At 66.2% G+C, this 46,101-nt stretch carries 29 protein-coding genes; 20 read left to right on the plus strand and 9 right to left on the minus strand.

Annotated elements, in window-relative coordinates:
- The coding region (locus tag ACP93_RS18130; protein WP_048492059.1) for a hypothetical protein at positions 1-888 on the minus strand (888 nt) is incomplete at its 3' end.
- A gap of 378 nt (positions 889-1,266) precedes the next feature.
- Here ACP93_RS18130 and ACP93_RS18135 point away from each other — a divergent pair.
- The 4 genes from ACP93_RS18135 (at position 1,267) to ACP93_RS18150 (ending at position 10,155) form a co-directional block, all read left to right on the plus strand.
- The gene (locus ACP93_RS18135; RefSeq protein WP_106407140.1) at positions 1,267-4,332 is read left to right on the plus strand and encodes a discoidin domain-containing protein; all 3,066 of its coding nucleotides are present in this window, start codon (positions 1,267-1,269) and stop codon (positions 4,330-4,332) included.
- Positions 4,329-5,399, plus strand: coding sequence for a LacI family DNA-binding transcriptional regulator (locus ACP93_RS18140; RefSeq protein ID WP_048492060.1), 1,071 nt, complete (start codon positions 4,329-4,331; stop codon positions 5,397-5,399). Before ACP93_RS18135 ends, ACP93_RS18140 begins: the two co-directional genes overlap by 4 nt.
- Before the next feature lie 90 nt (positions 5,400-5,489).
- Positions 5,490-8,519: a TonB-dependent receptor domain-containing protein gene (locus ACP93_RS18145; RefSeq protein ID WP_048492061.1), complete on the plus strand. Its 3,030-nt coding sequence runs from the start codon at positions 5,490-5,492 to the stop codon at positions 8,517-8,519.
- 118 nt (positions 8,520-8,637) lie between these two features.
- Positions 8,638-10,155, plus strand: a complete 1,518-nt coding sequence (locus ACP93_RS18150; protein WP_048492062.1) for a tryptophan halogenase family protein — start codon at positions 8,638-8,640, stop codon at positions 10,153-10,155.
- 193 nt (positions 10,156-10,348) lie between these two features.
- On the opposite strand, the gene pyrF is transcribed toward ACP93_RS18150, so the two are convergent.
- Both pyrF and ACP93_RS18160 read right to left on the minus strand, forming a co-directional pair.
- Complete coding sequence (gene pyrF / locus ACP93_RS18155; protein ID WP_048492063.1) at positions 10,349-11,083, minus strand: orotidine-5'-phosphate decarboxylase; 735 nt, start codon at positions 11,081-11,083, stop codon at positions 10,349-10,351.
- A complete protein-coding gene (locus ACP93_RS18160; RefSeq protein WP_048492064.1) occupies positions 11,080-11,994 on the minus strand; it encodes a 5'-nucleotidase, lipoprotein e(P4) family in 915 nt (304 codons plus the stop codon). The genes pyrF and ACP93_RS18160 overlap by 4 nt, the downstream gene beginning before the upstream one ends.
- A 248-nt stretch (positions 11,995-12,242) precedes the next feature.
- Here ACP93_RS18160 and ACP93_RS18165 point away from each other — a divergent pair, with 248 nt between their 5' ends.
- Positions 12,243-12,890, plus strand: coding sequence for a YceH family protein (locus ACP93_RS18165; RefSeq protein ID WP_048492065.1), 648 nt, complete (start codon positions 12,243-12,245; stop codon positions 12,888-12,890).
- Positions 12,891-13,116: 226 nt separating this feature from the next.
- Here ACP93_RS18165 and ACP93_RS18170 read toward each other — a convergent pair whose 3' ends face one another.
- Both ACP93_RS18170 and ACP93_RS18175 read right to left on the minus strand, forming a co-directional pair.
- Positions 13,117-13,659 carry a DinB family protein gene (locus tag ACP93_RS18170; RefSeq protein WP_048492066.1) on the minus strand — a complete coding sequence of 181 codons (543 nt, stop codon included), beginning with the start codon at positions 13,657-13,659 and terminating at the stop codon, positions 13,117-13,119.
- Positions 13,660-13,661: 2 nt separating this feature from the next.
- Positions 13,662-14,198 (minus strand): GNAT family N-acetyltransferase, encoded by a 537-nt coding sequence (locus tag ACP93_RS18175; protein WP_048492067.1) that lies wholly within the window; start codon positions 14,196-14,198, stop codon positions 13,662-13,664.
- A gap of 217 nt (positions 14,199-14,415) precedes the next feature.
- Here ACP93_RS18175 and ACP93_RS18180 point away from each other — a divergent pair, with 217 nt between their 5' ends.
- The 10 genes from ACP93_RS18180 to ACP93_RS18215 all read left to right on the plus strand — a co-directional run bounded on the left by ACP93_RS18180 (position 14,416) and on the right by ACP93_RS18215 (position 30,785).
- Positions 14,416-16,197 carry an autotransporter assembly complex protein TamA gene (locus ACP93_RS18180; RefSeq protein WP_048492068.1) on the plus strand — a complete coding sequence of 594 codons (1,782 nt, stop codon included), beginning with the start codon at positions 14,416-14,418 and terminating at the stop codon, positions 16,195-16,197.
- Positions 16,194-20,033: a translocation/assembly module TamB domain-containing protein gene (locus ACP93_RS18185; RefSeq protein WP_048492069.1), complete on the plus strand. Its 3,840-nt coding sequence runs from the start codon at positions 16,194-16,196 to the stop codon at positions 20,031-20,033. The genes ACP93_RS18180 and ACP93_RS18185 overlap by 4 nt, the downstream gene beginning before the upstream one ends.
- Before the next feature lie 107 nt (positions 20,034-20,140).
- Positions 20,141-24,412, plus strand: a complete 4,272-nt coding sequence (locus ACP93_RS22365) for an RHS repeat domain-containing protein (RefSeq protein ID WP_228136085.1) — start codon at positions 20,141-20,143, stop codon at positions 24,410-24,412.
- A gap of 64 nt (positions 24,413-24,476) precedes the next feature.
- Positions 24,477-24,794 (plus strand): hypothetical protein, encoded by a 318-nt coding sequence (locus ACP93_RS18195; protein WP_048492070.1) that lies wholly within the window; start codon positions 24,477-24,479, stop codon positions 24,792-24,794.
- A 137-nt stretch (positions 24,795-24,931) separates the two neighbouring features.
- A complete protein-coding gene (locus ACP93_RS18200) occupies positions 24,932-25,171 on the plus strand; it encodes a hypothetical protein (RefSeq protein WP_048492071.1) in 240 nt (79 codons plus the stop codon).
- A 144-nt stretch (positions 25,172-25,315) separates the two neighbouring features.
- The gene (locus tag ACP93_RS21335) at positions 25,316-26,218 is read left to right on the plus strand and encodes an RHS repeat domain-containing protein (RefSeq protein WP_228136086.1); all 903 of its coding nucleotides are present in this window, start codon (positions 25,316-25,318) and stop codon (positions 26,216-26,218) included.
- Complete coding sequence (locus ACP93_RS21930) at positions 26,215-26,496, plus strand: hypothetical protein (protein ID WP_131721675.1); 282 nt, start codon at positions 26,215-26,217, stop codon at positions 26,494-26,496. Before ACP93_RS21335 ends, ACP93_RS21930 begins: the two co-directional genes overlap by 4 nt.
- Before the next feature lie 247 nt (positions 26,497-26,743).
- A complete protein-coding gene (locus ACP93_RS18205; protein ID WP_048492072.1) occupies positions 26,744-28,891 on the plus strand; it encodes a S46 family peptidase in 2,148 nt (715 codons plus the stop codon).
- Between the two features lie 387 nt (positions 28,892-29,278).
- Positions 29,279-29,893 carry a DNA-3-methyladenine glycosylase gene (locus ACP93_RS18210; RefSeq protein WP_048492073.1) on the plus strand — a complete coding sequence of 205 codons (615 nt, stop codon included), beginning with the start codon at positions 29,279-29,281 and terminating at the stop codon, positions 29,891-29,893.
- A 658-nt stretch (positions 29,894-30,551) separates the two neighbouring features.
- A complete protein-coding gene (locus ACP93_RS18215; protein WP_048492074.1) occupies positions 30,552-30,785 on the plus strand; it encodes a DUF378 domain-containing protein in 234 nt (77 codons plus the stop codon).
- Between the two features lie 158 nt (positions 30,786-30,943).
- Here ACP93_RS18215 and ACP93_RS18220 read toward each other — a convergent pair whose 3' ends face one another.
- Together ACP93_RS18220 and ACP93_RS18225 are read right to left on the minus strand one after the other, a co-directional pair.
- Entirely contained in the window at positions 30,944-31,507 is a 564-nt protein-coding gene (locus ACP93_RS18220) for a gluconokinase (RefSeq protein ID WP_204243718.1), read from the minus strand.
- 215 nt (positions 31,508-31,722) lie between these two features.
- Positions 31,723-34,149 carry an AAA family ATPase gene (locus ACP93_RS18225; protein WP_048492076.1) on the minus strand — a complete coding sequence of 809 codons (2,427 nt, stop codon included), beginning with the start codon at positions 34,147-34,149 and terminating at the stop codon, positions 31,723-31,725.
- Between the two features lie 445 nt (positions 34,150-34,594).
- Here ACP93_RS18225 and ACP93_RS22035 point away from each other — a divergent pair, with 445 nt between their 5' ends.
- The 5 genes from ACP93_RS22035 (at position 34,595) to ACP93_RS18245 (ending at position 44,084) form a co-directional block, all read left to right on the plus strand.
- A complete protein-coding gene (locus ACP93_RS22035; protein ID WP_157862439.1) occupies positions 34,595-34,768 on the plus strand; it encodes a hypothetical protein in 174 nt (57 codons plus the stop codon).
- A gap of 185 nt (positions 34,769-34,953) precedes the next feature.
- Positions 34,954-38,385, plus strand: a complete 3,432-nt coding sequence (locus tag ACP93_RS18230) for a hybrid sensor histidine kinase/response regulator (protein WP_048492077.1) — start codon at positions 34,954-34,956, stop codon at positions 38,383-38,385.
- A gap of 123 nt (positions 38,386-38,508) precedes the next feature.
- The gene (locus tag ACP93_RS18235; protein ID WP_048492078.1) at positions 38,509-40,365 is read left to right on the plus strand and encodes a tetratricopeptide repeat-containing sulfotransferase family protein; all 1,857 of its coding nucleotides are present in this window, start codon (positions 38,509-38,511) and stop codon (positions 40,363-40,365) included.
- A 321-nt stretch (positions 40,366-40,686) separates the two neighbouring features.
- Positions 40,687-43,398 carry a TonB-dependent receptor gene (locus ACP93_RS18240; protein WP_053069798.1) on the plus strand — a complete coding sequence of 904 codons (2,712 nt, stop codon included), beginning with the start codon at positions 40,687-40,689 and terminating at the stop codon, positions 43,396-43,398.
- Positions 43,399-43,496: 98 nt separating this feature from the next.
- Entirely contained in the window at positions 43,497-44,084 is a 588-nt protein-coding gene (locus tag ACP93_RS18245) for a 2OG-Fe(II) oxygenase family protein (RefSeq protein WP_048492080.1), read from the plus strand.
- 107 nt (positions 44,085-44,191) lie between these two features.
- Here ACP93_RS18245 and mntP read toward each other — a convergent pair whose 3' ends face one another.
- Both mntP and ACP93_RS18255 read right to left on the minus strand, forming a co-directional pair.
- Positions 44,192-44,773 (minus strand): manganese efflux pump MntP, encoded by a 582-nt coding sequence (mntP, locus tag ACP93_RS18250; RefSeq protein WP_048492081.1) that lies wholly within the window; start codon positions 44,771-44,773, stop codon positions 44,192-44,194.
- 610 nt (positions 44,774-45,383) lie between these two features.
- On the minus strand, positions 45,384-46,034 hold the full coding sequence (locus ACP93_RS18255; RefSeq protein ID WP_048492082.1) for a response regulator transcription factor: 651 nt from the start codon (positions 46,032-46,034) through the stop codon (positions 45,384-45,386).
- Positions 46,035-46,101: the final 67 nt, after the last annotated feature.

Raw genomic sequence — 46,101 nt, forward strand, 5'->3', positions numbered from 1 at the left:
GGCGGGGCCGGCGCTGGCCGCCAGCACTGCATCCACCTCGCTGAGGGTGTCGCGCAGATACCAGTGCCCGTCGCGGCGCACCAGCACCGCGGTGGTGGCGATCTGTTCGCCGTCCAGCGGGTACTGGATGCGCACCACGGCCTGGTCGCCCTGCTGGTTCACCAGGCCGGTGCGCAGCGCACCGGCGCTGGCGTCCAGGTCCAGGCCGTAGTCGGCCAGCACCGCCTTGAGATCGGCCAGGAACGGACCCAGCCGGCGCAGGCTCTCGTCCATGCCCAGGGTGCGCAGGTCGGCATCGCTGCGCACGCCGGTGCGGCGCGCGCCCGCGCACAGCCGCGCGATCGCGGCCTGGGCGCGCTTGCGCTCGGACAACGGCGCGCGCGCGGCCCAGGCGCTCAGCGCCTGCACCAGTTGCACATAGTGGCCGCGCTGTTCGGGGGTGTAGTGGCCCTGGTTGCGCAGGAACTGCACGCCGAACAGGCCCAGCGAGTGCGCCGCCTGCTTCAGGCTGGCGGCCTGGCCGCCGAACTGCGCATCGAAGGCGCGTTGCAGCTGGCGCTCGGCATCCGGCGCGGCGAGGGTGTCGAGCACCTCGGGCAGGCGTTCGGCCAGCGGCAGTTCGGTCAGCGGCCAGCGGCTGCGGTCCTCGCTCCAGGCCTGCTGCAGGCGCTGGTACTGGGCCGGCGGCACCGCAGCGTGGGCATAGCCGAGCAGGTCGTTGCGCTGCAGCGCGTGCGCCAGCGTGCGCACCGCTGCAGCCGGTTCGGCGCTGGCGCCGGGCAGTTCGGCGGGCGTGCGCTTGCATCCGCCCGCGGCCAGGGCGAGCATCGCCAACAGCAGGACGCACAGCGCGCGCGAGGAGATGACCCGGGTCGGGCAGGGCGACATACGGTGCGGGCTCGTTCCCCAAAACGTCCCGCATCTTGCTGGGCGCGGGCGATTCCGGCAAGCCGGGCGGGGCGTCGGCGCGGGGAGGCGACCGGCCGGCATTGAGGGGCGGGTTTGTCGCGGCAGGACATTTCATGACCCGGCGTGGGACCCTCGGGACAGGCATGTCGGCCTATGGCGAGATGTGCCAGTGGATTGCGGATGTTGCAACGCATCATGTAACCGCTTGCAGTTGCTGCTAACGTCCGCCCACCTCGATTGAGGCGGTGCTGGCCGGGGGACCCAGTGCGATATTCGTCAGAGATCATCCGAGTGCTCGGTCACGGTGGCGCGCGCCGCTGCGCCTGGGTGTTGTCTGCAGTCCTGTGCGGACTTGCGATGGCGGCCCCGGTGCAGGCGCAGGACGGCCGCCTGCCGCCGCGTGCGCAATGGCAGGCGTCCAGTTCCTCCAAGCAGGTCAAGGCGCAGGCGATCGGCTATCTGATCGACGGCGACGCCAGCACCCGTACCGCCGGCGCCTTCAGCCCCGGGCATTGGTTCCAGATCGATCTGGGCCGTGCCGCGCAGGTCGGCGGCGTGCGCCTGCAGTGGGACACCTCCAATCCGGAAGGCTTTCTGCTGCAGACCTCGCGCGATGGCCAGCGCTGGGACACGGTCTACACGATGGCCGATTCGCTGGGCGGTACCGAGACCGTGTTCTTCGCGCCGCACCTGGCCCGCTACCTGCGCCTGGCCGCGCCCGCGCGCAGCGCCGACTGGGGCGTATCGATCTACGAAATGGAGCCGTTGGGCGCGGCTGCTGCGCAGCTGCGCGGCGTGTCCGCGGCCGACGCTGCCGCACTGTGGCAGGGCGGCGCCACGGTGACCATGCCGGGCATGGGCACGCAGACGCGGCAACTGGAGATCGCCTTCCCGCGTGCGTTCGACAGCGCCATCCTGATCGTGGAGTTCGCCGGTGCGCACGGCGCGGCGCAGCTGCAGGCGCAGGACGCCGCGGGCCGCTGGCGCACGCTGGCCGACGACCCGCAGGCCGGCGACAGCGACAGCGCCTACCTGGCCGGCACCGCGCCGCTGTCGCTGCGCGCGCTGCGCCTGCGCGTCGACGCCGCGCCCGGCGGCGTCGCACCGACCCTGGCGCGCCTGCGCCTGCTGGGGCCGAAGGCGGTGATGACGCCGATGAAGCGCTACCAGGTCGCCGCGCAGCGCGGCGCCACGCGCGCGCTGTTCCCGGCTTCGCTGCACATGCAGCAGACCTACTGGACCGCGGTCGGCATCCACGCCGGCCGGCAGAAATCGATCTTCGACGAGTACGGCAACCTGGAGGCGTGGAAGGGCGCGCCGCTGGTGCAGCCATTGTGGCGCGACGCCTCCGGCACCAGCGCCGGCGCCGACGGCCATGCCCTGACCCACGCGCTGCGCGACGGCTGGAAGCCGATGCCGTCGGTGCGCTGGTCGCCGCAGCCGGGGCTGGAACTGCGCAGCGAGACCTTCGCGATCGAACGCGACGGCCAGCCGGTGACGCTGCTGCGCCATCGCCTGCGCAACACCGGCACCGCCCCGGTCAGCGGCACCCTGTCGCTGCTGGTGCGGCCGATGCAGATGAATCCGCCGTGGCAGAACGGCGGCCTGTCGCCGATCCACGCCATCGCCGTCGACGGCGGCACCGTGCAGGTCAACGGCCGCGCGCTGCTGACCTCGCTGAGCGCGCCCAGCGGCGGCGGCGCCGAGGCGTTCGGCGCGAACGGCGCCACCGAGATCACCCGCCACGTCGCCGCCGGCACGCTGCCGGCGCAGCGCCAGGCCAGCGATGCCGACGGCCTGGCCGCGGCGATGCTGAACTACACGGTGCGCCTGGCGCCGGGTGCGCAACAGGACGTGGTGCTGGCGTTCCCGCTGGGCACCGCCAGCGCCGACGCCCAGGGCCGCCTGCCACCGGCGCCGCCGCTGGACCGCGACGCCCTGCTCGCCGCCGGCCGCGGCGACGCGGGCCGCAGCTTCGACGTGCTGGCCGAGCAGGTCTCCACGGACTGGCAGCAGCGCCTGGGCAATGTCGGCCTGCGCCTGCCCGACGCCAGCCTGGTGGACATGCTGCGCGCGCAGGCCGCGTACATGCTGATCAACCAGACCGGCCCGGCGATGCAGCCGGGGCCACGCAACTACAACCGCTCCTTCATTCGCGACGGCATGGCCACCTCGGCGATCCTGCTGCGCATGGGCCAGGCGCAGGTCGCGCGCGACTATCTGCAGTGGTACAGCGACCACGCGGTGCATCCGAACGGGCTGGTCTCGCCGATCCTCAACGACGACGGCAGCGTCAACGACGGCTTCGGCTCGGACCTGGAGTACGACAGCCAGGGCGAGTACATCACCCTGGTCGCCGACGTGGCGCGGCTGGACGGCGGCCCGGAGAGCGTGCGCGCCTACCTGCCAAAGGTGAAGCTGGCGATGCAGTTCCTGCAGGAACTGCGCGAGCGCACCCTGGTGCCCGGCTACATGGCCGAGCAGCCGGCACCGGAACGCTTCCGCGGCATCCTCGCCCCGTCGATCAGCCACGAAGGCTATTCCAGCCCCACCCACAGCTACTGGGACGACTACTGGGCGTTGAAGGGCTGGCACGACGGCGCCTGGCTGGCCGAATCGCTGGGCGATGCCGCCACCGCCGCCTGGGCGCGCGAACAGTACGCCGCGCTGCGCACCTCGCTGGCCGCGTCCATCCGCGCCACCATGGCCTGGAAGGGCGCGGACTACATTCCCGCCGCGGCCGACCTGGGCGACGGCGACCCGACCAGCGTTTCGATCGCGCTGGATCCCACTGGCCAGCAGGACCTGCTGCCGGAGGCGGCGCTGCGCACCACCTTCGCGCGCTACCTGGAGGACGTGCGCCAGCGCAAGCAGCCCAACGCGCTGTGGGCCTACACCCCGTACGAGATGCGCAACGTACTGACCTACGTGCATCTGGACCAGCCGCAGGTGGCCGACGAGCTGCTGCAGGACCTGCTGCGCGACCGCCGCCCGTTCGAATGGCAGGTGCTGGCCGAGGTGGTGCAGTCGCGGCTGCGCTTCCCGCGCTACCTCGGCGACATGCCGCATACCTGGATCGGCGCCGAGTATGCCCGCACCCTGTTCGGCATGCTCATGCACGAGGGCGACGACGCGCTGGTGCTGCTGCCCGGCGTGCCGCCGGCCTGGCTGGCCGACGACGGCCTGGCCGTGCAGCGCCTGCCCACCGCCTACGGCACGCTCGGCCTGCGCGCGCGCCAGCGCGACGGGCGGCTGCGGGTGGAGCTCGACAGTGGCCTGCGCGCCGGCAGCGCCGTGCGCGTGGTATGGCCCTCGCGCACCCGGCCGACCCAGGTGCGCGTGGACGGCCGCCGGATCGAGCAGTACGACGCCGGCGGCGTCACTCTGTCCAAGCCGTTCCGGACCCTGGAGGCACGCTGGTGAGCCCGCCCCCCGTCCCGGCGCCGGATCCGCGCGCCAACATCACCATCAAGGACGTGGCGCGCCTGGCCAACGTGTCGGTGGCCACCGTCTCGCGCACCATGAACGGCCACCAGCACGTGGCCGAAACCGTGCGCGCGCGGGTGCTGGAAGCCGCGCGCACCCTGCACTACGTGCCGCACCACGCCGCGCGCAGCCTGAGCAGCCGCCGCACCCACACCATCGGCGTGGTGCTGCCGGACCTGCACGGCGAGTTCTTTTCCGAGCTGATCCGCGGCATCGATACGGTGGCGCGCGAGCGCGGCCTGCACCTGCTGGTGTCCAGCTACCACGGCGAACCGGAACAGCAGCGGCTGGCGGTGCGGCGCATGCCCGGGCGCGTCGACGGCTTGCTGATCATGTCGCCGTCCCTGGCCAGCGATGCCGAGGACCCGGCCGACATGCTGCCCGGCACGCTGCCGGCGGTGCTGATGAACTGCGCCGAGCGCATTGGCGAGGCGCAGGTGCTCAACGTCGACAACTACGGCGGCGCGCGCGCCATGACCCGCCACCTGCTGGACGTGGGCCACCGCCGCATCGCCTTCATCGCCGGGCCGGACGACAACTTCGATGCGCGCGAACGCCTGCGCGGCTACCGCGACGAACTGCGCGAGCGCTGCCCGCAGGTGGCACCGCTGGTGCTGCCCGGCGCCTTCGACGAGGCCTCCGGCTACCGCGCCGGCGAAGCCCTGCTGCAGGGCCAGCGGCCGGACGTGGTGTTCGCCGCCAACGACATGATGGCGCTGGGCTGCCTGTTCGCCTTCACCCACGCCGGGCTGCGCGTACCCGAGGACATCGCCCTGGCCGGCTTCGACGACGTGCCGATGGCACGCTACGTGCATCCGGCCCTGACGACCATGCGCGTGGACATCGCCGGCTTCGGCGCCCGCGCCATGCAGCTGCTGCTCGCCGCGCTGGAGCCGCATGCCGCACCGGCGCCGTCCGCGGCATCGGCAGCGTCGGCCAGCGCGATCGCCCCGCAACTGATCGTTCGTGCTTCCAGTGCCCAGCGAGGGACCGCCATGGACTGACACCGACGCATGCAGCACCGATGTCGTTTTTTGCACCACCTAGAAGAACACAACAATGATCCCGTTTACCGCCCTGGGAGGGCTTTTGTCATGAAGAAACCGCGTTCCGCCTCCAACCTGCCCGCACGCAGCCTGCTGTGCTGCGCGCTGGCCACCTGCCTGTTCGCCACGATGCCGGCGATGGCCCAGTCCAGCAACGCGACCCTGCGCGGTCAGGTCGCCGCCGCCCAGGCCGGCACCGAAGTCACCGTCACCAACATCGCCACCGGCTCGGTGCGCCGCGCGCCGGTCGCCGCCAACGGCAGCTACACTGTGGTCGGCCTGCCGCCGGGTACCTACAAGGTCGAGGCCAACGGCGTGACCAAGACGGTGACCCTGCAGGTGGCGTCTTCCTCCACGGTCGATCTCGACGCCGGGACCCCGGCGGCCGGCGGTAACGCGACCACCCTGGACACCATTACCGTCAGCGCGCCGCTGCTGAAGGACGTCAAGACCTCGGAAGTGGGCAACGTGGTCTCGCTGCACCAGATCGAGCAGCTGCCGCAGGCCACGCGCAACTTCCTGGAGTTCGCCGACACCGTGCCAGGCATGGTGTTCCAGATCGATTCGCAGGGTCACACCACGCTACGCGGTGGTGCCTCCAACAGCAGCGCCGGCAATCTCTACATCGACGGCGTCAGCCAGAAGAGCTACGTGGCCAAGGGCGGTATCGCCGGCCAGAACGACAGCCAGGGCAACCCGTTTCCGCAGCTGGCGATCGGCGAGTACAAGGTCATCACCTCCAACTACAAGGCCGAGTTCGGCCAAGTGAGCGGCGCGGCGGTCACCGCGGCTACCAAGTCAGGTACCAACGAGTTCCACGGCGAGGTGTTCTACCGCTATACCGATCAGGATCTGCGCGACAAGAGCCCGGCCGAAGAAGCGACCGGCAACAAAGTGGACTCGCAGACCAAGGAGTATGGCTTCGCGATCGGCGGTCCGATCCTGCAGGACCGCATGCACTTCTTCTTCGCCTATGAAGGCAAGGACAACGTCGTGCCACGCACGATCTATCCCGACGCCAAGGCGGCGCCATATGTCGGCTTCCTGCCAGCGAACTTGTCTAGCCAGTACGGCGCGGCGAATCTCCCCTTCACCGAAGACCTGTATTTCGGCAAGATCGACTTCGAGCCGACTGACCGCGACCGTTTCGAACTGAGCGCGCAGGTTCGCGACGAGACCCAGACCGACAACGTTGGTGGGCAGAACGCCACCGATCACGGTCTCGACAAGATCAACAAAGACAAGCGCGTCGCGCTGCGTTGGGCGCATAGTGCCGATGCTTGGTACAACGAGTTGATCGTCAGCCGCGAGGATGGCCGCAACGATCCGTTGCCGATGAGCACGGGCAACGGCGTCATCTACAACTACCTGGATTACACCGATCCGAACATCGGCGAGTACAACTTCCTGTCCACTGGACCGGCCGGTGGCGCGAGTGTGCAGAAGCGTCAACAGGAAGGCTGGTCGCTGCAGAACGACCTGACCTTCACCAGCTTCCAGTGGCATGGTGACCACACCATCAAGATGGGCGTGAACTACAAGGACATCAAGCTGACGGCGCAGGATGCCGCGTCCTTGAACCCGCAGTTCAGCTATTCGGTCGGCGCCAGCGGTGTGGCCTCCACGCCCTATCGCGTGGACTTCTATTCGCCGTACGCCACTCCGGGCCAGAGCGCGATCGTTTCCACCAAGGCCAAGCAGTACGGCATCTACCTGCAGGACGATTGGGCGGTCAACGACAAGCTGATGCTGAATATCGGCATGCGTTGGGATTACGAGGACAACCCGGCCTACACCGATTTCGTCACCTCGCCGGCCTTCGTCCAGGCGCTGTATTCCAACGACCCTGCGAATCCGGGCCAGCCCTGGGCCAACCGCCTGCTGCCGAGTGGCGTCAATGCCGCCGACTACATCAGCAACGGCCACAACCGCAAGAACTTCAAGGATGCGTGGCAGCCACGTCTGGGCTTCTCCTACGACTTCTTCGGTGACCAGTCCGCCGTGCTGCATGGCGGTGCCGGGCGGTCCTACGACCGCAATCTGTTCGAGCAGATGGCCTACGAGACCAGCAAGGCAGCGCTGTCGCCGGTCGCGGTGTTCTTCCAGAATCCCGTCACCGGCCAGTGCTACCGCAGTGATCGCGTGTGCGTGCCTTGGGATCCGAAGTACCTCAACGGCATGGACAATCTCAATGCCATCGCCGGCGTCAGCGGCAGCGGCGAGCTGTTCATGTTCAACAACCATCTGAAGACCCCGTACAGCGACCAGTACAGCATCGGCATCAGCAACCAGGTGGGCGATTGGCTGACCGACGTGACCGTGCAGCGCAACCTGAGCTACGACGGTTTCGCCATGTCGTTGATCAACCGTTACCCGAACGGCGCGTACTTCCAGAACGGCAGCGCGCCGTGGGGCGAGCCGGTGCCGGGCTACAAGAACACCATCATCGGCATGAATGGGTTGGAGCAGCGCACCACCCAGGTGCTGCTGTCGGCGGAGAAGCCCTACACCAAGGAATCTGGTTGGGGCCTGACCCTGTCCTACACGCACACCAATGCGCGTCAGAACCGCAACATCGACGAGCCCTTCGGCTTCGACAAGGCCACCATCCACGACTATCCGTTCGTGAAGTCCGACGCCGTGGCGGGCCACCGCTTCGTCGCTTCTGGCTCGATCGACGGCCCGTGGGGCATGACCTTCGGTGCCAAGCTGGTGTTGGCCACGCCGGAACCGATCAACACCATCGCTTGCTACGGCAAGACCGATCCCGATGGTGCGACCTGCCAGCAGGTCGCTGCGGTCCCGCCGGGCAACGGCAAGTTCCTGGTCGGCGGCAAGATCTGGGGTTATCGCACGGTCGACTTCCAGGCGTCGAAGGACTTCACCGTTTACAACGACTTCAAGCTGTCGGCGCGCGTGAACCTGCTCAATGCCTTCAACTTCAAGAACTACAATACGTACGTCTACAACGACTTCGGCAGCAATGGCCGCTACGATCCGAACATCGCCATCAACAAGACCGGCGACATCATGTACGTCCCGCGCACCGTGACCTTCGAGATCGGCGCCAAGTTCTGATCCACTGCATGACCCACGCGCGTGCCCGACCGGCGCGCGTGGGGTTTCAACGGACGGGGCCGCGTGGCCCCGTCCGCGTTTGCGGTCGCCCCTTTCTTTGGTACAGGACCATGCACGCATGATCGCCGCCCCTCTTCGCAATCTGGTCATCGTCGGCGGCGGCACTGCCGGCTGGATGGCCGCTGCCGCGCTGGCACGTGTGCTGGGCCCCGACTACCGCATCACCTTGATCGAGTCCGAGCAGATCGGCATCGTCGGCGTCGGCGAGGCCACCGTGCCGCACATCAAGGCTTTCAACAACCTGCTCGGCATCAACGAGGCCGAGTTCGTGCGCCACACCCAGGGCAGCTTCAAGCTCGGCATCGAGTTCGCCGACTGGCAGCGCCCAGGCACCTCCTACGTGCATGGCTTCGGCAGCGAGATCGGGCATCCGCTCGGGCTGCTGCCGTTCCAGCAGTACTGGTTCAAGCAGGCGCTGGCCGGCAAGGCCAGGCCGCTGGGCGCCTACACGCTCAACACCGTCGCCGCCAAGCGCGACCGCTTCATGACCTCGGCCACCGACGTGCCGCCGAATTCGCCGTTGGCCAACATCGCCTACGCCTACCATTTCGATGCGGCGCTGTATGCGGGCTTCCTGCGCGGCTACGCCGAGCAGCGCGGGGTGAGCCGACGCGAAGGCATTGTCGAGGAGGTGCTGCTGCATCCGGAATCGGGCGACGTGCTTTCGGTGCGGCTGGCCTCGGGCGAGGCGATCGCCGGCGACCTGTTCATCGATTGCTCCGGCTTCCGCGGCCTGCTGATCGAGCAGGCGCTGCACACCGGCTACCACGATTTCAGCCACTGGCTGCCCTGCGACCGCGCGCTGGCGGTGCCCTGCGCCAAGGTCGGCCTGCCCACGCCGTACACCCGCGCCACCGCTCGCGCGGCCGGCTGGCAGTGGCGCATCCCGCTGCAGCACCGCACCGGCAACGGCTACGTGTACTGCAGCGCGCACATCAGCGACGACGAGGCCGCGGCCACGCTGCTGGCCAACCTCGACGGCCCGGCCCTGGCCGATCCGCGTCCGCTGCGCTTCGTCACCGGCCGCCGCAAGCAGGTGTGGAACCGCAACGTGGTCGCGCTGGGCCTGGCCAGCGGCTTCATGGAGCCGCTGGAATCGACCAGCATCCACCTGGTCCAGTCCGGCATCTCCAAGCTGCTGGAACTGTTCCCGCGCGAGGGCATCAGCCCGGTGCTGGTGCGGCGCTACAACGAGCGCATCGCCTTCGAGTTCGACCGCATCCGCGATTTCCTGCTGCTGCACTACCACGCCACCGAGCGCGACGACAGCGCGTTCTGGCGGCACTGCCGCAGCATGCCGATCACCCCGGAGCTGCAGGAGACGCTCGACCTGTTCCGCGACAGCGGCCGCTTCTACCGCAACGGTGATGAGATGTTCGCCGAGATCAGCTGGGTGCAGGTGATGGTCGGGCAGGGCATCCTGCCGCGCGCCTACCACCCGCTGGTGGACCAGGTGCCGCAGGCCGATCTGGAGCGCTTCATGGCCAGCGTCGAGCAGACCATCGGCCACTGCGCCGATGCGATGCCGCCGCACCAGGCCTTCATCGACCGCTACTGCGCGGCGCGGCCCGCCTGAGCGCGCCACGCGGCCACCAAACGCGAGCACAAAAAAAGAGGCCACGCGCACCAGGCGCGGGCCTCTTCAAATCCGACCGAAGCCGGAGAACGGTATGGCACATCTCCGGCAGAGCCGGACGCTGGGCATGCTACCGGCATGCCGAAGCTAAAGCAATGCTTTAGGATCTATTGCTTAAGTTATTGATTTGACATCAGCGAGTGGCGCCGCCAGCCAGCGTCGCCGCGATCTCCCGCTGGATCGCCTCGGCGGCCGCACGCGGATCGGCAGCCTGCCGGATCGGCCGGCCGACCACGATCGCATCGGCGCCGTCGGCGAAGGCCTGGGCCACGCCCACCGTGCGCTGCTGGTCGTCGCCGACCGGGCCGCCCGGGCGAATGCCGGGGCAGACGATGGAGAAGCCGGCGCCGGTGGCGCGGCGGATCGGCGCCGCTTCCTGGCCGGAGGCGATCACGCCGTCGATGCCGGCGGCCTGCGCGGCCAGCGCGCGCTCCACCACCACGTCCTCAGGCGCGCGGTCGATGCCCATCGACGCCAGGTCGGCGCGGCCCATCGAGGTCAGCACGGTCACCGCCAGCAGGCGCATGTCGCTGCCGTTGGCCTCGGCCGCGGCCTGCATCATCGCCGGGTGCCAGCCGTGGATGGTGCAGTAGTCCACCGGCCACTGCGACAGTCGGCGGATCACCCCGCCCACCGTGGCCGGGATGTCGAAGAACTTCAGGTCCACGAACACGCGCTTGCCGCGCCCTGCCAGCGTGTCCAGCACGTCGAAATATTCGCCCGAGGCGAGCAGTTCCATGCCGATCTTGTAGAACGCCACCGCATCGCCGAGCCGCTCGATCCACTTCAGCGCCTCGCTGCGCCCGGGCACGTCGAGGGCGAAGATCAGGCGCTCGTGCGGCGCCAGCGCCAGCGGCGCGCGGCTCACTGCGCCAGCTCCAGCGCCTGCACCTTGGCCTGGTGGCGCGCGGCCCGCGACTGGGTGAAGTCGTTGTTGAACAGCGCCGGCTCCCAGGACCCGTAGCTGGGGTTGGGCAGCATCCACCAGCGCTCGCCGAACCAGTCGTGGTACTGCTGCAGCAACTGCGCGCGGCCTTCCGGGGTGTTGGCCACGACCTGGGCGAAGTCGCCGAGCTGGTCGCCGAACTGCATCAGCACGCGGTACTGCTGGCCGACCAGCTTGCGCCGGCAGTTCTTCTCCGAGCCGTTCTGTTCGCAATCCTTGACCACTGTGCCCAGGCCCAGCAGCACGCTGTTGTCGGCCACCGGCAGGCCGGCGCTGCGCAGGTTGGCCAGGGTCGCGTCGGTCAGGTGCACGGCGCGATTGGTCACGTACAGCACGGTGATGCCCTTGGCGGTGGCGGTCTTGGCGAAATCGACCACGCCGGGAATCGGCTTGGCCTTCTTCTCGGCGACCCACTGGTCCCAGGTGACCTCGTCGTACTCCTTGCCGTTGCGGATCAGCCGCGCCTGGTACGGCGAGTTGTCCAGCACGGTTTCGTCCACGTCCATCACCACCGCCGGCTTCAATCCGGTGGCGGCGTTGCCGCGCTCCTCCGGCACCAGCGCGTCCCAGTTCGGTTCCTTCAGCGCCGCATCCAGGCGGTCGGCGGCGGCGCGATAGGTCTGCTCGGCCAGGGCCTGGTACTCGGCCGAGCGCTGCATCCACAGCACCGCGTTGAGGTTGTCGTCGGCCGCACCCGGCGTGGCAGCTGCGGGCGTGGTGGCGGCTGCCGTGGCGGCCGGCTTGGCGGCAGGGTCGGCGACCTGCGCCTGCGGCTTGCAGGCGGACAGGGCGAGCACGGCGCAGGCCAGTGCGGTGCGGGCGATCGGCGTCATCGGGCGTGGCAACCTAGGCAAATGAATTGCCGATTTTAGCCCGTTGCGATGACAGTGGCGCACGACGCGCCGGCGGCAGGCGCTCTCGCTCACCATGCACACACTCCCGTCGCTTTCCTTCGGGAATTCGTGACATCCGTATGGCGCCGCAAACAGCATTGTGCGATTGCGATGTCCATTCATCACCGATACCGAACCGCAATGCTCCAGCAGTATGCTTTGCCTCACGCACGCCAGAAGCCCGCACGATGACCGACACTGCCGTCCCTGTCCTCTCCGCCATCGAAGCCCGCGCACTTGGCTGCCTGATCGAGAAGGAGGCGACCACGCCGGATGCGTATCCGCTCACGGTCAATGCGACGGTGGTGGCGGCCAACCAGAAGACCTCGCGCGAGCCGGTGATGACCCTGAGCCCGGGCGATGTGCAGCATGCGCTGCGGCAACTGGAGGGGCGCGGGCTGGTGCGGCAACAGTTCTCCTCGCGCGCCGAGCGCTATGAGCATCGGTTGGCGTCGGCGCTGGATCTGACCCAGCAGCAGGTGGCCTTGCTCGGCCTGCTGCTGTTGCGCGGCCCGCAGACGGTCAATGAGTTGCTGACGCGTGCCGAGCGCATGGCGCGCTTCGCCGATGCGGATGACGTCCGCCATCAGTTGGAACGGCTGGCGCAGCGTCAGTTGGCGGTGCAGTTGCCACGTGCCAGCGGGCAGCGCGAGGACCGTTACATGCACTTGCTTGCCGGTCCGGTGGACGCGGAGGCGCTGGCCGCCACATTCAAGGCGCGGCCGAGCGCCTCGGGCCACGACGAGTTGGAAGGCCGGGTGCAGGCGCTGGAGGCTGAGGTGGCGGAGCTGCGCGAGATCGTGGCGCAGTTGCAGGCGCAGCACGAGTCCGAGTGAAGCTGTGCAGGCGTGTCTCGAAAGGGAGCCTTTAGTTAACTACGAAGACGCACTTGTAGGAGCGGCTTCAGCCGCGACCGGGCGTTCCCGGTAAAGCTCATCGCGGCTGAAGCCGCTCCTACGATCGCGGAGACAGACCCCGCAAAGCCACAACAAAGGCGCGTCACCAGAGGTGTCCTAAAGTACCAGTGCGCTCATCAAACGCAGCGGCCCCGCGATCGCAGGATCACTCCGCCTCCACCTGCGGAATCACCGCCAGCATATCGGTCACGCCGACATCCACACCCGCCTGGCTGAGCAAGGTGGTCGCCTGGCCGCGATGGTGGGTCTGGTGGTTGAAGAAATGCAGCAGCAGGTCGCCGAAGCGCCGCCCATGTGATTCACCGCGGGTGTTGCGATAGCGCAGCGCCACGTCCAGGTCGTCGGCATGCAGTTGCGACATCCACTCGGCGATCGTCGCATCCAGCGCCTCGCGCTGCATCCGCAGGTCCGCCAGGCAGTCGGCCTGCGGCGCATCCAGGGCGGCGGGAACTGGCGTGGCGGCGATGGCCTGCAGCGCCGGGTGCCGCGCCGGATGCTGGGCGAAGCGCTGCAGCCAGATCGTGTCGGCTACCACCAGGTGGTTGAGCGTGCCCAACAGCGACCCGAAGAAGGCGCCGCGCGGCTCGGTGATCGCGGCGTCCGGCAGGGTCGCGGCCGCGGTGTAGAGACGCTGGTTCATCCATTGGCTATAGCCGGCGAACAGCTGCAGTGTGTGCAAGGTGTCCATGCTCAGGCGCTCTCCTGTGGCGCGTGCAGATCGCAACTGTGCAGTTCGACCTCGGCTGCCTCCGGGCTCAGGCGCACGCGCCCCTGGGCGACGAAGCCCAGCGTGGCGAGCAGGCGCAGCGAGCGCGCATTGCCCGGGGCCACGATGGCGTAGACGCTCGGCAGCGCGAGCACGGTGCGCGCGTACTCCAGCACCGCGCGCGCGGCCTCGCTGGCGTAGCCATGGCCCGCATAGGGCTGCAGCAGGGCGTAACCCAGGTCGGGGGCAGGCAAGGTGGGACGCAGCACCAGCCCGGCCACGCCGAGCCAGGTGCCGTCGTCGTGGCGCTCCACCGCATACAGGCCGAAGCCGTGTTCGGCGTAGCTGCGCACCGAGCCGTCGGTGAGGTAGCGGCTGGCCTGCGCTTCGTCACGCACGCCGCGGTCGCCGATGTGGGCCAGGAAGCCGGGGTCGTTGAGCAGGGCCAGCATCGGCACCGCGTCGCGCTCGGGGTCCAGTCGGCGCAGTATCAGGCGCGCGGTCTCGATCACGGGGGACATGCGGTGCTCCTGTGGGCCGTGGCGACAGCGTGGCGCTGTCGCCACGGCTTGGCAAGCGGCACCGGCACACCGCGTTTCCTGCCGTAGACGCCTCGACGCAGTGGGTCCAGAACGCAAGAAATACCCCAGCACGGACGCCGCCACACCCGACATCCCGGTCACGCGTAACAAACGTCTAGTTAACAGCTTCACATGGGGTGCCGGTATTCTGACGCCCATGCGACCCATCCCCCGTCTCGCCATCGTCCTGTCCCTGCTCTCCCTGGCCGGCCTCGCCGAGGCCCGCGGCGTTATCGAAAAGGTACAGATCCAGGGTCTGAACAAGGACGACGACGCGGCGATGATCGAGAACATCCAGGTCTCGCTGTCGCTGTACGACGCCATCGGCAAGGACCAGGGCGAGTCGCGCCTGGAGTACCTGCTGAGCCAGGCCGAACGGCAGACCCGGCAGGCGCTGGAGCCGTTCGGCTACTTCACCCCCACCATCACCGTCGAGGCGCCGCGCCAGGACGACAAAGTGACCGTGGTAGTGCACGTGGACAAGGGCGAGCCGATCCGGGTGCGCAATTTCCATGTGGGCATCACCGGCCCGGCCGAGGACGACCGCTACCTGGGCGACGACCTGAAGAACTTCCGCCCGCGCAAGGGCGATATCTTCGTCAGCAGCGTCTACGAGACCAGCAAGGTCACCATCACCCGGCGCCTGGCCGAGCGCGGCTACTTCGATGCCGACTTCACCCAGCGCAAGGTCGAGGTCACCCGCGCCGACCACGCCGCCGACATCGACCTGAGCTGGGACAGCGGCCGCCGCTACAACATGGGCCCGATCCGCTTCCACCAGGACTACTTCAACCAGAAGCTGTTCGATCCGCTGGTGTACTGGAAGGAAGGCAGCTACTACCACGAGGGCAAGCTCGACCGTCTGCGCGAGTCGCTGGTCAAGCTCGACTACTTCAGCGTGATCGACATACAGCCCAAGCCGGAGGAGGCCGACGCCAACGGCGACGTGCCGGTGGACGTCAACCTCACCCGCGCCAAGCGCAGCATCTACACCGCCGGCCTCAGCTACGGTAGCGAGAGCGGCGCCGGCGTGCGCCTGGGCGTGGACCGCCGCTACGTCAATGCGCGCGGGCACAAGCTCAGCACGCAGCTGGACTACGCGCAGAAGCGCAAGAGTTTCATCACCAGCTACCGGATCCCGGCGTTCCGCTGGCTCGACGGCTGGTACACCACCTCGCTGCGCGTCTACGACGAGCAGACCGATTACATCGACCTGCGCAACGTCAAGCTCACCGGCAGCCGCAGCGGGCAGATCAACGAGCACTGGACCGCGATCGCCTCGATCAATGCGCTGCGCGAACGCTGGCGCTACGCCACCGACGAGGTGTTCGACGGCGCGCTGTACCAGACCTCGACGCTGTTCTATCCGCAGATCGAAGCGGACTACGTCGGCGTCGACGACAAGGTGTTCCCGCGCAAGGGCTTCAGCGGCAACATCAGCCTGCGCGGCGGCGCCGAGGGCGTGGGCTCGGATGCCAGCTTCGTGCAGGCACACATGCGGGTGAACTGGTTCCACGGCATCGGCGACAACGATCGCCTGATCCTGCGCGGCGAAGCCGGCAGCACCTGGACCGACGCCCTGGTGGCGATGCCGCCGAGCCTGCGCTTCTTCGCCGGCGGCGACAACAGCATCCGCGGCTATGCCTTCCGCGAAGTCGGCCCGCGCACGCCGCGGCCGGATCGTTTCGCGCTCGGCGCCAAGCATGTGCTCACCGGCAGCGCCGAGTACGAGCATTACTTCAAGGGCGGTCCGTGGGGCGGTGCGGTGTTCGTCGATAGCGGCAGCGCCTTCGACGACACCCCGGACTGGCACACCGGCGTCGGCTTCGGCCTGCGCTGGCGCTCGCCGGTGGGCCCGGTGCGGGTCGACATCGCCCATGGCTTGAACGATCCCGACTCGCAGTTCCAGCTCTATCTCAACATCGGAGCCAACCTGTGAGCGCGCCGCTGGAGCCGACGTCGCCCGCCGCGCCGCCGCCGCGGCGCCCCCGCTTTTACCGGCGCAAGCGCTTCTGGTGGGGCTCGGCGCTGACCATTGCTGGCCTGGTGCTGCTGACGGTGATTGCGCTGTACTGGCTGCTGCAGACCGTGGCCGGGCGCGACGTGCTGCTGGCGCAGGTGGTGGCGCGGCTGCCGGCCGGCTCCACCCTGACCTGGGAGCGAGCCGAAGGGCCGCTGGCCGGGCCACTGATCCTGCACAACCTGGATTTCCGCTACAACGAAATCCACTTCACCGCCGAACGCGCCTACCTGGATCCGGACATCCGCCCGCTGCTCGGGCGCAAGCTGCAACTGGACGCGCTGGAGCTGACCAACGCCACGCTCAACCTGGCCAAGAGCGACGAACCGTTCGAGTTGCCGCGCTGGCCGCAGTCGCTGCCGCAGATCGAAGTGCCGCTGGCCCTGCAGGCCGATCGCATCGCCATCGACGGCCTGCGTATCACCCAGGCGCAGCAGCCGATGATCGACATCCGCACGCTGCGCGGTGGCGTGGAAGTGGCAAACGGCGAGTTCCGTGCCACTCAGGTGGTGGTGAACAGCGACCGCGGCGATTTCCGCGTCAACGGCGACTACCTGCCGGGCCAAGACTACACCGCCGACCTCACCGCCAGCGCGGTGCTGCCGGCCGCGCGCGGCCGCACCCCGGCGCGCCTGGGCCTGGTCGCGCGCGGCGACCTGGACAAGATGGAAGTGGCCATCGCCGGCAATGCACCGGCGCCGCTGCGCGTGACCCTGGTGTTCACCGGCCGCACCGATCCGGTGTGGGAGTTCGCCGCCAGCAGCAAGGCGCTGGATCCGTCGCTGCTGGTGCCGCCGGCCGACGACGCGCCGGCAGCGGTGCCACTGGCGTTCGACCTGCGTGCGAACGGCAAGGGCGGCAATGCCGATCTGCAGGGCGAGCTGTCGCGCGACGGGCAAAAGCTCGTGCTCGATCCCTCGCACCTGAGCCTGGACAACCAGGTACTCACTGTCGCGCCGCTGCAACTGCGCGCCTTCGACGGGCAACTGCGCCTGCGTGGCACGGCCGATCTGCGCGACCCGAATAACACGCAGCTGCGCTTCGCGGTCAACGCCAGCGGCATGAGCTTCGCTACCGCGCCGGATCCGTCCACCCCGGACGCGCCGGCGGTGCCGATCAAGCTGGTCGAGGCCAATCTGGGCGTGGCCGGCACGCTGAAGCAATGGGCCACCTACGGCGAGGCCACCGTCGCCCGCGGCAAGGACAGCGCCAAGTTGCAGCTGGACGTGCGCGGCGACGATCGCCAGGCGCAGCTGAAGCAGGTGCGCGCGACCATGCCCAGCGGCACCCTCGACCTGGGCGGCAACGTGGCCTGGGTGCCCGAGTTGAACTGGGACGTGCAAGGCACGCTGGCCGGCTTCGACCCCGGCTACTTCGCACCGGGCTGGGACGGCAAGCTGTCCGGCACCTTCGCCTCGCAGGGCAAGCAGTTGCCGGCGCGGCCGGACGGAAGCGCCGCCGGTTACCAGGCCACGCTCGATATCCCGGGCTTGAACGGACGCCTGCGCAGTCGCCCGCTCGACGCCAATGCCAAGCTCGCCCTGCAGGGCAGCCAGGGCGAGGGCAAGCTGCAACTGAGCCTGGGCGATAGCCGCCTGCAGGCGCAGGGCAAGGTCGGCGACCAGCTCGACGTGGACGCGCAACTGCAGCCGCTGCAACTGGCCGACCTGCTGCCCGGCGGCGCCGGCAGCCTGCGCGGCAGCGTGCAGATCAAGGGCCGCCGCGACGCCCCCGACCTCACCGCCGACCTCACCGGCAGCGGCCTGAAGTGGGACAGCTACAGCGCCGACAGCGTCAGCCTGCGCGGGCGCCTGCCCTGGCGCGGCAACGGCGGCGAACTCGCCCTGCGCGGCAGCGCGATCAACGCCGGCGTGCTGCTGCAGACGCTGAGCGTGGACGCGCGCGGCGCGGTCGAGAACCTGCAGCTCGATGCCAAGACCGAGAACGACATGGGCGCGCTGGCCCTGGCCGGGCAGGTGCGCCGCAACGGCACACGCTGGCAGGGCGCCTTGAACACGCTGCGCATCGCACCGGCCAAGGGCGAACCATGGCAGCTGCGGCAGGCGGCCAATTTCAGCGTGGCCGGCAGTGCTTTCAGCCTGTCCGAGAGCTGCCTGGCTCCGAGCAGTGGCGGCGCCTTGTGCGTGTCTGCCGACTGGCCGAAGCAGGGCCTGACCCTGCGCGGCGACGCCTTGCCGCTGGCCCTGGTGCAGCCATGGCTGCCGCCCAGCAACGGCCGCAAGATGTACCTGCGCGGCGACCTGTCCATCGACGGCAGCTTCAAGCCAGCCGGCAACGCCTGGCAGGGTTCGCTGCGCCTGGCCTCGCGCGAAGGCGGCTTGCGCCTGGGTGACAACGCGCGCGGCGAACTGCTGCGCTACGACCAGTTCAGTTTCGTCACCGACTTCAGCGCCCAGCACATCCACTCCAAGCTCGGCGTCGGCTTCCAGGGCGACGGCTTCGTCGACGCCACCGTCGACACCGGCTGGGATGCGTACGCGCCGCTGACCGGCGAGATCTACATGAACATGGCGCGGCTGTACTGGCTGGAGCTGTTCTCGCCCGATCTGGTGCGGCCCAAGGGCCTGGTCGAAGGCCACGTCAGCTTGCGCGGCACCCGCTCGCAGCCGGCGATGGGCGGCGATGCCACACTGAGCAACTTCACCGGCGAACTGCCGGCGCTGGGCCTGACCCTGAGCGAAGGCAAGGGCCGCTTCGACGCGCAGCCGGACGGCTCGGCGCGCATCGTCGCCTCGGTCAAGTCCGGCGAAGGCACGCTCAACGTCGACGGCGGCCTATCTTGGTACGGCGACCGCACGCCGCTGCAGTTGAACATCCGCGGCACCAACGTGCTGGTGTCCAACACCGCCGAACTGCGCGCCGTGGCCAATCCCGACCTGCAGTTCGGCATCGCCAACAAGACCATGATGCTGAGCGGCCAGGTCACCGTGCCCTCGGCCGACATCGACCTGGAACGGCTGGACCGCGGCACCTCGCTGTCCGAGGACGTGGTGGTGCTGGACCCGGCCGACCCCGAGGCCACGCCGACCTCGCCGCTGGAGATGGACCTGCGGGTGACCCTGGGCGACCAGGTCAAGATGGCCGGTTTCGGCCTCAAGGGCGCGCTGACCGGCGCCATGCAGGTGCGCTCGCGGCCGGGCCGCGAAACCACCGCCACCGGTGGGCTGGACGTCAGCGGCAAGTACAAGGCGTACGGCCAGGACCTGACCATCACCCGCGGCCAGCTCACCTGGAGCAACAACATCGTCTCCGACCCGCGCATCAACATCCGCGCGCAGCGTCAGGTCGGCGACGTCACCGCCGGCATCGACGTCACCGGCCGCGCCACCGCCCCGCATGCGGACGTGTGGTCGGACCCGTCGATGTCGCAATCCGAAGCGATGTCCTACCTGGTGCTGGGCCGCAGCCTCAGCAACACCAGCAGCGCCGAAGCCGACCAGGTCACCGCCGCGGCCAGCGCCCTGTCGGCCGGCAGCGGCCTGCTCGCCTCGCAACTCGGCGCCAGGCTCGGCTTCGACGACGCCGGCGTCAGCCAGTCGCGCACCCTCGGCGGTTCGGTGGTGGGCTTCGGCAAATACCTCTCGCCGAAACTCTACGTCAGCTACGGCGTGTCGCTGATCGGCAGCGGCTCGGTCCTGACGCTGAAATATCTGCTGGGCCACGGCTTTGATGCCGAGGTGGAATCGAGCACGGTGGAGAACCGTGGGTCGGTGAATTGGCGGAAGGAGAAGTAGTGCTTGGACTGGGGAGGTCGAGGCGTGAAATTTTCTTGACAAATTTCTCGAATACCATGCAAGTTATGTAACTGTCGGCGTCGCGCCGGTGGCTAAAGGGGCGATTAATGTTCATTCATCGGCAGGGAGGGCGTAATATCGCCCTTCTTTTTTGTCTGTTTTTACTTGGCACCAAAGAAGCGCTCTCGGCAGTAACGCCAGAAGATGAATTTGTTACTCGAATTCGCAGTTCCCAAGATTTAAAGCCAATTGGGAATAGCCCGTTTGGTGAGAATGTTGATCTATATACCGGTCAGATTTCATTCCGGCAGACTGATATTGATCAGCCAGGAATTGGTTTGCCTATCCAATTGATACGCGAGCTTAGTGCCAACGACCTCGTTGATGACCGGGCTTTTGGTGATTGGTGGCTAGAGGTGCCTAGCATTCGCACAATTACTGTGCCAGAGAATGACTTCTTTAGTAACAAGCGCTGCAGTAACTTTAGCAGGGCGCCTGATGTCTCTTTTGTTGTGCGAGAACACCATTCAAGCGTATATCTGACCGCTGATCAATGGTGGGGAGGATACCAGCTGGAGATACCTGGAAGTGGGCGCCAAGATTTGTTAAAGCGTGACCCCAATAATACGAATGTGCCCCAAATGATTGGAGCCGATGGCAGCAAGCTTGAGTTCCCCATTGTTACTAAAAAAAATTGGGTAGTAGCCTGCCTGCCAAATATTGCAAATGACTCAGGTGGCAATAGCTTCAGTGATAAAACTGGAGAAGGATTTTTAGTGGTCTCTCCCGAGGGGACGAAGTATTGGATGAATTGGCTTATATACCGTGAATACGCCGATGCAACACGGGGGCCTCGCAATACGGACGCGGGGAGACAGATGGCGATAATGATGGCGACTCGGGTCGAGGATCGCTATGGAAATAGTCTGTCATATGAATACGACCCCTCTGGGAATCTGACCAAGATTCAGTCCAGCGACGGAAGGACTTTAACTTTAGCTTATGAAAGCTGGGACGGATGGCAGAGAAATCTTACATCAAAGTCTAAAAATAGCAGGGTTATTTCTGCAACCATTCAGGCTTCGGATGCTCCATCAAGAACATGGAGATACGCGTATAGCACTGATTCAGAAAATCCCGGGTCCTTAATTTCAGTCACCTTGCCAGATCAAACATTCTGGAGCATCAGTGCTCCTAATTCAGCTTATAATCCTTTTATAACCCATGGACTAGGGTCTAAATGGGGGTCTTACTCTGCATATAGCTTGGATGACTGCGCTTCTTCTTTCTCCAAATCCTCAGATACTTTCGAAGTAGTCATCCGCCACCCCACTGGGCTCGTCGGCACTTTTACTATTGGATCGCTTGTTAGAGGTCGATCCTATGTTCCCTTTGATTGTGGAAAACAATATCAAGACAGCAAGTTCAACTACGTAAAAATAAGAAATTTGTATAACGTTCTAGACTTGGTTGCTAAAAAAATGTCCGGGCCTGGCGTCAACGAACAACAGTGGATTTATCGCTATTCTGACCCCGGGAATAGCTGGAGTAAGGACTGTAGCGCTGGTTGCACGGATACAGTGTGGACAGATGTGAAGCAGCCAAACGGATCAATAACGCGATATACATTTAGCAATCGTTACGATTCTACGGAGAGTCTTCTTCTGAAATATGAGACATATTCAGGTGACGTGGGCTCAGCCCTGGCTCGCTCTGAAAAATACGCATATGCTAGACCAAACTCCGGTCCTTGGCCGAATGTCGCCGGCGATACGTTTCTCGAAAATATCAATAAAGAACAAGTCACATCTATATCTCCTCGCTTGGAGAGGGAAATATTTCAAGATGGCGACTTGTACTACTATTCCGTTGAGAAATTTGATAATTTGGCCCGGCCGATCTCGTTCACTCGTACAAGTCCTTGGACTAGCCGTAGCGATAATATTGACTACATGGACAGTCGCTCTAAATGGGTGCTGGGCCAGCTAGAAAAAGAAGTCAATATTAATACGGGCATAATAGAATCAGAGTTTGAGTACGATGCAGAGACGGCAAATTTAATTAAAAAATATAGCTACGGAAAATTGCAGAAGTCATTTAGTTACAACCCAGACGGCACTATGGCGACAGTTTCTGACGCGAATGGAAATGTTACAAGGTTCGCTAACTGGAAGCGAGGCACGCCGCAAGCAGTAACTTTTGCGGACAATTCTTCAGTTGCGCTTAAAGTCAACGATGATGGTTGGATTACGGCAAGGTCGGATGAAAACGGCTACATCACTAGCTATTCATACGACATAATGGGGAGGATGGCAGGTACGTCATATCCTACAAATGATAATGTCACTTGGAGTGCTACAAGTCGATTGATTGAACAAGTTAATGCCAGTGAATATGGTCTGGCGGCCGGTCATTGGCGGCAAACAATAACCACCGGGAATGCGAGAAGAGAAATCTATCTCGATGCATTCTGGCGGCCGGTCTTGACGAGAGAATACGATGCTACCGACATTGCATCGACCCAGCGATTTCAGCGATTTGCCTACGACAGCGATGGTAGGCAGATTTTCGCTTCTTATGTTGGTGCCTCGGACAATTTGACCACGGGAAAATGGACAAGCTATGACGTACTCGGTCGGCCAGTTTCCGTTTCGCAAAATTCCGAGCAGGGGTTGCTTACAACGCTGACGGAATACTTGCAGGGAAATAAGACGCGGGTGACAGATCCGCGTGGTAACCAGACGGTGACCGGCTACCAAGTCTTCGACCAACCTGACTACACGAAGCCCGTTTGGATCCAACATCCCGAAGGGGCCTACACCGACATCAACCGGGACATCTTCGGCAAGCCGCTCTCCATCCGCCGCCACGACGCCAACGGCGCCGTGGCGGTTACGCGCAGCTACGTCTACGACACCTATCGGCAACTGTGCAAGACAGTGGAACCGGAAACCGGTGCCACCGCCAATGGCTACGACGCTGCCGGCAATCTGGTGTGGAGTGCGGCGGGCTTGGCGTTGCCCAGCACTACATCGTGCGATGCGGATTCCGCCTTCGCCTCCGGCCGCCGGGTCGATCGCAGCTACGACGTGCGCAACCGGATCAGGGCGCTGAGCTTCCCGGATGGCAACGGCAACCAGGCCTGGAGCTATTGGCCGGATGGGGCGGTCAAGCAGATCACCACCACCAATAACGGCGTCGCCACTTACAATAGCTACGCCTACAATAAGCGCCGCCTGCTTATTGCGGAAAGCCAGGGCCAGGCCGATGGCGAGACCTGGGCGCTGGGCTACGCCTATGATGCCAATGGCAATCTTGCCGCGCACCGGTATCCATCGGGACAGATGGTGGATTACGCGCCCAATGCCCTGGGCCAACCGACGCAGGCGGGCAGCTACGTCACTGGCGTAAGCTACTATCCAAACGGCGCGATCAAGCAGTTCACCTACGGCAACGGCATCGTCCACACCATGACGCAGAACGCGCGTCAGTTGCCGGATACCAGCCGTGATGCCTACGGTGATATCGCGCTCCTCAGCGACGGCTACGACTACGACGCCAACGGCAACGTCGCCGGGATCAGTGACGGCGCCACCGGTCGTGGTGGGCGCGGCAATCGCGACATGACCTACGACGGGTTGGATCGCTTGACTTCCACCAAGTCTGCGATGTTCGGTTCCACGCCTGCAAGCTACAGCTACGACGTCCTCGACAACCTGATCCACGTCGTCGCGCCGGGCCGTGATCACTATTACTGCTACGACGCAAACTGGCAGCTCACCAACGTCAAGACCGGCAGTTGCGGCGGCAGCACGGTCATCGGCATGAGCTATGACTCGCAAGGCAACCTCAGCAACAAGAATGGCCAGGCCTTCGTGTTCGATTACGGCAACCGCCTGCGCCAGGCGACCGGCAAGGAGACCTATCGCTACGACGGCAACGGCCGCCGCACGTTGGCGCTGCAGAGCGCCGGCAACATCGGCTCGCTGTACGACCAGTCTGGGGCACTGCGCTTCCAGAAGAATCAGCGCCAGTCCAAGTCCACCGACTACATCCTACTGGGCGGCAGCCTGGTTGCCGAAGCCGACTGGCCGCTGGGTCAACTTGCTTCAGTCAAGGACTACGTGAACTGGAACCCGGTCTCCGGCGCGACCCGCTATGTGGTGGAAGAGAGCGTGGATGGTGTCACCTGGACCTCGGTGTATGACGGCAGCCAGGGCAACTGGACCTCGTTGGCCAGGCCGGCAGGGACCTATTCGTATCGCGTGACTGCATGCACGGCGGACGGCAACTGCACCGCGGCTTCGAACGTGACGCATGACCAGCGGCCAGCAGTGGATATCGTGCCATTGCTGTATCAGCTGCTGTTGAATGGTTGAAGGTCGCGGTGCCGAAAGAACAGCATCCGCAAAATAATCTTTAATTTTCCGGGATGGAATTTTTATGCGTTGGATATTGATGTTGGCATGTGCGCTGTTCTGGATGTCTTACAGCGATTCGGCGAGTGCCTTGCAATTCATCACGGGCAAGGTAACGCAGATCGAGGCAACCTACATGCCTACCCAAATCCCTTTTCTCTTGAGCGAAGGAAACACCACATGCCCCGCCGGAAAGCCGGTTTATTGGGCAAAGGACCAGGAGAACAACAAGGCGATCTACGCAATGTTGATGTCGGCATTCGTCAGTGGGAAGCGTGTGACCTTGATCATGGACGACAACGATACGTCGTGTACCGGAAAATTCATCTATATGGTTGATTGAACTGGTCAAGGTGCAAACGAGCCAGCCATCCGGAAAACACGACCATTAACGAAAGAGAAGAAAGAGCCATGAGAACTACATGGGCAGCGCTGTTACTGTTTGCCAGTCTGAGCGGATCAGCATCAGCAAACGAATCGATGCAAAACGTCGACGTCGTGCAGGTGGGTACCTATCAGGCCCATGCCGACCATTTTGTCTGGCTGTCAGATACACCAGCAGAATGCAAGGCCACATCCGGAAACCACGTCCTGCATTTTCAAGAAGAACAACCCGGCGGTAAGGCGCTGCTGGCCGTTTTGATGACGGCATTGGTGAACAAGCGCAAGATCGATGTTCAGACCAATGGCTGCGACATCGTCGAGGTTTACTTGAAGTAAGCCTGCTATGGCGGAGTCTGCATGCAGATTTCGTTGGGTGCGTTGCACCGTAATGTTGCTAGGGGAAGCGCTGTCGATCCGACTTCCATGATAAAAGTCGACTCTACATCGCGCATCTATGGTTCCAACTCGCAAGGACGAGTGATGTCAAATTTCCACAGGACTTGTGCAGCAATACGCCTTATGGCTCTAGCTGTTCTTTCATTGCTCATTGCATTCGGTGCCTCGGCGCAAACGGTCCGGTACATCCATACGGATAGATTGGGATCCGTTGTGCTCATTACGGATAAGGATCGAAATGTTGTTGGCAGAAATGAGTATGAACCATATGGAAGCTTGCTGAACCATCCGGCGACAGACTCTCCGGGTTACACAGGGCACGTCATGGATGTTGCGACTGGGCTGACGTATATGCAGCAAAGATATTACGATCAGGGGCTCGGGCGATTTCTCTCCGTAGACCAAGTCACGCCCTATGAATCAAATGTCAGAAATTTTAATAGATACGTTTACGTAGCAAATAATCCGTATCTACTCAAAGATCCGGATGGGCGTCAATGGGAATGTGACGGCAAGATATGCCATTTCCATGGGACGGTAGGCGAAGTTGTGTTTAAGGATTTGCCTGAATATGTTCTAATGAACATGGCGATGGACTTAATAGGTAGCGTCGCTAATTTCACAAATACAATTCAGAGGGCGCATGATCTTATACAGAATAGTGAAGGGGATTCGTCTGGAAATGAGGGTCAGCAAGGAGTAAGAGAGCTAGGGGATTTGGAACCAACACACGCGCCTGACCATCCGCAAAATGACCCTGCTATCCCTGGGCTTTCCGATGAAGAGCTTCGTAATGCTATAAATAACCCTAAAAATGGAGATGCGGTAACTGTACGTGGAAATACAGTTCTTGATGGAAATACCCGCATAAATGAGGCAAAGTCTCGCGGCTGGCCTGATAACACTCTAATTCCAGTAGATGAGCTTCCAGAGAGGCCGGATAATGTAGATGATGACCCCCTGGGGCCCTATGGAGACATGTGGTGAAAGAGAATATCGACGTTGATATTAATGCGGTTTTGCATTTTATGCTTGGCGCGGCACTTATCGAAATTAGAGCTTCAAACTCAATGGGGTTTATAAAAAAGATGGCCGATATTTTCCATAATTTGCCGTTTGCACTGTCTAAATATTCAACTGCGGAAGAATATGATGCTTGTCTGGCCGAACTGATGAATAGGGCGCGGCGTTTTGAAATGGAGAATTATGTCGAAAAGTTGCAAATAGCCGCTATTCGGGCCGTCCAAAGAAAAGCTAATATATGAGTGCATTGGGTCTCAATTAAATTCCATATACATTTTTGGTGGGTAACGAGTCAGGTCACTTACTCATTAGCAGACATCTGTCTCTCGGATTGTGGGAAGTGACTTGAATTGCGTTCTTTTTCCCTAGGAGAATTCTCGATTTTTCTAGGTAAAGACCACATCCATCGATGAATGGATCGGTGTCTTGGTTGCTGCCACCGCATCGGCCGGCTAAGGTCGTGGTTACGTTCTTTGCCTCGATTTCCGCATGCACTTGCCCAACTCCCTTGCCGCCTCACTGACACTAAGTCTCGCCCTCACCGCCAATGCCCAAGCCGACGAAGGCATGTGGATGCCATCGCAGATGCCGGAGCTGGCCAAGCCGCTGCATGAGGCAGGCTTCCAGGGCGATCCACAAACGCTGGCCGATGTAACCCAGCCGCCGTTGAGTGCGGTGGTGAAGGTCGGAGGCGGGACCGGGGCGTTCGTGTCCGGGGATGGGTTGTTGTTGACCAATCACCATGTCGCCTATGGGGTGATCCAGTACAACACCTCGGCGAAGGAGAACCCGATCGAGAACGGGTTCATCGCGCGGGACCGCGGCGACGAGCGCGCGGCCAATCCAGACTTCCGGGTGCTGGTGACGGTGGGCTTCGACAAGGTCACCGATCAGGTGCTGGGGTCGGCCAAGGGCAAGACCGGGCGCGCCTACTACGATGCGGTGGATGCGGCGAGCAAGCGCATCGTCGCCGACTGCGAGCGCGAGGCCGGGGTGCGCTGCAGCGTTGCCAACATGTATTACGGCACGGACTTCTACCGGATCCGTCAGCTGGAGTTGCGCGATGTGCGCCTGGTGTATGCGCCGCCGCGGGCGATCGGCAACTACGGCGACGAAATCGACAACTTCATGTGGCCGCGGCACAGCGGCGATTTCACCTTGCTGCGCGCCTACGTGGGCAAGGACGGCAAGCCGGCGGACTACAGCGCTGACAACGTGCCCTACCAGCCGCCGGCGCATCTGCAGATCGCCACCGATGGGCCGAAGGCCGGTGACTTCGCGATGCTGGCCGGTTACCCCGGCATCACCTATCGGCATCGCACGGCGGCCGAGTTCGCCGAGCAGGTGGAGGCGACGCTGCCGCAGCGGGTGGCGGTGCTGGACCAGTTGATCGAGGTGATCGAAGCATCGGGCAAGGCCGACGCGGAAGCACGCACGCGCTACGCCTCGCAATTGCAGTCGCTGAAGAACAACCGCAAGCGCGCCGCAGGCGAACTGGAAGGGCTGCAGCGCAGCGATGCAGTGCGGCTGCGCGCCGACGACGAGCGCGGCATGCTCGCGGCCACCCACGGCAGCGATGCGCGCGACATCGCCGCGCTGCAAAAGCTGCTCGGCCAGGCCTCGGCGCTGCGCGAGCGCGATCTGCTGCTGGGGTTGATCGCCACGCAGACTCAGGCGCTGCGGTCGGCGCTCACGCTGGAGCGGCTGCGACTGGAGGCGGCAAAGCCGGACGATCGGCGCGAGAGCGGCTACCAGCAGCGCGACCTGGCGCTGATCGAGGGCATGCTCAAGCAGGTGCAGCGGCGGTATTCGCCGACCGTGGAGAAGGCGCTGCTGACGACGCTGCTGACCCGCTACCAGCAACTGCCGGATGCCCAGCGGGTGCCGGAGTTCGATGCGGCGTTCGGGCGGACCCCGGCGCAATTGCAGGCGGCGCTCGACAAGGCCTACGCCGGCACCGCGCTGGGCACCGAGGCCGAGCGCCTGTCGCGCTTCGCCGCCGCGCGCGAGGGCAAAGTGCCTGCGGCCGATCCGTTGCTGGCGCTGGCCGCCACGTTGGTGCCGGCGCAGCTGCGGCTGGACGACGAGCGCAAGGCGCGCGAAGGTGAGCAGTTGCGGCTGCGCCCGGCCTACATGCGTGCGCTGTTCGCCTGGCGCAAGCAGCAGGGGCGTGCCGTGTATCCGGACGCCAACAGCACGCTGCGGATCAGCTATGGCCGCGTCGAGCCGCTGGCGCCGCGCGATGCGGTCAGCTTCGCGCCGCTGACCACGGTCGCCGGCATCGTCGAGAAGAACACCGGCAAGGAGCCGTTCGATGCGCCCAAGCCGCTGCTGGCGGCGATCGCGAAGGGCGACTTCGGCAGCACGGTCGATCCACAGTCGAATACGCAGCCGGTGAACTTCCTGACCAACCTGGACACCACCGGCGGCAATTCCGGCTCGCCGGTGCTCAATGCGCGCGGCGAGTTGATCGGGCTGAACTTCGACAGCAACTGGGAAGCGGTCAGCGCCAGCTGGTGGTACGACCCGCGCTACAAGCGCGCGATCCATGTGGACATGCGCTACCTGCGCTGGCTGATGGCCAAGGTGTACCCGGCGCCGCAACTGCTGAAGGAGTTGAATGTTCCGCAGGAGTGAGTGGGGCAGGTTGGGGATGCGGACGATGCTTGGCGTTGCCTCAAGCAGAATCAAGGCAGGGTATGCCCTGTACCTTGTGCCCTGATGCGGCGGCGGCATGACTAGTAAAGCCCAGTCGCCGTCGCAGCGGCCGAACCCGCTTCGCGGCGGCCGCTGCCTCGGTTAGGGAGCCGCCACCGTTCGTCGCGATACGCGATGCGCCATCGGAGACGAGGAAGAAGGCCGTGATCCTGGAGACCTCCATGCGTCGGGACTGAAGTCCCTCCCACCACTGGCAGCATGCATTGTGCCGTTGGAAGGCTGACGCAGTTGATTGCATCCATGCGTCCGGAAGCGCACCTGTCGCGGCTCACTACGCGGCCTCGTTGCAGGGCTTACACTGACCGGATGGATCTGCTTGCCGCCAAGCCGCTGCCGCGTGCGTTCTATGCGCGCGATGCCCGTGTGGTTGCGCCGGAATTGTTGAACAAGCTGCTTATCGCCGCCGACGGTCGTTGCGGGCGCATTGTCGAAGTGGAGGCCTACTGCGGTGCGGAGGATCCGGCGGCGCACTCGTTCCGCGGCATGACCCCGCGTACGCGGGTGATGTTCGGCCCGCCTGGGCATCTGTATGTGTACTTCATCTACGGCATGCACTGGGCGCTCAATGCGGTGTGCGGCGGTGCGCCGGGGCATGCGGTGCTGATCCGCGCGCTGGCGCCGGTGGCCGGGATCGAGGCGATGCAGTCGGCGCGGGGCGCGGTGCGCATTGCCGATCTCACCCGTGGGCCGGGGCGCCTGGCCAAGGCGCTGGGGGTGTCGGGCGCGGACAATGGGCTGGATCTGACCACGCGACAGTCGCGCTTGTGGCTGGGGCAGGACGGGATGCCACCGCCCGTCGCGCCTGTCGTCACCACGCGAATCGGCATCAGCAAGGCGATGGATGCGCCGTGGCGCTGGCATGTGCCGGAGGAACCGAACGTATCGCGTTTCGTGGTGGGACGGGTGAGGCGGCGCGGCTAAGCAGGTTATTGCATGCATCGCCGCTCCGCGAGCTGCGAAGCGATCAGTGCTTTGCTCGCTGTCATCACCAGAGGCATTGCAGAGCAGTGCCAGAGCAAGGCGATATCAGGGGCACTTCGGCTCGGACACGGGAGCGTTTTTCAGGCGCCTGCTCTTCGTTCGTCGCGGCTGAAGCCGCTCCTACGAAAGAGGCAGTTGGCGTTCGTAGGCGGGAGGGGAGCATTCACGAAAAAAACGAGTCTCTCTCCACACTGCCTTAAGCGCGGAAACTGTCGGGTGGCCGATCCTATCAGCACTGAAGTGCACAGTAAATCGGCTTGGCGTCAGAAGCGCAGCATCACCGGCAGCGAGCATGATCATTGTGGGAGGGACTTCAGTCCCGACGCGAGGTTGCGTCAGGAGGAGGTGATTTTGCCTTGGTCGGAATTTTTCACGGGGGAGGAAGAGATCAGCATCTAGAAGCGTCAACTCTGCTCATCGTCAGCCCAAGATGAGACAAGGCAGTGTGGCCGGCGGCGACAACGGGTTTCGCAAGAGAGTCCCGACAACACAAATATCTGCACATCGCACACGTTCATGCCCCGCATACATTGCACTCGCGTCACGGGAATGCCGCGCAGCGCAGGCTGCAATCTCTTCCCCACGTCGAGATGCCGCCATGAAAGTGCTCAACATCGTCACGCTTGTCCTGCTGATCGTCGGTGGACTCAACTGGGGCCTGGTCGGCCTGTTCCAGTTCGACTTGGTCGCGGCATTGTTCGGCGGTCAGGACGCACCGCTTTCGCGTGTGGTCTATGCGCTGGTCGGTCTCTCGGCGCTGTGGCAACTGGTGCCGTTGTTCACCAATCGCCATGAACCCGTGCGACACGCCGAACATGCGCCGCATCGCTGAATTGGATCCGGGCCATGTGGGTGATCCCGACGCTGCGGTGTCGGGATCACCCTGGTCACGCGCGGTGGTGTGGTGGCGCTGTCTGGTGCGTCCGATCTTGCGTCACCATCGCGATAGCGCCCGGAAGATTCGCTGAAGCGGCACCTGCGAGGTGCAGGCTATGCGATCGCGACGGTAGCATCCAGGCGCGCGATGGTATCGGCCACCACCGTGGCGAACGGCGCGTCGACGTCTACCGAAATCACGTCTGCTTCGTCCAGCGGCAGTTCCAGCGTGTCGATCTGGCTCTGCAGCAGCGCCGGTGGCATGAAGTGGCCATGGCGCGCAGCCAAGCGTTCGGCGATCACATGCGCGGCCGCGTGCAGGAACACGAAACGCATCGGCACCCCTGTCTCGCGCAATTGTTGCCGATGCGCCTTGCGCAGGCCGGAGAAGGCCAGCACGACACTCTGCCCGGCATCGACCGACGCGCGCAGGCGCTGTGCCAGGGTCGCCACCCAGGGCGCGCGTTGCGCGTCGCTGAGCGGGATGCCATGCGCCATCTGCGCCTTGGCGGCAGCGCTGTGGAAGTCGTCGGCGTCTAGGAAGGTCAGTCGGTAGTGCGCCGCCAGCGCCTGGGCGACGCTGGTCTTGCCGCTGCCGGACACACCCATCACGACGATGGCTTCGGCGTGTGGCGGCGGGGATGAAGTGGCGTGGGTCACGTGCTGCGTTCCCGTGATATCCCCGACATGATGCCAGCGTGGGCGTTGTGTGGACGTGCAGCACTTCTCCAACCAGGTCCTGCGCTAATAATCCGGGCATCTGCTGTTGGTGTGCGCGCCGTGGCGCCTGAGGCCTGTCTGGATCCCGGCGTCGGGGCTGCAGCCCCTCCCACAGGGACTCCGGCCAGCGTTCCTGGTGACGCACCACATGCCTGCATCTTCCGGCTCGGCGTCTACGTCGTCGCGTTCGCCGTCTCGACCAGATCGTCCCACTGCAGCCGCGTGCCGGAGGCATCGTCGCTGTGTTGCAAGGTGCGGCGGACGGCGCGGCGCATGGCGCGGCTGATCCAGTTGTGCAGGTCGCGACCGGAGTGGCCTTCGCTGCGATCGGCGACCCATGCCGCCGCGGCGTCCGCGTCGAGATCCAGCGGCTTGCCGCGCAGCAGGCGCGCAACGATGGCGACACGGGCGTCGCGGTCGGGCAGGGCGATGACGATCTGCCGGTCCAGCCGCGACAGCAATGCCGGATCGATCGCGGCGGCATGGTTGCTGGCGGCCAGCAGGAACACCTGGCCCGCGTGGCTGGCGACGCCGTCCAGTTCCTGCAGCAACTGGCCGACGATCTCGCGGGTGAAGGCGTCGTCGCCATCGGCACCGCGCGCCGGCGCGACGATGTCCAGTTCGTCGACGAACACGATGCACGGTGCCTGCGCCCGCGCGCGCTCGAACGCCGCCTGCACGCGCTGGCCGGACTGGCCGAGGTAGCCGGCCTTGAGGTCGGCGCTGCTCAGGGCGATGAAGGCCAGGCCGGACTGGCTGGCAAGGATCCGCGCGACCTGGGTCTTGCCGGTGCCCGGCGGGCCGACCATCAGGATGCCGCGCGGCACCGGCACGCCGAGCGTGGCCAGGGTCTCGGCATTGCGCAGTTCCTTGCCCAGGCCGACGAATTCCTCGACCGTGGCGGCCGGCAGCACGATGTCGTCCCAGCCGAGCGTGGCGACGGCGGTGGAGCCTTTGCCGCGCAGCGCGCGCAGTTGCGCCAGCAGGGTGGCGTTGTCCAGCGTGCCGTCGACGCACTCGGCCGCCACCCGCGCCACCAGCGTGTGCAGGTCGCGGCCCGAGAGGCCGCTGCTGTCGGCGATCACCTGCGTGTCCGGTTCCAGGGCGAAACCGGCCCGCCGCAGTTCGGCGCCGAGGATGCGCGCGCGCGCCGCGGCGTCGGGCAGGCCGATGGCGATGCTGGCGGTGAAGCGCGACAGGATCGCGTCGTCCAGCAGCGCCGGGCGGTTGGTCGCGCCGATCACCAGTACCTGGCCGTGCGCGGCATGGAAGCCGTCCCATTCGGCGAGAAAGGTCTGCACCAGTTCGGCGCCGAAGCTGTCGCTGTCGGCGCCGCCGCGGCGTGCGAACACGCTTTCGCATTCGTCGATGAGCAGGATCGCCGGCGCGTGCTCGCGACAGCGCTGCCAGATCGCCTGTACCTTGGGGCCGGTGTGGCCGACGTGCGCGGCCTTCAGATCGGCCACGCCCAGCGCCTCGAAATGGCAGCCGGCGTGGCGCGCCAGCTTGCGCGCGATCAGGGTCTTGCCGGTGCCCGGCGGCCCGTGCAGGAGCATGCCTTTCGGCGCCGGCTGGCGTCCGGACACGAACAGGTCCACCAGTTTCAGGATCTGGTCGAGCGTGGCGTCGGGCAGGGCGATGTCGGCCCAGTGCCGCTGCACCGCATCCAGGCTCTGCAGCCGCTGCTGCAGCGCGCGTTGCTGGCTGCGCGCGGCCTCCCAGGCCTGCACGTGGTCGTGCAGCGCGGTGATGGGGGCGGCATCGGCGGAAGCGTCTTCGGCCAGTGCCAGCGCCAGCGGTTGCAGCGACGGCGGAGCGTTGGCGGCCAGGTCGGCGTCGAGGAGGATCAGGGCCGTTGCATGGCGGGCGTCGGGCAGCACGATCAGCGCCTGCAGGCGCGGGTCCTCGGTCCCGTCGTGCAAGGCCAGCAGTCGCGCACCGGACAGATCGCCATGCGTGGCCGGCACCGTCCAACGGCCGTGCAGGGCGCGCTGCGGCCACGGTGCGCGGGTCACTGGATACGTCGACCCTGCATCGCGCTGCGCAGCGTCGGCCACCTGCACCAGCGCCAGCGGCAGGCGTGCGAACGTCTGCAGCGCGCGCCGCTCGGCATGGCTGTGGTGCCAGGCCAGCAACTGCGCGCCGGCGACGACCAGCAGCCCGTACGCCAGCAGCGAGGGCAGCAGGCTGTGCAGCAGCAGACCGCCATCGCCGTGCAGGCCGACCTGGCGCCACCACTCTAGGAAGCCGCGCGTCTCGCCCAGCCAGTGCGCGCTGGTCCATGGGAGGATCAGCACCAGCATGCCGATCAATGCCGCGCGCCAGCGCCAGTCCGGCAGCAGCGGCCGCAGCAGCAATGCCGGCCCCCAGGCGCGGCGGCGTTCGCGGCGCACCGCCGCCCGCGCCGCACCTCTGGCATGCGTACCGAAGCGGTGGCGGATTGCCGCCACCGCCTGCTCCACCGCCGGCAGATGCCGTTCCACCTCCGCTTCGGCCTGCGCCTGGCGCGCCTGCGCCTGTTGCACCTGCGCGTGCAGGCGCTGCGTCTGCTGTTGCAGCGACAGCGGGGGCGCCGGCAAGGCGGCCGGGATGCCGGACATCAGCGAGGGAGGGCGCAGGTGGTCACCGCGCGCATCTTAGCCCGAGCGCCGGTGGGGCTGCCGTGGCTGGCTGCAGGTGGATACTGCCCACGCCGGACACGGCAGTTCGGCGCGTGAAGCGGCTGCTGCCATGGGAGGAGGATATCTCGGAGAAGAACTAGGGCGCGAGGAGTGGGCGGATCTTTAGACCATCGCGGCTTCGTTCGTCGCGGCTGAAGCCGCTCCTACGCATGGCTTGCAGTTCGATGCTGGCTGTTGCCGTTGCTTTGGTTGTTGCCTTTGCCTATCGGGTTCCCTTCCGAAGCGGCGGCCATCGCGGGGAAACACCCGAAGGGCGGCGTACATGGATGTACGCCGTCCGCGGCAGGGGCAGATGCCCCTGCCGCGGATCCCCGTGATGGACGCGGACCCGGAGCGCGCAGCGCGGAGGGCGCGAAGGCAGGGCGTGCTTGACCAGCCTTCGGCTGTGGTAAAGCGCTTCTTTTGGTTCCTTTTCTTTGCACGAGCAAAGAAAAGGAACTCGCCGCAAGGCGAAAGCTTTGCCTTTGCCCTGGCTGTGGTGGTTGCCGTGGCTTTTGCGCTTAGAAGCTTCAAAGCAACAGCAACAATTTTCGCCTGACGGCGAGCTACTTTTGACCTCGCCGTGGCTGCCGCGCCCGGGGGGCCATAAAGCAACAGCAACAGTATCGCGGCAACCAGCCCGGTGCACGCACAGCCCGAGCGAGGCGCAGCGAGCCGAACACCCGACTACGCCGAAACGCATCGCACGCTCTAGACTGCACGCATCGTCGTGGGGGCTCGCCTTTGGTTTCCAGTTGGATCCTGCTGCTGGTGTCGGTCGGCTATGCCGCGCTGCTGTTCGCGGTGGCGTGGTGGGGCGACCGCCGTCCGCTGTATCCGGAGCGGCCGTGGCTGCGGCCGGCGGTGTACAGCCTGGCGCTGGCCGTGTACTGCTCGTCGTGGACCTTCTACGGCGCGGTCGGCAGCGCGGTGCGCAACGGCGCCGGCTACCTGCCGATCTACCTGGGCCCGCTGCTGATGCTGCTGTTCGGCTGGCGCATCGTCGAGCGCCTGGCGCTGATCGCGCGCAGCGAGAACACCGTGTCCATCGCCGACTTCATCTCCTCGCGCTACGGCCGTTCGCGGCGCCTGGCCGCGCTGGTGGCGGTGATCGCCCTGGTCGGCGTGGTGCCGTACCTGGCGCTGCAGTACAAGGCGGTGGCGATGAGCCTGCAGGTGCTCAGCGGCCAGTCCAGCGCCGGTGCGCCGTTCTATGCCGATCCGGCGCTGTACGTGGCCTTGGGGATGGCGCTGTTCGCCACCCTGTTCGGCACCCGCCAGGTCGATGCCACCGAACACCACCACGGCATGATGCTGGCGATCGCGCTGGAGTCGGTGGTCAAGCTGCTGGCGATGGTGGCGGTGGGCGTGTTCGCCTACGTGTGGCTGTCCGCGCGCGACGGCGGACAAGTGCTGCAGTCCACGCGCACGCTGTTCCAGAACACCCCGCCGGTGGGCTTCATCTCGCAGACCCTGCTCAGCTTCCTGGCGCTGGTGTGCCTGCCGCGGCAGTTCCACGTGGCGGTGGTGGAGTGCAGCGACGTCGGCGACATCCGCAAGGCACGCTGGCTGTTCGGCCTGTACCTGGTGTTGATCTCGGCGATGGTGGTGCCGATCGCCGCGGCGGGCATCGCCCTGTTCGGCGGCGGCGACGTGGCCGACGACAGCATCGTGCTGGCGCTGCCGCTGGCCGAAAGCCGCACCGCGCTGGCGCTGGTCGCCTACGTGGGCGGGTTCTCCGCCGCCACCGGCATGGTCATCGTCTCCAGCATCGCGCTGGCGACGATGATCAGCAACGACCTGGTGATGCCGGTGCTGCTGCGCCGCCGCGGGCACCAGGCCGCCGGTGCCGACGTGGCCTCGAAGGTGCTGTGGATCCGCCGCCTGGCGATCCTGCTGCTGGCCCTGATCGCCTACGGCTACTACCGCAGCAGCAGCAACGACACGACGCTGGCGTCGTACGGGCTGATGGCCTTCGCCGCGGTGGCGCAGTTCGCGCCGGGGGTGATCGGCGGCCTGTACTGGCGCGGCGCCAGCCGCAAGGGCGTGGAGACCGGCATGGTGCTCGGCTTCGCCACCTGGATCTACACGCTGCTGCTGCCGGCGCTGACCCAGGCCGGGTGGCTGGCGCCGGCGTGGCTGCTGGACGGGCCGTTCGGCATCTCCTGGCTGCGCCCGCAGCAACTGTTCGGCATGAGCGGCTGGGACCCGCTGGCGCACGGCACGTTCTGGTCGCTGCTGGTCAACGTCGGCACGATGATGCTGGTGTCGGCGCGCTGGCGCCCGGGGCTGGACGAGCGCCTGCGCGCGGCGCCGTTCCTTGAGCCGTATTCGCAGCGCCCGGCGGTGGCCGGCGACTGGCTCGGGCAGGTACGCGTGGTCGACCTGCAGGCACTGGCCGAGCGCATGGTCGGCGAGCGTCATGCCCGCCGCGCGTTCGCCGAGCAGGCGCAACTGCTCGGCCGCGAGCCGCAGCCCACTGCCGTGGCCGACCGGGTCTGGGTGCAGTTCACCGAACGCCTGCTCGCCGCCTCGATCGGTGCGGCCTCCGCGCGTCTGGTGCTGACCAGCCTGCTGCGCGGCTCGGGCATGGACCTGGGCGAGGTGGTGGCGGTGCTCGACGAAGCCGGGCAGGAACTGCGCTTCAACCGCGAGATCCTGTCCACCACGCTGGAGAACATCAGCGCCGGGGTCAGCGTGGTCGATCCGGCGATGCGCCTGACCGCGTGGAACCGCCGCTATCAGCAGATGTTCGGCTATCCCGACGGCATGCTCTACGTCGGCCGGCCGGTCGCCGACCTGATCCGCTACAACGCCGAGCGCGGCGAACTCGGCGACGGCCAGGTGGAGGACCAGATCGCCCGCCGCATCGCGCACATGCGCGCCGGCACCCCGCACGTGTTCGAACGCACCCGCAGCGACGGCAAGGTGATCGAGATGCGTGGCCAGCCGCTGCCCGGCGGCGGCTATGTCACCAGCTACAACGACATCACGGACTACAAGCGCGCCGAGCAGGCGCTGCTCGAGGCCAACGAGACCCTGGAGCAGCGCGTGGCCGAGCGCTCGCGCGAGGCCGAGCTGGCGCAGCAGTCCAAGACCCGCTTCCTGGCCGCGATCAGCCACGACGTGCTGCAGCCGCTCAACGCCGCGCGGCTGTTCGCCTCGGCCTTGCGCGATGCCCACCAGAACGAAGAGCAGCGGCATCTGGCCGAACGCGTGGATGCCTCGTTGCGCGCGGCCGAGGAACTGCTCGACGGCCTGCTCGACGTGTCGCGGCTGGACGCCGGCGGGCTGCGCCCGACCATCGAGGACGTGGATGCCGGTCTGCTGCTGCGCGAACTGGCCGCGCAGTACAGCCCGATCGCCGCCGGCCGCGGCCTGCGCCTGCACGTCTACGCGCGGCCGCTGTGGGTGCGCAGCGATCGCCGGCTGCTGCGCCGGGTGCTGCAGAACTTCCTCGCCAACGCGTTGCGCTATACCCGCCAGGGCCGCATCGTGCTGGGCATGCGCCGCCGCGACGCAGCGCTGGAACTGCAGGTCTGGGACACCGGCCCCGGCATCCCGCCGCACCACATGCAGCAGATCTTCGACGAGTTCCAGCGTTACCAGCAGCCCTTCGACTGGGGCGAGCAGGGGCTGGGCCTGGGCCTGTCGATCTGCCAACGCATCTCGCGCCTGCTCGGCCACGACCTGGATGCGCGCAGCCGCGTCGGCCACGGCAGCATGTTCTCCATCACCGTGCCGCGGGCGGCGCCACCGCCGCAGGCGCTGCAACGCGCGCCACGCGCAGCGGCCGCGGCCGACTCGCTGGCCGGGCTGCGCGTGCTGTGCGTGGACAACGATCAGGAAATCCTCGACGGCATGCGCGCGCTGCTCGGCCGCTGGCAGGTGGAGGTGATCTGCGCGAGTACCGTCGACGAGGCGCTGGCCCAGGCCGCGTGCGCCCCGCACGTGATGCTGGTCGATTACCACCTGCACGACCGGCTCGACGGCCTGGAGACCCTGGACGCGCTGCGCGCGGCGATGCCCGGGCCGGTGGCCGGCGCGTTGCTCACCGCCGATGGCCGCGACGAACTGAAGCTGCAGGCCCGCGAGCGCGGCTACCGGCTGCTGACCAAGCCGGTCAAGCCGGCCTCGCTGCGCGCCTTCCTCACCGCTTACCACGATCCGATCTAGGGAGCGGTCGCGCTTCTTCGTAACGGCAATGTATGGGTTATGTGGCAGCCGTCGGCACGGCCGGCGTGGCGTACGGGGCGGGCGGGCGGCTAAGGTGGAGGACCACCCACGATCCGCCTGCGCATGACCTCCCTGGACACCCCCGCGATGCCCTCGCTCCCGGACCTGCTGGCGGCGCTGGAGGCCGGCCAGGCGCAGACCCTCGAACACGGCGCCCGCGCCTACCTGCGGCAGCACCCCGACGATGTCCTGGCCAGCAGCCTGCTGGCGATGAGCCTGCAGATGCAGGGCCAGCCGGCGCCGGCCGCCGCGGTGTACCGCGCGCTGGCCGAGCGCGAGCCGCACGAGGTGGCGCACTGGAACAACCTGGGCACGGCGCTGCGCGAAGCCGGCGAGCCCGGCCCGGCCGCCGAGGCCTATCTGCGCGCCCGCGCGCTTGCACCGGACGATCCGCTGCCGCACCACAACCTGGGCCTGCTGGCGATGGATGCCGGCGATTACGCCACGGCCCGCGAACACCTGCTCGATGCCCATGCGCTGGCGCCGCAGGCGCCGCCGCTGTGCGTGCACGCGGCGATGGCCTGCCACGAATGCGGCGATTTCCAGCGCGTGCAGGCGCTGATCGCCGACTGGCGGCAGTGGCCGCCGCTGGATCCGGACACCACCGTGGAACTGGCCTGGCTGGTGTCGCAGGGTGGCGAGACCGACGTCGCGTGCGACCTGCTGCGCGCCTGCGCCGAGGGCGCGATGGCGCAGCCGGCGCGTGCCTGGTCGCGGCTGGTGCTGGTGCTCGAACGCGCCAATCGCCTGCCGCAGGCACGCGCCGCCGCCGCGCAGCTGCCGCCTCCGGAACGGATCGACGACCCGGACGTGCGCCAGGACGCCAGCAATGCGCTGGCGGTGCTGGCCATGCGCGAGGGCCACTGGCAGCAGGCGCATGCGCTGCTGCGCGGGCTGCTGGCCGACGGCAGTGCGGTCGACCGGCGCAAACAGAGCAACCTGTTCTTCGCCCTGGCACGCGTCTGCGACCGCCTGGGCCTGCATGACGAAGCGCTGGACGCCTGCGCGCAAGGCCATGCCGGCCAGGTCGAGGGCCTGGCCGCGCTGGTATCGGAACTGGCGGCGACGGACGCACCGCCGTTGCCGGTCGCGCAGTCCCGCTGGGATCCGGCCCGCCATGCCGCGGCACGCCCGGTGTCCGCGCCGGCCATGGCGGACTCGCCGATCTTCGTGGTCGGCTTTCCGCGCTCGGGCAGCACCTTGCTGGAGCAGATGCTCGACGCCCACCCGCAGTTGGTGGCGATGGACGAGCGGCCGTTCCTGCAGGGACTGGCCGATCGCCTGGAAGCGCGCGGCGTGGCCTGGCCGGATGGCCTGGGCGAGCTAGACGATACCGCCTGTGACGCGTTGCGCGGCGAGTACTGGCATGCGGTGCGCGGGGTGGTGCAGCTGCAGCCGGGCCAGCGCCTGGTCGACAAGAACCCGTTGAACCTGCTGCGCCTGCCGCTGATCCGGCGCCTGTTCCCGGAGGCGCCGGTGATCCTGGCGCTGCGTCACCCCTGCGACGTGCTGCTGAGTTGCTACATGCAGGCGTTCCGCTCGCCGGCGTTCGCCCTGCTGTGTTCCAGTCTGCCGCGGCTGGCGCGCGGCTATGCCGACGCGATGGACTTCTGGCTCTACCACGCCGCCTTGCTGCAGCCGCGCGTGCTGGAGCTGCGCTACGAGGATCTGGTGGCCGACCCGCAGGCGCAGGTGGCGCGCCTGGGGCAGTTCCTGCAGTTGCAGCAGCCGGAGCGGCTGCTGGACTTCCAGCGGCACGCGCGGGCCAAAGGCTTCATCAGCACGCCCAGCTACGCGCAGGTGGTGGAGGGCATCAACCGCAAGGCGCTGGACCGCTGGCACGCCTACCGCGACGCCTTCGCGCCGGTGTTGCCGGTGCTGCAGCCGTTCCTAAAACGCTGGCACTACCGCGTCGACTGAGCGCTGCGTGTTGTCTGAACCGTTCCCGTCTGCTGGTTGAACGGCAAAAACGCAGCGTGCGTTGCACCTCGTTGCAACCTAGTTTTTGTCAGCCCCTGGCGCACGCTGGCACACCGAAACAACACCCTTCTTATAAAAAACTAACAAGTGCCTGACGGTCCTGTAATGGACCGCAGGCCCGAGGCATCCATTTCACCCGCCGCGCGTTTCCGCGCCCGGGACGGTTCGCGCCTGCATGCAGCCGGCGCTTGTCGCACATCACATGAGGTCTTCCCGATGTCCGTAGCAAAGAACAGACTCGCTCACGCCGTTTGCCTGGCCATGGCGACGCTTCCCGCCACGCTCTATGCGCAGAGCGCCACGCCGGCGGCGTCCGCGTCCGGCGACGCGCCGGTGACCCTGGACAAGCTCACCGTCACCGGTTCGCTGGTGCGCCGTGTGGATGTGGAGACCGCCAGCCCGGTCGCCGTGGTCGATCGCCAGCAGATCCAGCAGAGCGGCAAGCAGACCCTGGGCGACCTGCTGCAGGCGCTGCCCGGCATCGCCGGTGCCGCCACCAACCCGCAGGTCAACAACGGCGGCGGCGATGGCGCCTCGACCATCTCGCTGCGCGGCCTCGGCGACGAGCGCACGTTGATCCTGATCGACGGCCACCGCATCCAGAACAACGACGTCAACTCGATCCCGGCCAACATGATCGACCACGTCGAAGTGCTGAAGGTCGGCGCCTCGGCGATGTACGGCTCCGACGCCATCGGCGGCGTGGTCAACTTCATCCTGCGCAAGAACTTCGAAGGCGGCGAAGTCTCGGCCAACTACGGCCAGACCAGCCGCGGCGACGGCGCGCGCCAGGGCGGCAGCTTCACCTTCGGCAAGACCTGGGACCGCGGCAACGTCGTGGTCGGCCTGGACTACAACAAGCAGAAGGACGTCTCCACCGCCAACCGCGCGTTCTCCAAGTACGCGATGTACCTGTCCAGCGGCAGCGTCTACAAGGGCGGTTCCAGCCGCACGCCGACCGGCTACTACAAGCTGCCGGCGGCGACCCTGGCGGCCAACGGCTGCAGCGCCAACGGCGCGCTGACCAGCAACGGCAGCGGCGGCTACAAGTGCTACAGCGCTTCGGCCGACGCCTACAACTACCAGGCGCAGAACCTGCTGCTGACCCCGCAGCAGCGCGTCGGCGGCTTCGTGCTCGGCAGCTTCAACATCACCGACTCGATGCAGGCGTACATCAACGCCTACCACAACCACACCATGTCCAACTTCGCGATCGCGCCGTTGCCGTTCGACGCGCAGAACGACGGCATCACCATCGCCGCCAACAACCCGTACAACCCGTTCGGCGTGGAGTTCGGCCCCAACGGCTACGAACTGCGTACGCGCTTCAACTCGCTCGGCCAGCGCGAAGGCTTCTACGACACCGCCACCGATCAGGACGTGATCGGCCTGAAGGGCGGCATCGGCGACAGCAGCTGGGTGTGGGACGCCAACTTCAACTACGGCCACTACCGCCAGCGCAACTGGAGCCACGGCTACGTCGACTACGCCGCGCTGCAGAACGCGATCAACAGTGGGCAGGTCAACATCTTCGACCAGGGCAACGCCAACACGGTCGCCTGGCTGCAGAGCAACGAGTCGATCCCGCGCCAGGAAACCACCACCATCATGCGGCAGTGGGAAGCCAGTGCCAACGGCAGCCTGTGGGACATGCCGGCCGGCGCCGCACAGCTGGCGGTGGGCGTGCTGTACCGCAAGGAGAGCCTGGGCTCGACCGTGTCCAGCAACGCGCTGATCAACAGCGGCAATACCTGCGCCATCTCCTCCGAAGCCTGCGCCTCGCCGCTGAGCGGCAGCTTCAACGTCAAGGAAGCCTACGCGCAGCTGTTCATGCCGGTGCTGGAGCAGTCCTCGCCGATCGGCGCGCTCAACCTGACCCTGAGCGACCGTTACTCCGATTACAGCAGCGTGCGCTCGGGCAACAACAGCGCCTCGTTCCAGGTGGAGTGGCGGCCGATCCACGACCTGATGGTGCGCGGTACCGCGGCGCAGGTGTTCCGTGCGCCGACCATCACCGACATCTACCAGGGCCCGACCGCCGACTCGCCGAACTTCGTCGACCCGTGCATCGGCTACAGCGGCAGCGGCAACGCCAATGCCTGCGCCGGCGTGCCGGCCGGCTGGACCGGCTCGGGCCTGTCGCAGACCAACGCGATCAAGTCCGGCGCCACGTACGTCGGCTACCAGCTCAAGCCGGAGAAGGGCACCTCGTTCGACTACGGCCTGGTCTACAGCCCCGAGTACGTGCCGGGCCTGTCGGTCAACCTCGACTGGTGGAAGGTCAAGCTCAACGACCTGATCCAGCCGATCTCCGCGCAGACCGTGGCCGACCTCTGCTACAACGACAACAACAGCCCGTACTGCAGCTACATCCACCGCTATCCGGCGGGGAGCGTCAGCGCCGGCAACATCGATTACATCCAGACGCCGGTGGTCAACATCGGCAAGCTCAACACCCAGGGCATCGACCTGGGCGCGAGCTACGCGCTGCCCGACACTGACTACGGCAAGTTCACCCTGGCCGTGGACAGCACCTACCTGCACCGCTACGACATCGACACCGGGGACACGGTGGTGCACATGGCCGGGCGCTACAACTCGTCCTACGGCAACTACGCGCACTGGCGCGCGCATGCCCTGGTCGGCTGGAAGCTGGGCAGCTGGGATGCGAGCTGGACCACCCGCTGGATCGGCAAGATGCAGGTCGGCAGCGGCGACCTGAGCCAGAACATGTCCGCCGATGCGGCAATCAAGGGCGTGGTGCTGGACTACGGCAGCTACATGTACCACAACCTGCAGGTGGGGTACGACATGGCCGGCGCCAACCTGCGCCTGGATCTGGGCGTGGACAACCTGACCAACAAGCAGCCGCCGATGATGTACCAGAACAACGTGTTGAACGCGAACACCGACGTGAGCACCTACGACACGCTCGGTCGCTACTACTGGATGCGGGCCACCTACCGCTTCTGAGTGGAACCGGCGCCGCCTGCCCGTGCAGGCGGCGCCGAAGCATGCGACACGGCGCGTCCATGCGGGCGCGCCGTTCTGCTGTTGGGGGCAGCGTACCGATGCGCATGAACCACACCGACCTGCGTCACTACGTCCGCGTCTACGACGCGGCGCTGGATCCCGGCTTCTGCGCGCAACTGATCGCGCAGTTCGAACAGAGTGTCGCCCAGCACAATCGCAACGGCGCCGGGCAGCGTGCGGGGCTGGAGCACAGCGCCTGGACCGAACTCAACGTCACCCGTCTGGCCGATCCCGCGTTCCAGGGCTTCTTCATCGAACAAGTGCGTACGGCACTGGCCCGCTACAACGCCGATCTCGGCCTGACCGCCGAGGTGCCGTGGCGCCCGCGCCTGGCCGACCTGCGGATCAAGCGCTACCGCGCCGATACCGGCGAACGCTTCCAGCCGCACTTCGACGCCTGCGACGCCGAGACCGGCCGCTACCTGGTGTTCCTGTGGTATCTCAACGACGTGGCCGAGGGCGGGCACACCCGCTTCCTCGACCTGGACCTGGAGATCGCGCCGCGCGCCGGCCGCCTGCTGGTCTTCCCGCCGTACTGGATGTTCCTGCACGCAGGCCTGCCGCCGCGCAGCGGCGACAAGTACATCCTGTCGACCTACCTGGAATTCACCGCCAAGCCGGCCTGAACCGCGGCCTGAACCAAAGCGCCGCCATGGCAGGATGGGGCGCGCATGGTCACCGCGCATCCCCACTCCCGAATCCCCACTCCCGGCCCAAACACGCGCCGCGCCGATCAACCCGCGCCTGCACCATGCAGATGCTCGAACAGGATGGTGCTGCCGATCGCGATCAGCAGCGCGCCGCCGACGATCTCCGCGCGCTTGCCGGCGAGCGCGCCGAGCGCGCGGCCGAGCATGATGCCCAGGGTGACCATGGTCAGCGTGCACAGGCCGATGATCGCCGCGACCTCGACGATGTTCACGTCGAGGAAGGCCAGGCCGACGCCGACCGCCATCGCGTCGATGCTGGTGGCGAAGCCGGTGGCGGCCAGGCTCCAGAAGCCGTGGCGTTTGGGCGCGGCATCCTCCGGCGTGTCGCTCTCCGGCTTGAGGCCGGCGACGATCATGTGCACGCCCAGCGCGCCGAGCAGGCCGAAGGCGATCCAGTGGTCGAAGGCGACGACGTACTTGGACGCGGCCTGGCCCAACGCCCAGCCCAGCGCCGGGGTCAGTGCCTCGATGCAGCCGAAGATCAGGCCGGCACGCAGCGCGTCGGCCCAGCGCGGGCGTTGCATCGCCGCGCCCTTGCCGACGGCGGCGGCGAAGGCGTCGGTCGACATGGCGATGCCGAGCAGCAGAATCGAAAGAAACGACATGGGGAACCGTACCGGGACAGGCGACAACGACGAGCGCGCGCGCCCGGCCTTCGCCTCGCGCACTCGCCGCTGGTCTCGCCAACCGAACTGGGCTGCCCGTACCACGGCGCATCGGCCGAGTCTGTTGATACGGGCGCTGTCCGCGCAGGGCGGACAGCAGGCTACTCCCCAAGGGGACGCGCAGTCTAACAGCGGCCAACTGCGGCGAACATCCCTGGAACGCACGCGAACCTGCAGCTTATCTTGATAGCTGGGGCTATATGGGAGGCGCGTCCCGGGCCTTTGAGAGTGTGCAGAAGACTGCATCGGCTGCGCGGCAATCACGGCGAACGCGTGCTGCCCGGGACTGCGTGCAGGGCGTCCGCGGCTCATCCGCGAACGGGAGGGAGAAAGCTCCTTCGCCGCAACGCGCGGCACTGCTCAGCGTCCGATCGCGTAGCGCGTCGGGACTGAAGTCCCTCCCACACACTGCAGGCAGCCTGTCGGCCGATGCGTGTCGCAGCGGTTCGCGTCGCTCCGGCGGCGGATGTCCGGGCTTTCGAGCGACACCCCGCCTGCGCGGCGGCCCTCCATGCCACCGCCCTGTCGTCAGGCGTCAGGGCGCCTCAGATCAGTCCTCTTCCGGCGGGAGCACGATGGCGTCGCTGTCGATGGCCAGCTTGCCGGCCAGCAGCACCGCCTGGGTGCGGTTGGTGACGCCGAGCTTGCGCAGGATGGCGGTGACGTGCGCCTTGATGGTGGCCTCGGACACGCCCAGGTCGTAGGCGATCTGCTTGTTGAGGCTGCCGGCGCCGAGCATCTGCAGCACCCGGAACTGCTGCGGGGTCAGTTCGCGCAGGCGCTGCCCGACCTCGCGCTCGGCGCGGTCGGTGGGCGGCACATTGTGCGCTTCCGGCGGCGCCCAGTGCTCGCCGTCCAGTACCGTGCCCAGCGCCAGGCCGATGGTGTCCGAGTCGGCCGACTTGGGAATGAAGCCGAACGCGCCGTGGTCCAGCGCACGCCGCATCACCGTCGGCTCCTCGCGCGCGGACACCACCACCACCGGCAACTGCGGATGCAGCGCGCGCATGTGCACCAGCGCACTGAAGCCCTGCGCGCCAGGCATGTTGAGATCCATCAGCAGCAGATCGGCATCGGCGTGGCGATCGGCCAACGCATACAGTGCTTCGACGCTATCGGCCTCGTACAACTGCACGCCCGGCATCACCCGCTGCACCGCCCCCCGCACCGCCTCGCGGCACAGGGGCTGGTCCTTAGACACATCTGACGCCGCCGACACAGCCTAACGAGGAAGTAGCGCTGTGACACGGCACATGAAAAAAAAAAAA

Source organism: Xanthomonas sp. NCPPB 1128, from assembly GCF_001043115.1.
Taxonomy (GTDB): domain Bacteria; phylum Pseudomonadota; class Gammaproteobacteria; order Xanthomonadales; family Xanthomonadaceae; genus Xanthomonas_A.

Excerpts from the sequence above, each read along its gene's own strand:
- ACP93_RS18135 (WP_106407140.1), top strand. The coding sequence starts at position 1,267 with ATGGCGGCCCCGGTGCAGGCGCAGGACGGCCGCCTGCCGCCGCGTGCG.
- ACP93_RS18145 (WP_048492061.1), top strand. The coding sequence starts at position 5,490 with ATGAAGAAACCGCGTTCCGCCTCCAACCTGCCCGCACGCAGCCTGCTG.
- ACP93_RS18150 (WP_048492062.1), top strand. The coding sequence starts at position 8,638 with ATGATCGCCGCCCCTCTTCGCAATCTGGTCATCGTCGGCGGCGGCACT.
- ACP93_RS18160 (WP_048492064.1), bottom strand. The coding sequence starts at position 11,994 with ATGACGCCGATCGCCCGCACCGCACTGGCCTGCGCCGTGCTCGCCCTG.
- ACP93_RS18165 (WP_048492065.1), top strand. The coding sequence starts at position 12,243 with ATGACCGACACTGCCGTCCCTGTCCTCTCCGCCATCGAAGCCCGCGCA.
- ACP93_RS18170 (WP_048492066.1), bottom strand. The coding sequence starts at position 13,659 with ATGGACACCTTGCACACACTGCAGCTGTTCGCCGGCTATAGCCAATGG.
- ACP93_RS18175 (WP_048492067.1), bottom strand. The coding sequence starts at position 14,198 with ATGTCCCCCGTGATCGAGACCGCGCGCCTGATACTGCGCCGACTGGAC.
- ACP93_RS18180 (WP_048492068.1), top strand. The coding sequence starts at position 14,416 with ATGCGACCCATCCCCCGTCTCGCCATCGTCCTGTCCCTGCTCTCCCTG.
- ACP93_RS22365 (WP_228136085.1), top strand. The coding sequence starts at position 20,141 with ATGTTCATTCATCGGCAGGGAGGGCGTAATATCGCCCTTCTTTTTTGT.
- ACP93_RS18195 (WP_048492070.1), top strand. The coding sequence starts at position 24,477 with ATGCGTTGGATATTGATGTTGGCATGTGCGCTGTTCTGGATGTCTTAC.
- ACP93_RS18200 (WP_048492071.1), top strand. The coding sequence starts at position 24,932 with ATGCAAAACGTCGACGTCGTGCAGGTGGGTACCTATCAGGCCCATGCC.
- ACP93_RS21335 (WP_228136086.1), top strand. The coding sequence starts at position 25,316 with ATGTCAAATTTCCACAGGACTTGTGCAGCAATACGCCTTATGGCTCTA.
- ACP93_RS18205 (WP_048492072.1), top strand. The coding sequence starts at position 26,744 with ATGCACTTGCCCAACTCCCTTGCCGCCTCACTGACACTAAGTCTCGCC.
- ACP93_RS18210 (WP_048492073.1), top strand. The coding sequence starts at position 29,279 with ATGGATCTGCTTGCCGCCAAGCCGCTGCCGCGTGCGTTCTATGCGCGC.
- ACP93_RS18215 (WP_048492074.1), top strand. The coding sequence starts at position 30,552 with ATGAAAGTGCTCAACATCGTCACGCTTGTCCTGCTGATCGTCGGTGGA.
- ACP93_RS18225 (WP_048492076.1), bottom strand. The coding sequence starts at position 34,149 with ATGTCCGGCATCCCGGCCGCCTTGCCGGCGCCCCCGCTGTCGCTGCAA.
- ACP93_RS18235 (WP_048492078.1), top strand. The coding sequence starts at position 38,509 with ATGACCTCCCTGGACACCCCCGCGATGCCCTCGCTCCCGGACCTGCTG.
- ACP93_RS18240 (WP_053069798.1), top strand. The coding sequence starts at position 40,687 with ATGGCGACGCTTCCCGCCACGCTCTATGCGCAGAGCGCCACGCCGGCG.
- ACP93_RS18245 (WP_048492080.1), top strand. The coding sequence starts at position 43,497 with ATGCGCATGAACCACACCGACCTGCGTCACTACGTCCGCGTCTACGAC.
- mntP (WP_048492081.1), bottom strand. The coding sequence starts at position 44,773 with ATGTCGTTTCTTTCGATTCTGCTGCTCGGCATCGCCATGTCGACCGAC.